Origin of the sequence: Flavobacterium aurantiibacter, from assembly GCF_002251775.1 — a bacterium.
GTDB lineage: Bacteria > Bacteroidota > Bacteroidia > Flavobacteriales > Flavobacteriaceae > Flavobacterium > Flavobacterium aurantiibacter.
Window position 1 is genome coordinate 1 of sequence record NZ_NOXX01000203.1, and the last position, 47,651, is coordinate 47,651.

General features: G+C 40.7%; 31 protein-coding genes and 1 pseudogene. 19 read left to right on the forward strand and 13 right to left on the reverse strand.

The features are described 5' to 3' along the window. Nucleotides 1-4,023, reverse strand: a pseudogene (locus tag CHX27_RS09910) (hypothetical protein); the annotation flags it as partial. Nucleotides 4,024-4,203: 180 nt separating this feature from the next. Between CHX27_RS09910 and folE the strand changes: the two are divergent. From folE to lgt, 4 genes are all read left to right on the forward strand, one after another. Beyond that, nucleotides 4,204-4,857 (forward strand): GTP cyclohydrolase I FolE, encoded by a 654-nt coding sequence (folE, locus tag CHX27_RS09915; RefSeq protein WP_094486621.1) that lies wholly within the window; start codon nt 4,204-4,206, stop codon nt 4,855-4,857. A 67-nt stretch (nt 4,858-4,924) separates the two neighbouring features. Then, nucleotides 4,925-6,397: a cysteine--tRNA ligase gene (cysS, locus tag CHX27_RS09920; RefSeq protein WP_094486622.1), complete on the forward strand. Its 1,473-nt coding sequence runs from the start codon at nt 4,925-4,927 to the stop codon at nt 6,395-6,397. Further along, nucleotides 6,391-6,624, forward strand: coding sequence for a membrane protein insertion efficiency factor YidD (gene yidD, locus CHX27_RS09925; protein ID WP_207758955.1), 234 nt, complete (start codon nt 6,391-6,393; stop codon nt 6,622-6,624). Before cysS ends, yidD begins: the two co-directional genes overlap by 7 nt. 5 nt (nt 6,625-6,629) lie before the next feature. Continuing rightward, nucleotides 6,630-7,568, forward strand: a complete 939-nt coding sequence (gene lgt, locus CHX27_RS09930) for a prolipoprotein diacylglyceryl transferase (protein ID WP_094486624.1) — start codon at nt 6,630-6,632, stop codon at nt 7,566-7,568. A 217-nt stretch (nt 7,569-7,785) separates the two neighbouring features. Here the strand turns inward: lgt and CHX27_RS09935 are convergent, their stop codons facing one another. From CHX27_RS09935 to CHX27_RS09945, 3 genes are read right to left on the reverse strand one after another with little or no spacing between them, the layout of a single operon-like run. Continuing rightward, nucleotides 7,786-8,235, reverse strand: coding sequence for a hypothetical protein (locus CHX27_RS09935; protein ID WP_094486625.1), 450 nt, complete (start codon nt 8,233-8,235; stop codon nt 7,786-7,788). Nucleotides 8,236-8,240: 5 nt separating this feature from the next. After that, nucleotides 8,241-10,028, reverse strand: a complete 1,788-nt coding sequence (locus CHX27_RS09940; protein WP_094486626.1) for a TonB-dependent receptor — start codon at nt 10,026-10,028, stop codon at nt 8,241-8,243. A gap of 5 nt (nt 10,029-10,033) precedes the next feature. After that, complete coding sequence (locus tag CHX27_RS09945; RefSeq protein ID WP_094486627.1) at nt 10,034-13,057, reverse strand: tetratricopeptide repeat protein; 3,024 nt, start codon at nt 13,055-13,057, stop codon at nt 10,034-10,036. A gap of 177 nt (nt 13,058-13,234) precedes the next feature. Between CHX27_RS09945 and CHX27_RS09950 the strand changes: the two genes are divergently transcribed. Together CHX27_RS09950 and CHX27_RS09955 are read left to right on the forward strand one after the other, a co-directional pair. Beyond that, nucleotides 13,235-13,918 carry a cell division ATP-binding protein FtsE gene (locus tag CHX27_RS09950; protein ID WP_094486628.1) on the forward strand — a complete coding sequence of 228 codons (684 nt, stop codon included), beginning with the start codon at nt 13,235-13,237 and terminating at the stop codon, nt 13,916-13,918. After that, complete coding sequence (locus CHX27_RS09955) at nt 13,918-14,634, forward strand: glycosyltransferase family 2 protein (RefSeq protein ID WP_094486629.1); 717 nt, start codon at nt 13,918-13,920, stop codon at nt 14,632-14,634. The genes CHX27_RS09950 and CHX27_RS09955 overlap by 1 nt, the downstream gene beginning before the upstream one ends. Nucleotides 14,635-15,163: 529 nt before the next feature. Here the strand turns inward: CHX27_RS09955 and CHX27_RS09960 are convergent. The 3 genes from CHX27_RS09960 to CHX27_RS09975 all read right to left on the reverse strand — a co-directional run bounded on the left by CHX27_RS09960 (nt 15,164) and on the right by CHX27_RS09975 (nt 22,203). Further along, nucleotides 15,164-18,811: a DUF7149 domain-containing protein gene (locus tag CHX27_RS09960; protein WP_207758954.1), complete on the reverse strand. Its 3,648-nt coding sequence runs from the start codon at nt 18,809-18,811 to the stop codon at nt 15,164-15,166. 326 nt (nt 18,812-19,137) lie between these two features. Then, nucleotides 19,138-19,881: a hypothetical protein gene (locus tag CHX27_RS09965; protein WP_094486630.1), complete on the reverse strand. Its 744-nt coding sequence runs from the start codon at nt 19,879-19,881 to the stop codon at nt 19,138-19,140. Nucleotides 19,882-21,084: 1,203 nt separating this feature from the next. Next, complete coding sequence (locus tag CHX27_RS09975; RefSeq protein ID WP_165764493.1) at nt 21,085-22,203, reverse strand: glycosyltransferase family 4 protein; 1,119 nt, start codon at nt 22,201-22,203, stop codon at nt 21,085-21,087. 33 nt (nt 22,204-22,236) lie between these two features. On the opposite strand from CHX27_RS09975, the gene CHX27_RS09980 reads away from it, so the two are divergent. Then, the gene (locus CHX27_RS09980; protein ID WP_165764494.1) at nt 22,237-23,148 is read left to right on the forward strand and encodes a glycosyltransferase family 2 protein; all 912 of its coding nucleotides are present in this window, start codon (nt 22,237-22,239) and stop codon (nt 23,146-23,148) included. Here the strand turns inward: CHX27_RS09980 and CHX27_RS09985 are convergent. Continuing rightward, a complete protein-coding gene (locus CHX27_RS09985; protein WP_094486633.1) occupies nt 23,131-23,523 on the reverse strand; it encodes a sugar 3,4-ketoisomerase in 393 nt (130 codons plus the stop codon). The genes CHX27_RS09980 and CHX27_RS09985 overlap by 18 nt on opposite strands. Nucleotides 23,524-23,705: 182 nt before the next feature. Here CHX27_RS09985 and CHX27_RS09990 point away from each other — a divergent pair, with 182 nt between their 5' ends. Both CHX27_RS09990 and CHX27_RS09995 read left to right on the forward strand, forming a co-directional pair. Continuing rightward, nucleotides 23,706-24,602 carry a glycosyltransferase family 2 protein gene (locus tag CHX27_RS09990; RefSeq protein WP_165764495.1) on the forward strand — a complete coding sequence of 299 codons (897 nt, stop codon included), beginning with the start codon at nt 23,706-23,708 and terminating at the stop codon, nt 24,600-24,602. Next, nucleotides 24,599-26,125, forward strand: a complete 1,527-nt coding sequence (locus tag CHX27_RS09995) for a hypothetical protein (RefSeq protein WP_094486635.1) — start codon at nt 24,599-24,601, stop codon at nt 26,123-26,125. The genes CHX27_RS09990 and CHX27_RS09995 overlap by 4 nt, the downstream gene beginning before the upstream one ends. Here the strand turns inward: CHX27_RS09995 and CHX27_RS10000 are convergent. The 3 genes from CHX27_RS10000 to CHX27_RS10010 are packed head-to-tail and all read right to left on the reverse strand — an operon-like array spanning nt 26,083 to nt 29,358. Continuing rightward, nucleotides 26,083-27,324 carry an MATE family efflux transporter gene (locus CHX27_RS10000; protein WP_094486636.1) on the reverse strand — a complete coding sequence of 414 codons (1,242 nt, stop codon included), beginning with the start codon at nt 27,322-27,324 and terminating at the stop codon, nt 26,083-26,085. The two genes, CHX27_RS09995 and CHX27_RS10000, sit on opposite strands and share 43 nt — an antisense overlap. Then, on the reverse strand, nt 27,314-28,423 hold the full coding sequence (locus tag CHX27_RS10005) for a DegT/DnrJ/EryC1/StrS family aminotransferase (RefSeq protein ID WP_094486637.1): 1,110 nt from the start codon (nt 28,421-28,423) through the stop codon (nt 27,314-27,316). The genes CHX27_RS10000 and CHX27_RS10005 overlap by 11 nt, the downstream gene beginning before the upstream one ends. A gap of 2 nt (nt 28,424-28,425) precedes the next feature. Next, nucleotides 28,426-29,358, reverse strand: coding sequence for a hypothetical protein (locus CHX27_RS10010; protein ID WP_094486638.1), 933 nt, complete (start codon nt 29,356-29,358; stop codon nt 28,426-28,428). A 61-nt stretch (nt 29,359-29,419) separates the two neighbouring features. On the opposite strand from CHX27_RS10010, the gene CHX27_RS10015 reads away from it, so the two are divergent. Further along, the gene (locus CHX27_RS10015) at nt 29,420-31,231 is read left to right on the forward strand and encodes a T9SS type B sorting domain-containing protein (RefSeq protein WP_133063453.1); all 1,812 of its coding nucleotides are present in this window, start codon (nt 29,420-29,422) and stop codon (nt 31,229-31,231) included. A gap of 2 nt (nt 31,232-31,233) precedes the next feature. Here CHX27_RS10015 and CHX27_RS10020 read toward each other — a convergent pair whose 3' ends face one another. Further along, nucleotides 31,234-31,875 carry a hypothetical protein gene (locus CHX27_RS10020; RefSeq protein ID WP_094486640.1) on the reverse strand — a complete coding sequence of 214 codons (642 nt, stop codon included), beginning with the start codon at nt 31,873-31,875 and terminating at the stop codon, nt 31,234-31,236. A gap of 59 nt (nt 31,876-31,934) precedes the next feature. Further along, the gene (locus CHX27_RS10025) at nt 31,935-33,809 is read right to left on the reverse strand and encodes an alpha-amylase family glycosyl hydrolase (protein ID WP_094486641.1); all 1,875 of its coding nucleotides are present in this window, start codon (nt 33,807-33,809) and stop codon (nt 31,935-31,937) included. 128 nt (nt 33,810-33,937) lie between these two features. Between CHX27_RS10025 and CHX27_RS10030 the strand changes: the two genes are divergently transcribed. The 9 genes from CHX27_RS10030 (at nt 33,938) to CHX27_RS10070 (ending at nt 47,560) form a co-directional block, all read left to right on the forward strand. After that, nucleotides 33,938-35,566, forward strand: coding sequence for an OstA-like protein (locus CHX27_RS10030; RefSeq protein WP_243388982.1), 1,629 nt, complete (start codon nt 33,938-33,940; stop codon nt 35,564-35,566). A 1-nt stretch (nt 35,567) separates the two neighbouring features. After that, nucleotides 35,568-36,761, forward strand: a complete 1,194-nt coding sequence (locus CHX27_RS10035; protein WP_094486642.1) for an aspartate aminotransferase family protein — start codon at nt 35,568-35,570, stop codon at nt 36,759-36,761. Nucleotides 36,762-36,935: 174 nt separating this feature from the next. Next, the gene (locus tag CHX27_RS10040; protein ID WP_094486643.1) at nt 36,936-38,339 is read left to right on the forward strand and encodes a tetratricopeptide repeat protein; all 1,404 of its coding nucleotides are present in this window, start codon (nt 36,936-36,938) and stop codon (nt 38,337-38,339) included. A gap of 1 nt (nt 38,340) precedes the next feature. Continuing rightward, nucleotides 38,341-39,093 (forward strand): shikimate dehydrogenase family protein, encoded by a 753-nt coding sequence (locus CHX27_RS10045; RefSeq protein ID WP_165764496.1) that lies wholly within the window; start codon nt 38,341-38,343, stop codon nt 39,091-39,093. Nucleotides 39,094-39,204: 111 nt separating this feature from the next. Beyond that, nucleotides 39,205-41,394, forward strand: coding sequence for a DUF349 domain-containing protein (locus CHX27_RS10050; protein ID WP_094486645.1), 2,190 nt, complete (start codon nt 39,205-39,207; stop codon nt 41,392-41,394). Nucleotides 41,395-41,571: 177 nt separating this feature from the next. After that, the gene (gene ychF, locus CHX27_RS10055) at nt 41,572-42,666 is read left to right on the forward strand and encodes a redox-regulated ATPase YchF (RefSeq protein ID WP_094486646.1); all 1,095 of its coding nucleotides are present in this window, start codon (nt 41,572-41,574) and stop codon (nt 42,664-42,666) included. A 144-nt stretch (nt 42,667-42,810) separates the two neighbouring features. Then, nucleotides 42,811-45,681, forward strand: a complete 2,871-nt coding sequence (locus tag CHX27_RS10060) for a DUF7619 domain-containing protein (protein ID WP_094486647.1) — start codon at nt 42,811-42,813, stop codon at nt 45,679-45,681. Nucleotides 45,682-45,758: 77 nt separating this feature from the next. After that, nucleotides 45,759-46,730, forward strand: coding sequence for a transglutaminase domain-containing protein (locus tag CHX27_RS10065; RefSeq protein WP_165764497.1), 972 nt, complete (start codon nt 45,759-45,761; stop codon nt 46,728-46,730). 152 nt (nt 46,731-46,882) lie between these two features. Then, a complete protein-coding gene (locus CHX27_RS10070) occupies nt 46,883-47,560 on the forward strand; it encodes a putative polyvalent protein kinase domain-containing protein (RefSeq protein ID WP_243388983.1) in 678 nt (225 codons plus the stop codon). The last annotated feature ends 91 nt before the right edge of the window (nt 47,561-47,651 follow it).

The window sequence follows — 47,651 nt, forward strand, 5'->3', positions numbered from 1 at the left end:
AACAACTGCAGATTGACCAGTGATTGTAGCTGTACAAGGCGGGGTGGCAGGCGAACTAACAGAAACTAACTCAACCGTAGTCGTACTCGTTAAATTAGTCAAGTTTATAGTCCCTACCCCTGTGGATGTATCCAAAATGATCGAAGCAGCTGTATTTCCTGAGGCATTTACAACAGTGTAATTAACTGTTGAGCCAGGTGTTCCCGACACTTCTAATTGCGCATTACCCGTCGGACAAACAGCAACGGAGGTTGTAACAAAGACTGCGGTTGGCAAACCAACGGTAATTGTTATCGACTGCGCTGGAACAAAAGTTTGAGAACAAATTGGTGAACTAGATGTAGATACTGACACGAGTTCAACAGTTGTATCTGCTGTAATATTATTTACTGTTATAGTAGCAGTACCTGTTCCCGAGGCATCGGTGCTTAATGTGGCAGTTTGCGTAACTCCACCATTAATCTGATAACTAACTACGGCGCCTGAAGTTCCAGAGAATTGTACTTGTGGTGATGATCCTGTACAAGTTCCAAAAGAAGTTGTTAGAATAGAAGCTGTTGCGGCCGGTAGAACGGTAATTGTGATAGTCTCCGGATCACAAGCTATACTCTGTACAGTAGAATTTGCAGTGAACACGTAATCACCTGGAACGGTTATATTCGAAATGGTAACTTGCCGTGTGTTGGCGGTAAATCCATTTGGTCCCGACCAAGAATAAGTTGCGGTTGGTCCTAGATCTTCCATTGATAGATTTATGGGGTCGCCACTACATACTGCAAAATCTGCTCCAGGGTTTGACACACAACATGCGTCAAGAATAAATTCGGTAGGAGGTGTTGTGTACGGCGGACAGTCAGCAACTGTAACAGTATACGTAATCTGATAAGTTCCGGCGACATTACTTGGATCCGTGACATTAACAGCGCCCGTAAAAGGATCAACAGCTAATCCAGTACTAGGCGTTACGGAATAAATCCCACCAACCAATAAGTCTGGCGACAAAGTAGGTAAGACTGCAGAGCCTCCCGCTGCACAAAACGTATTCTGATTTGGTCCGGTACCACCCGTGTAAGCTATTGTTCCTTGAGCCGAGAAATTATCAAGAACAAACGGCAAGTAGTTGTAACACCCATTAGTTGAACTAAAATCGGTAACTGATACCCATAGTTCTTTAGGCAAATCAGATACTTGTACGGCGTAACTGGATAATTGATTAAAAGGAATTGGACTCGCAAAATCCTTTGCATCCTGAAGACTTTCAAAAAAATTAACTTCTAAATTTGGATCGCCGCCTGAAATTTCTGCAATTTGATCGATATCAAATGTCACTGTGTTTCCTGTAACTAAATCACAATTGAAAACATTTTCTGGAGTACTAGCGACATTAACTGGAGGTTCAACTATTACAGTGTAAGAATCTGTAGCAGTAATAACTGTATTATCTTGCCGCGTTGTTGTTATGGTTACGGTATATGTAGTATTTTGGGTCGGACAAACTACAATGTTGTCCGTAGTACCTAAGTTTGTTCCAAACTGATCTGTCCATTGAACAGTTACTAAATCTTCTGTAGTAACTGTTGAGGTTGGATAGAGCCGAACTGCTTGGTTACTCACGTTCCAATCGCCAGTTTGATAAGAAATCGAAGCAGCAGTACCTGTGGCATTTTGAACACCTACGATACCATTACCTCCATTCCATCCGCAATCACCCACACGATTTTTAATTATAACATCAACAATATTGGTAGTCTCATACAAAACAATTTGAGATGTCATTAAACCTAAAGTAGCATTGCAATCATATAAGGGTAACTCGTTAAAATTAGCCACAAAAACACGATTAGGAGCCGTTCCTTGAACATAATAATTAACATTCTGTACAGCTGGATTGGTAACTGGTGGCGAAGCAATATTGGTATCTTGATAAACACCGTAAATCGCGTTTAATATCGGGAAAGTTGGATTTCCCGTTGGAGGCACCGTTTGATTAAAAGCCCACGGACAAAATTGCCCCGCAAGAGCAGTGTTAAAACTAATAACTCCATTGGAGCCAACTACGAGTTGGTTGTAATTAACACCGTAAAAGTTAAAATTGAACGGTAATGTAAATACCGGGGAAAATATATCGTCTTGATTTGCCTGTAAAACCGTCCCTCCAGTAAAAGAATTAACTTGCTGGAAGGGAATTGGTTGAGAAACATAAGTTGTTGTTGGAGCTATAGCGTAGTAAGTGGCAGTTAAATTAGTGCACTCTCCTGGCTGGCAAATGGGGGTCATATTTCTTATTTCTACCTCAATTTGCGGACCACCTAAACAACGAGTTGCAGAAGCTGACAAAACGTTGACTGTAGCAGAACCTGTTAATGCTGATGCGCAAGGTCCAAAAGAAATATTCTGCAAAGTAAAAGTAGTGGTCGCAAATATAATCGGACTTAAAGAGCCGTTTCCTTGAGCATCAAGTGTTACAGAAATCGGTGTAGTTGAGCTCGATGAACCTAAGGTAATTGTTGCGCCCGCTGGACCACTTAACAAAACGTCGTAAGACTCGCCAGGACAAATGGAACCCGGTGGAGGTGTAATAGTAACACTATTGGTCGCAAGCACTCGAACTGACGCTGTTTCGTTTAAATCTCTAGTGCAACTACCATCGCTAACACTAACTAATGTGAAACTAGTATTTGCTGAGAAATTCTGAGTAATTTGCCCCTGTCCTGCTCCATTTAATGTGAGGGTTACCGGCACTGTTGGAGCCGTGGAAACGGTGTAGGTAACCGTCGCATTGGGTGTACCTTCAATAACAATGGTACCCGCTCCGTTAGGACACACGAAAATTTCATCGTTTGCAAATTCAGCGTTAATAGGAGAAACTTGTATAGTAGTTTGACTAACAACTGCAACTTCACATCCCGATAATTCAACTGTATTGATGCTATAAGTTGTGGTTACCTCATCCGTTCTTACGGCAGTGGCTAAACCTTGGTTATTAAGAACAACACTAAAGTTGTTCACTCCATTTGTATAAGACACTGTAGCACCAGGCGTTCCAGTAAACGTTAAAACTTGAGGACTATCCGGACAACTTACCGTACTCGGACCACCAATAACAACCGTTGGAGGCGAAACAACATTAATGCTCGAAGACTGACCTACTTGCGAAGTTGTTGAACTACTTGTTACCGAGACCAAGTTAACAATAGCAACCCCTGCGTTAACTGCTGGTACTGATACTATAACAGAACTGTTGCTTGCTGACGATGAAACTGTCTGAGGAGCACCTCCATTGATCGTGTAGGTGAATGTGTAAGGTGCGACCCCATTAACTCCCGTAAAAGTAACTTCCGCCGGAACTGGACCTTGGCAAACACCTTGATTCGGAGAAATCGTGGCCGTCAACAGTGCTCGAACCGAGAAGTCATCTACTGCAAAATCATTTCCAACAAAAGCAGTATTTTCATTGTACAATTCAATATAAACGCAAGCATTTGTAGGCTTAAATCTATATGTAAACTTTTGCCAACCATCTGCTGGCAATGGAACTAGGGTCGACGCAGGTGAAACAAATTGTACATTGGTAGCGTTATTCCATTGTATTCGAATATCCGCACGCCCCGAATTATCTACTATATTGTTGCCAACTGACTTCGCCCAAAAGCTAAACTCGTATACAAGATTGGTATTCAAAGCACAAACTCCATTGCCATTGGTTCCAGCTCTCCAAAATTTTTGAGCTCCTCCAGTTGCGTTCCCATCGATAACCATCATCAAACCTGTGCCTGTTGTATGATCGCCACCCGATAAGAAAAAGTTGGTATTTAAAACATTCGGATTTGCTACAAACGCATAGTCACCTGAAGCAGTAGTACCAGAATACGGCGGACTTAAAAAATTATAACCAGCACCATTAACATTGAAACCGGTATTGTTTGTCCCTGCCTCGAAATCGCCATTTGTCAACAAATTTTGTGCGTTTGACATTTTCGCAACAAGTAACAGAGAAACCACTAGACGTAGCGTGAATTTCATTTCAAAATCAATTTTAAGGAGCGAAAAGTACAAAATTTACTGAGATTTTCCATTTTTTTAACATCATAACTTTTGGGATTTATTTAAGAATCGTCAAAATACAAATCCGCGAAATCCCTTATCTTTGCAACGCTTTTACTTTGAACCCTCCTAACCTTTCAAAGAAAGCCAGATACAACAATGATTGACGAAATAGGCGAGAATCACATCGCAACAAGTGCACAAAATCCGGTTCGAATAGACGCTTTTGAAATATCGGATGAAGAAAAAATTGAATCAATTAAGAAAGATGTTGCGAATATCCTCCACACTTTAGGAATGGATTTAACCGACGACAGCATTAAAGGTACTCCAAACCGAGTAGCCAAAATGTTTGTAAAAGAACTCTTCGGCGGTTTAAACCCAGACAAACGTCCGAGCGCTTCAACTTTCGAAAACAACTACAAGTACGGCGAAATGCTCGTAGAAAAAAACATTACCGTTTATTCTACTTGCGAACACCATTTGCTTCCAATCATTGGTCGCGCACACGTTGCCTACATATCTAACGGCCGCGTAATTGGTTTGTCGAAAATGAACCGCATCGTCGATTTCTACGCAAAACGCCCACAAGTACAAGAACGCCTTACCATGCAAATCGTACAAGAACTTCAACTCGCACTCGGTACCGACGACGTGGCCTGCGTAATCGATGCTAAACACCTTTGCGTAAATTCTCGAGGTATTCGCGATATCGAATCCAGTACCGTAACCTCAGAATTCGGCGGACGTTTCAAAGAAGAGGCCATGAGAAAAGAATTTCTCAACTACATCTCTTTAGAAACCAAGTTTTAATTGAAAAAAATACCCGATAAACCTGTCCAAATAACTATTTTTGGACAGGTTTTTTTATTTATGTGCCATGACGAGAATTCATCATCTTAAAATCTACAACTCACTTACCGGTCAAAAGGAAGTATTCGAACCCATTCACGAAAATCACGTCGGCATGTACGTCTGCGGACCAACCGTCTACAGCAACGTCCACCTAGGAAACGTGCGCACATTCATGTCGTTCGATGTCATCTTCCGCTACCTTAAATTCCTCGGATATAAAGTACGTTACGTCCGAAATATTACCGATGTCGGACACATTGTCGATGATGTCGACGACGGCGAAGATAAAATCGCTAAACGCGCCCGACTCGAACAACTCGAACCCATGGAAATCGTACAGAAATATACGGTCGACTTCCACACCATTCTCTCCAAATTCAATTTCTTGCCGCCAAGTATCGAACCTACGGCAACCGGACATATCATTGAACAAATTCAAATTGTTCAAGAAATTCTCGACAACGGCCTCGCATATGTAAGCAACGGTTCCGTGTATTTCGATGTTTTAAAATACAATGAATCAAAACCTTACGGAATTCTCAGCGGAAGAAATCTAGAAGACATGATCTCAAATTCGCGAGATCTCGACGGGCAAGACGACAAAAAAAATGCCGTTGATTTTGCTTTGTGGAAAAAAGCCGAACCCGAACACATCATGCGTTGGCCATCACCTTGGGGCGACGGGTTTCCAGGCTGGCACCTCGAATGTACCGCAATGAGCACCAAATATCTCGGAACGCAATTCGACATTCACGGCGGTGGAATGGATTTAAAATTCCCACACCACGAATGCGAAATCGCCCAAAACGAAGCGGCTAAAAATCACGCTCCCGTAAAATATTGGATGCACGCCAACCTCCTTACGCTCAACGGTAAGAAAATGGCAAAATCTACCGGAAACAGTATACTTCCAGGCGAAATCCTGAGCGGCGACAACAACATTCTCAGCAAAGCTTTTTCTGCGGCGGTTGTTCGATTTTTCATGCTCCAAGCACATTACCGCAGCATACTCGATTTTTCAGACGAAGCGATACTAGCAGCCGAAAAAGGCTTTAACCGCCTAGTCGAAGCAGTTGCCACTTTAGACAAAATCGAAGCCGCTAACGTTAGTACTTTCGACGTTAAATCGTGGATCAAACAAGGCTTACAAGCCATGGACGACGATTTCAATACACCTATTCTGATCGCTAATTTGTTCGAAGCCGTAAAAGTCATTAACAGCTTGGCCGAACAAAAAACAACGCTTACCGCTGCCGACCTCCACGAGTTTAAAACCTACATTCACGCTTTTATCGAAGATATTTTAGGTATCGAACTCGAATCAAAATCTGCGGCCAAAGACGAACTGATTCCACAGTTAATCGATTTACTTATCGCACAACGCAATCAAGCACGAGCCGATAAAAACTGGAAACTTTCCGACGAGCTGCGCGACAATTTGTTGCAACTCGGTATCGAACTCAAAGACGGAAAAGACGGAACTACTTATAAATATTAGTGAAACTGCTGGTTCAAATACTAATCCTGCCGGTTCGCATCTATCAAGTGCTCATTTCGCCTTGGTTTCCCGCGTCCTGCCGCTTTGAACCTAGCTGCTCACATTACATGATTCAATCGCTAAAAATTCACGGACCGTTTCGCGGCCTTTTCCTCGGACTCAAGCGCATCAGCTCTTGCCATCCCTGGGGAAAATCGGGCTACGATCCGGTTCCACCACCAAAATAAAAAATATGACCACACTCGGAATTACCTGGAATCCGTCCGAAGGAATCGACCTCGGATTTTTTATGATTCGTTACTACAGCCTGATGTTTGTAGTTGCCTTCTCTCTCGGATATTACCTCACTAAAAAAATCTTTATCCGCGAAGGCGAAAGCATCGAAAACCTCGATTCGCTGTTTGTTTGGACTGCCATTGCTACGCTCGTGGGCGCACGTCTCGGACATGTGTTTTTTTACGACTGGGACGTGTACAAACACAAGCCGCTCGAAATTTTTCTACCTTTCCGTTTCGATCCGTTTGAATTTACGGGATTCAGCGGTCTGGCCAGTCACGGCGCGGCAATCGCCATCGTTATTGCCATGTTTTTCTACAGTAAAAAAGTTATCAAACGACCCGTTTTGTGGATCCTCGATCGCATCGTAGTTGCCGTAGCTTCCGGAGCCATTTTCGTTCGTCTCGGAAATTTCTTTAACAGCGAAATCTACGGACACCCAACTTCTGGCAGCAACTTTTACGCGATTCGTTTTGTAAAAGACGACGAATTTTGGTCCGATAAAAATCCGCTCGAACTCACGCAGAAAAGTTCTGTAAAAGAAGCTTTTAACGCTGTAGCAACCGACCCGAAATTCCAACCCATTCTCGATCAAATTCCTTTTCGCCACCCGTCGCAACTCTACGAAGCGTTTGGTTACATCTTTGTTTTCCTCACACTTTATTATGCTTACTGGAAAACCGACGCCCGCAATAAACCCGGTTTGTTGCTCGGTATCTTCCTCGTTTTCTTGTTCACGGTGCGTTTTATCGTCGAATTTGTGAAAGAAAGTCAGGGCGGTTTCGAAGGCGAAAATCCGATTCTTTCCACCGGTCAGTGGCTTAGTATTCCCTGCGTTATCATCGGTTTAATATTGATTTTCACCGCCAATAATCGCAAAACGCAAAACAGCTAAGATTTTATTTTTTGGGCAAGCCCTGCCGCTGTTTAGTGGAAGTACTTACCGCGGCAGGTCGCGCTTTTGCTGCAATTCTCAACAAAAAAAGCCGTTCCGGTAGTGGCTGCGTCGGCTCATAAAATCGCCACCGCACCCAAACCGTCACAGGCTTTTATTAGTTGTTCTTTTCCGCGCCAATCGCTCTTGCGGAAAATCGTTACCGGAAATCACATATTTAAAACAATTCGAGAATTTGATACGATACGCCATTTACAGAAAAAGTATCGCCGGCTTGCTTTCCTAAAACCGCTTCGCCAATAGGCGTTTCTGGCGAAATACCAATTATTTGATGTCCTTGTACTTCCGTCTTTGGCAACGAAACACCGATAAAAATCTTAAACGAATTTAGGAACACCAGACTTCCCAAACCTACACGTTGGTGCACCGCTGTGGCGTCTATGGCTTTCAAACGCAAATACTGCTGCTGCAACAAAGCAAGTTGTTTGTTGATGCGTTCTTGCTCCAATTGCGCCATCGATACTGCGGTTTCGTGCTTATCGCCTGCACTGCTTTTTGCATCTGTTTGCTCGCCTGCTGCTAGCGCTTCAATCATGTCCGAAAACGCGTCCATCTTATCTTGCAACAACTGCAAGTGATAATCCTGATACTGCTTTTTAATCGACATTCGAATTAAAAATCGAACTTGTACGTGGCACCTAACAACACCTGAAAGCCCGTAACCGGATGGTTTAACCAACGCTGGTAACTCTGATTGGCAATGTTGTTCAATCGCAAAAAGGCACCTAATTGTTTGTTGTGGTCGTATTTCAAATAGGCATTCACATCAAAAAACGAGTCGAGCGTTTTCTTCTCATCGCCTATGCTAATAAACTCCGGATCGGCTTGAATGTCGGTACGTTCTCCAACAAAAAACACCTTACTTCCACCCGACCATTTCGACGAGAATTTAAAATCGATCGTTCCGGCCAACTGAATTTCCGGTAAATTATATGCTTCGTCGAGTGTATCGGTATTGTACGTTGCAAAAGTTCCGTTGATACCAAAACGAATCGCTTCCGATAAATCGGCGTTCAATTCACCATAAAACGACAAGGTTTTCAACTTATCATACGCAACCGAAAACGAATTTCCGTACAAATACGGTTCGTTTCCTTGCATGACATCATACGAATTGGCTACAAAAAACGGCCGATTATCCTCAACACTGTACGATCCGCGAACGTTAAAACTTACCGTACTAGCTAACTTTCCTTTCAAACCTCCGTAAAAATTAAGCGGATTTTCTGTGGGTCGCAAACTTAAAGTCGGTGATAAAAACGGATTCAAATTCACTAAATCTCGGTACGAATTCTGACGCAATTCGCCTTCTGCACCTGCGTAAGCAATCATCAAATCGCCAACAATTCGGTAACTCGCACGGATTTTCGGAAACAAGAAAAAACGCGATTTCGTTTCCAAATCTAAACCCGACAATCTGTTTTTCGATTCAGCTAAATACGTAATTCCAACACCTAAATCCACATTAAAATCGTCTTTCGCAAACTTAATCGAAGGCGAAGCGTTTAAAATTACATTTGCATTTTCATTGCTTCCCGGAGCAACCGTAACTGGAAATTCCGACGGAAAAGCATTTTCAAACGTAGCCGACAAATAATCTACTTTAAAAGCGGTATTTAATTGAACGCCTGCTACATCGAAGCTCAACTCCGGTTTGAAAACAAAGCGGTTCTCGGCACTGCCAAAAGCATCCCAAAATCGGGTAAAACGGGCGTCGCCTCGGTTAAAAATACCCGACGTAGTCTTTAAATTTCCACCCAATTCAAACTCATTGTACGTTTGCAACGGATCGATACTACTGATCAATGTTTCACGTTGGGTTTCCGTTAAACTCGTTCCGAAAAAATCGGGTAAACCATACCAATTGTATCGTTGGTTTCTAAATCCAAGGTCGACTTTATAATCAAACGTTTCGGCGGTATTTCCGTATAAAACGCCAAAACGGGTATCCATAAATTTACTGTCGAGTTCCGTATCTTTAATATCGGCATTCTGCGAAACATGCGATAAATTCCCCGAAACAAAACCCGTTTCGCCAACGTTTTCGGTAATATACAATTCGCCGTTTACAGCCGCGTAATTTCCAAATCCTAAGGCTGCGTAATTCTTATAGGTTTTTTCGGCTTGTTCGGCTTCCACACCTGCGGCTTTTCCTTTCGCCGGTGCGAATGTTGAAGCTACCGGAAACGAAAATATACTGTACGTAATCGTTTCTTTAGCACGCGTTTCCTCGTCGTCGATCACCGGAACTTCTTTCACTTTAAATGCATCAGAAAGTGTCGGCGTGTACGGTTTTACCACGTTCACCACTTCGGTTCCTAAATCTTTATCGTCTTTTTGTGCCGAAACTGCAGTGGTAAATCCAGCGAATACGGCTATATATATCAATTGTTTTTGCATGGGTCTTATTCTTTAACAGATGAATTTGTTTTTGCTTCTTCTGCCGTAATTTTCTCTAATTCTGCTTTTGCTTCAGCAGTTACATCTTCAAACTCTGTGAAATTCTTAACTACATTTTCAAGAATGTACGTAGCGTTAAAACTGTCTTTCAATCCGTAGAAGTTCTTCGCCATAACTACCAGTGCTTTCGCACCGTAATAGCGATAACCGCTGTAATCTTTGGTTAGCTTTTGAACCGCTTTGTTCGAATCTTCAAACTTGCCTTCTTTATTTTTGAAATACACATCGTAGTACAACGCTTCGGCTGCTAATTCGCCTTTGGCAATCGTTTGCAATTTGGCATAAGCCGCTTTGGCTTTTACCTCATCGCCACTTTGGAACGCGGCACGAGCAATAATAATTTGTGCATCGGCTTTTACTTTATCTTCAATTTTTGGATTTTGAAGTACCACTTCAGCAGCGCTAACTGCTTTCGGATATTCCTTCAAATTGTAATAGCTTTTCATCAAATTCGCTTGTGCAAAAGTTTTGTTCTGCGGATAATCGGCGGCGTCTTTCAACTTTTCCAAAACCGGAACTGCCTTTGCATACTGCTCGGCTTTCAAATACGTTTCCGATAATCGAACCAAAGCTTGTTCGGTAAACTCATTTTTAGGCTGATCGATCACGTATTCGTAATTCGGAATGGCATTTTGTTCCAATTTATCGGCGTAGTACAACTGACCCAAGTAAAAATTGGCTTTCAAAGCACTAATTCCGTTCGGGAATTTCGCCAAATAACCGGTAAAACCCGAAATGGCTTGTTTGTTGTTTCCTTGCAAATACTGCTTTTCCGCGGCAGCGTAAGTATCGTTATCCAATTCGGCATCGGTAACTTCCACAAAACTCAAGGTTTTTACCCAAGCTGCGTACTCATCAATTCTTCCTGAATCCAAATAAATAATTCGGGCTGTACTTACGGCTTCCAAAGCTTCCGAAGTACTCGGATAATCGGCGGCAACTTTTTTAAACTTCGCCAAAGCCAAATTATCTTTATCGGCATTGTAGTACACCAAGCCTTGTTTTAAAACGGCTTTGGCAGAGTAGGTTCCGTCTTTGTAATCGGCAAGCAATTTGTCGTATGTCGCTACAGCTTGTTCGGTTTTTTTCTCGGTTAGATACGTATTTCCAAGCTCGTACAAGGCATCGTCGCGGTATTGCGACTTCGGATATGTCGATACAAACTTGCTCAAGTCTTCGATTTTACGATCGTTTTTAGAAACAAATCCATAGCTAATGGCTTTTTGAAACGCTGCGTAATCGGCATCCACACCTTTTAAATCAATGGCTTTGTTGTACGCATCCATTGCCGGCCAGTATTTCGCAGATACAAATCGGCTATCGCCCAAACGCAAATACGCGTCGTTTAAACGAACTTTATCTGTGTTGCCTTTTGTAGTAAATTGCTCGAAATAGGTTCCGGCTTGTTCGTATTCTTTCAACTTAAAATAGGCGTATCCTAAGTTGTAATCCAAATTCTTGAACTCCGGCGTTTCTTTTGCCGCGGGAAGCGACTGAAATTCTCTAAAACTCAACAAACTCTCGTTGAAACGATCGAGTACATATTGCGTTTCTCCTTTCCAAAACGTTGCACGAGCGGTAAACTTGGCGTCGCGTGGTTCGTTAATCGACTTTTCAAACATAGATAACGCTTCCTGATAATCGCCATCGGTGTATAATTCCAAGCCGCGGTAAAAAGTAACTTTTTGGTAGGCTTGTTTGTTGGCAAAACTTTTGTTGCGTTCCAATAGTTCCAAAGCACCTTTGTAGTTTTTCGAGGTAATGAACGAGTTTATCAATAAGGTTTCGATTTCCGGCTTGTTCGGATTTGAGGGATACTTTTGCAAGAAACCGGCTAAAACATCCGGAATCGGCTGGTAGGAATTCCCAATCTCGTAACTCAATTTCGCATAATTTAGATACGCATCTTCCTGAATTTTCAAATCGAACTCCATTTCCGAAGCGTTCTTAAAAGCGTTCAAAGCCTGTTGCTTCTTGTCGGTTTTCAGATAGCTTTCTCCTAAATGGTAATAGGCATTCTGACTCACAAAATCGTTTCCATTGATGATTTTATTAAACTGACCAATCGCATTTTCGTAGTCTTTCTGCTGGTAGTACGCGTATCCCAACATGTAATAATCGGTATTCGACCATTTGCCTTTCTTGCCTTTGTACGCCGATAAATACGGAATTGCTTCTTGATATTTCTTCAAGTTAAAGTAGCTTTCGCCGATAATTTTATTTAATTCCGACTTCTCTCCGGCGGTCGATTTCGCCATAGCGCGGTTTCCTTCTTCAATAGCTTTTTCAAACTTTCCTTGCTTGAAATTCATATCGGCTTGGAAATACGACATTTTTTCTTTGTAACGTTCGTCGTCGCCAACTTGTTCGAACTGACGCGTTGCTTCTTTATAATCTTCCGATTCGTAGGCAATAAAACCTAAGTAATACTTGGCTTGCTTGCCGTAGGTTTTCGAATTCGCCACACGATTAAAGTACTTTTGCGCTTCTTTCTTATTCTTGGCAACAAAATAGCAATAGCCTTTTTGAAAGGAAAAACGCTCCGAATCGTCGGCGCTTAGCGTACCTTCATCAACTTTATCAAACCATTCCAAAGCTTGTTCGTAGTTGCCGGCATTGAAATAATAGTGCGCCACTTCAGTGTACGCCTCGTTGTGCTTGCTGCTGGTTGGAAACTCTTTCAAGAACTTCAGAATCTTGGCGTCGGCGCCGGGTTGCTGCAACTTTACGGCAGAAATCGCCGCGTAATAAGAACAGTCGGCTGCAAGATCCGATTGCCGGTCGGCGTCGGGAAGCGCTTGATAAATGTTGTCGAATAGAATCGACGCGCTTTGATACTGCCCGGCTTGATACAGTTGAATAGCCTTATCAAAATCGGCGCGATTGTGTGTGAAAATGGCTGTTTTTTGCGCTACTGCCGTCGAAAAAAGGAAGGCAAACAGCAGTGGAATGAAGGTGCGTATACGCATTGTGTAAACTTTGTTTTAGATGGTCAAATATATCAAATTGGCTATAGTGAGAACGAGCGTAAACGAGCATTTAGTATAATGATATCAACAATTGAACTAACAATTTAAGTCGGAAATATTATTTGAAAGACGCGGCTAAACTTCTTACTTTTACCCACAACTAAAGATAAAAACGAAATGGCTTCATCTGTTGTGCATTTGCAGAACGTCAGTATATTCCAAGACAAGCGTGCAGTTTTAACCGACGTGAATTTAGACGTCAAGCAAGGCGACTTCCTATACATCATTGGGAAAACGGGCTCGGGAAAATCGAGTTTAATGAAAACGCTCTATGCCGATTTGCCGTTAGAACAAGGTGAAGCGCAGATTGTTGATTTCAATTTGAAAGGTTTAAAAGAAGCGGACATTCCTTTTTTAAGACGAAAAATTGGTATCGTTTTTCAAGATTTCCAACTCCTACCCGACCGAAATGTGTACGAAAACATGCACTTTGTGTTGCGTGCCACAGGTTGGAAAAACGCGAGCGATATGGATGCGAAGATCGATGAAGTACTGTCGCGTGTTGATATGCAAGCTTTTGCAAAGAAAATGCCGCATCAATTATCGGGTGGCGAGCAGCAGCGTGTGGCTATTGCCCGTACTTTGTTGAACGATCCGGAACTGATTTTAGCCGACGAACCTACGGGAAATCTCGATCCGCAAACTTCTGTGGAAGTGTTGGAAGTATTGCGAAAGATCAATGCCAACGGGAAATCGGTTATAATGGCAACACACGATTACGCTTTGTTGTTGAAATTTCCGTCGAAAACGTTGAAATGCGAGAACGGAACCTTGTTTGAAGTGGTACAACGCGCCGTATAATGCAGGTTTTAAGTGTTTTAATTCCGGCGTATAACGAGGCCGCTACGGTAGAGACGATACTCACAAAAGTTGCCGAAGCTACCTTGTTTCCAGAAATTAGTTTGGAACTCATTATAGTAAACGACGCCAGTTCCGACGGTACCGAACAGCGTGTAGCCCACTGGATCAGTGCCAATCCGCAGGTTCGTGCCCGCTTGGTTAGTCATCCGAAAAATCGCGGTAAAGGCGCGGCCATTCGAACGGGAATTGAAACGGCAACGGGCGATTTCATCATTGTACAAGACGCCGATTTAGAGTACGATCCGAACGAGTTTACGTTATTGTTGAATCCGATTTTGCAAGGTCATGCCGATGTGGTTTACGGCTCCCGATTTATGGGCGGAAAACCGCACCGCGTTTTGTTTTTCTGGCATACCATTGGAAACAAATTTCTAACGTTTATTTCGAATATGTTTAGCAATTTGAACCTTACAGACATGGAAACTTGTTACAAGATGTTTCGTGCTGAAAAGTTGAAATCGGTTTCGTTGCAGGAAAACCGTTTTGGGTTTGAGCCTGAGGTAACGGCAAAAATTGCGCGCATTCCGGGCATTCGAATTTACGAAGTGGGCATTTCGTACTACGGCAGAACCTACGCCGAAGGCAAAAAAATCAACTGGAAAGACGGCTTCCGAGCCATTTGGTGTATTTTAAAATACGGAGCGTTTAAAGGTTGAGGGTGGATTTGCTTTCGATTAGCTAAGATTGCGAACAAGAAGGAGCACAATGTTTCGCGAAGTTTTTCACAACGAACACTAAGTCTTTTTTTTATGGCGGCATTTCGCGCTGTTCGTTGCAATAAAAGCTTGCAGCGGCAGTTTCGGCTATTTTTCGCCCAGCTTCCGTTGGTCGCTAGCTAAAAATGCCTCCACAAGCCTCTGCCACGCTTTTATTTTCACTGCCATCACGGCCGCGAAAATCGTTACCGGAAGGAATTGGTTTAAAACGGGTTGTTTTTTGTAAATATTTTGACAACTGGAGTTGTGGAAGAGTTAGAGGGGTTAGTGGCTGTCTTTCTCTCGATAAATGGTCATTAGTCGAGTTTGAATTGTCCTTGTGCGGTGGGACAGACACCCTCTTTGCCAAGTTTTGGTCTGTGCATTGGCTTGTGCGACTTGGCAAACCGCCTGCGGTTCACGAACACCATTAAAAATAAACAAGCCGTGAGTAATTGTGTGGCTGTGAAGCGTGGGCATTTCAGTCGGTTTAGTTGTTCTCAATTATTTTTATTTCTTCTTCTGTTAGGTCGTATAGCTTGTAAACTAATTGGTCAATTTGATTTTCCAGGTCTGTTGTGTCGGCTGCATTATCTTTAGATTTTTTAGTCAAGATTTGGTCAACAAGAATTTCAATTTTCTCCTGTGTTTTAATGTCTGCCATTTTAATTGGTAACTGGTCTAAATGCATTGCTTTAACTTCAGCAAGTGCTTCTCCTTTTTCAGGATTTATTGTCCAATAGATAAAGTCAAACAATTTGGAATTGAGCAAAGCAAGAATGAACTTCAACTTATAATTTGGCTTATCGGAAAGCAGAATGTGTGTATTGTTTCTCATTACAAAGCCCTTTTCAATAATTGTTGCTATCAACTTATCACTTGTTTGGCGAACAATTATTTTTTCACCTTTCTCAAATATTTCAGCATCTCTCGGGGCTGCTAACCAAGGTCCGTAACTTATGTAATTGTCATTGTTCCATTTTAATGTGTATCTATGAAAATCACTGCCACCAATCAATGGAACAAAAGTGTCATCAACTTTAGTGCTTTTTGTAAATGGTTTTTCAGATAATGTAACTTTCGTCTGTTTTGGATTTCCCTTGCCAACTTCATAAGGCTTTACACCATTTTTAATTGACATAATATTTTTCAATTGTTCTGTACCAGCTCGTAGTTTCTGTATTAAATTGTATTGATTATCTGTAAGGTGCGAGTTAATCACATTCTGGGAAACGAGAGTTGCAACTGAAATTTGATTTGACTTTAATATTTTTTCAGCATTATTAATATTCAATGATATAGTTTCATTGATTCTTTTATCATAAAAAACTATGTCGCAATCTACCACAGCTTCGTCAAATACGGGCTTTAAAAAAGTGTCTATTTTATACAAACCGAATTTGCTCAAACTATCTTTTCTAAATTCAGATGCAATATTTATTAATCGCCAAGTATTCGGTATGATGTAACTCAAAATACTGTCAGAAGTTCCTAAACAAAGACCCAAAACTATAAAACTGATGTAGCTGTCTTGTAAAATCCCTGAATTACCTGTTGGATAATTACTCTTTAAGATATTTATTGTTGCATTATCAAGTTTAACACCATAAGGCGGGTTTCCAATCACCACATCAAAGCCCACAAAATCGCCATCATCATTCAGCACTTCAGGAAACTCAAACCGCCATTCAAAAGCGTTTTCAAAAATCTTGTTGGCTTTTATTTCTTCAATTTCGTTTTCAAGTTTTTTGGTTTCTTCGGTCAGTTGTTGCACTTTCTTGCTCCAAACGGCTGTTTCCTTTTTGCTCATTTCAAAAAGTTGCCCCTGATTGGTCATTTGATACAAGTCGCCTGAAAGTTTGCGTAGCTTCTTTACTTTCGGGTCATTCAGCGAAATTTCACTTCTGAAATCCGATTTTATGTCGGCAATCAGTCGTTCCATTTCTCTTTTCTGTTCCTTGCTTTCAGCGTTTCGGTAAGTGTCAACGGCTATTCGGTAGCTGTCAATTGTCCACTTACTTTTTTTCAAGGCTTGTTTCAGGTCGGCATCAATGGCAAAACGGCTTACTAAAGAGTTTCCGCATTTTATATTGATGTCAATATTGGGAAGCGTTTCTAATTCTGTTGCGTTCTTGTAATAAGAAGTTTTCAAAAGCTCAATCCATAAACGCAAACGGCAAATTTTCACGGAGTTGGAATTGATGTCCACACCGAAAAGACAGTTTTCAATAATGGTTTGCTTTTCGTGGAAAAGCGTTTCTTGTATTCGTTGACTTTCTTTGTTGCTTGGGTTGTATTCAAAAAGTTCACCTTCTTCGTCTGTTACAATCATTTCATCATTTACCACTTCCACCTGATATTCTTTCAGGCGTTTTCCGTCAAGGTCTTGCAGAATTTTCAAGTCGTTTTTAACGGCAATCATTTCATTGAGAGCCGAAACTAAAAAGTGTCCTGAACCAACGGCAGGGTCGCAAATTTTGATGCTGTTTACAATTTTGTTGGCTTCTTTTCGGTCTTCAATTTTGTCGTAAAGTTCTTCAAGCGTTGTGCAGTTCCATTTTTTAGCTTCGTTGAATTTCTGCACAACGGCTTTCCGAATGGTTTCACGGCACATATACATAGTGATGAAACCCGGAGTGAAAAACGAACCGTCTTTGTAACCGTTTATTTTCTCGAAAATCAATCCGAGAACCGAAGCGTTAATCAGCGTTTTGTTGTCTTCCTGAATTTCTTCTCCGCCTTCTGCTCCAAAGTCGTAAGCATCTAAAAACTCAAACAAATATTGAAGCGTGGAAATGTTGCCTGTCCGTTTTTTGCCTTGCTTATCTTTCAGCACGGTTTGCGAAAAAATCGGAATGGTTTTATCGTCTTTAAGGTTGCTGATAAACAAAGTAACCTGCTCAATGTCTGTTGGTTCGAAAAGCGAAGAATTGAGATAAGGAGTTTTTTCAAACGCCTTTTTTACATCTTCGTTTCGCTCGTCATACTTGCGTGCCAACACTTGAAAAAACAAGCTGTTCAGGTCGTCATAGTTCTTGATTTTGTCAAGGTTGAGAAACGAAAATGATTTGTCGCCTTTGTGATAGGTAATGAGTTGTGCTTCCAACAACTTCAAAAACAAAATGCGGTTTATCCAAGTAATCGAAAGTTCAAGAGCAACATTAAAAAGTCGTTCCTGTTGTGTGTTGCCAAATTGATTTTGCTTTTCAAGTCGGCTCAGTTTATCTAAGCTGTCAAGCTGAATGATGGCATCTTCAAGAATTGTTCCTGTGTGTCGTTCACCTGCTTTGTTTCTCTCAATCAGTTTTTTGCTACCTTCTTTGGTTTCGGTCAAGCCGATAATGTGCAACAACTCGCTGTAAAAACGTTTGTCAAGGCTGTTGCTGTCGTTGGTGAACGGGAGTTTTAAAAGATGCTCAGGCGACAACAATTTGAATAACGCAATCAGCGAATTATCGTCTGCTTTGTCGGTATTGCGTAACGATTTTTGAAAGTCCTGAATGTTGAAGTAAGTAAATTCAATTTCAGAAGCGATGCTGTCAATAAATGGCTCGGCAATCTCTTTATAAAATACGTCTGTTGTTTTCTTGTTTGCTTCAAAGTTCTCGAACTGTCTTACAAACGATTTGTTTTGTGCAAAAAGTCTTTCAAATAAATGCTCGTCAAAAATGAACCATTCGTTGATGTTGGTCGCAACCAAATGTTTTACTTCAAGGTTTTTGTGTGTTATTCTTTCTCTTAAGTAATACAAAACCAATTCCTGAAATGCTTTTGCATTAAGTTTTTTGGTGGTAATCATCTCGGCTTTGTTGGTGGGCTTTTTTGCTTCGAGAATTACTCCAACCGTCGAGTTTGCATTTTGTCCGTTATGAATAACAAGGTCGTTTCGACCTTTGGTATTTATAAAATGGTTTTGTTTGTAATAAGTGTCCTTGAGAAAGTCGGAAATCAAGTTTTTATGAAACTCTTCGCTTTCCGTGTCATTTGTCCTGTCGAGTAAAGTAATGAGATTGGTCTTGAAACCTTCAATTTCCGTCCTGTTCGGTTTTACTTTTAAAAAGGCTTTGTTCAGTGCCTTTCTTGGTTTCAATTCTTTTAAATTGTTCACTATCTTCTTTATTTTTTTATTGGTGTTCATGAATCCGCAAGCGGATTTCATCTACAAATTATATTTTCTATTTCATTCGGTTAAGATAAGTTTTTCGGTCGGAACGGTGTCAGAGCGTTGAAAAAAAATGACTCTTTTGGTTATCCAAGCGTTGGCTTGTGTGTCGGGAAAAACCAAATGTGCCATTTTGCGGGTTGGCTGTCTTTTTACACTGAAACACAACGTTTTCCAGCTACCCGAAGGCCAGGACTTTTACTACAAAACTTTATTTTAAAAACTAATGTTTCATTAACCATAAAACTGTCATTGGAACACGGAAACCCGACTTTTGGGTAGGTGTTGTTAGCAGCCTACTTTTAATAAACAACTGTACTTTCTTTTCTCATGTTTTCCACATCATTTGTAATATGAAATCCAATTGATTTTTTATTTTCATTATACTCATACTCAAATAGTGGAATGACATTTCTACCGCTTGCTGTTTGGTATGGTGTTACCACGATTTTATCGTCAGCAATGAATATAGATTGCGTAGGATAATTCTTAAGATAGTAAATTTTTAGATTTCCCTTTTTCTTACTACGCTCATAGGTGCTTTCTATGTGCCTCTTAGTCTGAAGTATTTTATTTTGTAATTCCTCCAGTTTAACTTCTGTTTTTGCTGCCAAAGCCTTACAAAAGTCAGAATCTGGATTTACAATATAGAACTCTGTCACAGTGCCAGCCTTATCAAACCTCTCTTCTATTTCAACTGAATGGTTGCCAACCCATCGTAATCCATCGTTCATAACAGCAACAAATGAATTAGATGATTGCAGTAATGGACTGAACTTATTATCCGCAGAATTAGTAAGGATTTGTCTTAATCCACTATCATGAACGGAAAAGGAAATTTTCAACATTTTCATCAAATGATTATCCTCTTCGCTTTTTAGAACTAATTGATATAGCAAGCTTAAAGTCGCACCGACTAGAAAAGTGTTTGCAATATTCCCAACTGTTATATACCAGAAGGAATTTTTGTCATCAATATTTGACTGTCCGAGCAGGAGTAAAAGTCCTGCAATAATAAGAATTGAAAAGATTACATACTTTCTCATGGTTTAACTTATCGTTATGTAGTTTGTGTCTAAAGGTTTCCGCTAACTCAACAATTGGCAAAGTTCTATTTTTTTTAATTTTCAAAAACGAACTTAACTAATTTAATCACAACACATTGCATCAAAAAATTTATGCGTAATTTTTCATCTATTAAATTGGACACTTGTTTCGCCTTTTGTCTTTGTTATTAAAAAATTAATCTTTTTTATCCTTTGCTAATTTACGCGTTTCTCCTCTCCCAAAACTACCTACTTATAGGTATTTTTTCCACTAATTTTTGGTAACGTTTGCCCTAGCCCGGATGGCAGCGGCAGCCCGGAGGAAAAGACGGCTAGGTGAACCGCGAAGCAAACGGCGACCTCAGAACCTGAGTTTGATTAAAAATCATTGTCAGATCGCTTAAAATGCGCAAATTGTGAAATCAAATAGTAATTGAAATGAACAACTTGCACGCTAAACAGATAAACGGCTGCCTACTTCGTTAGATTTTTTTGCGATACTACAGTATCCCAAAACAAATCCGCCTTGTAATCAACCATTTATCTGTTTTCTGACCGCAATTTTTAAATCGAACTCAGGTTCAGAAGCCGGATGCAGCGCGCGTGAATCTGCCGTATTTTACGAGGACTATAGCGGACAGCGGGAGGGAGCTAAAAAATAGAAAGAATAGAAAGAATAGAAAAAATAGGAAAAAGCGAANGAAGCCGGATGCAGCGCGCGTGAATCTGCCGTATTTTACGAGGACTATAGCGGACAGCGGGAGGGAGCTAAAAAATAGAAAGAATAGAAAGAATAGAAAAAATAGGAAAAAGCGAAAAAAGCGAAAAAAGCGAAAAAAGCGAAAAAAAGCGAAAAAAAGGGAAAAAGAATGATTGGCCTTCGACAAACTCAGGCTTCGACGATACGTGGGTCTGTTTGGGCAAAACGATACGTCAAATGCTGAACATTGTGGTTTAGTTGGGCAAAACGATACGTGAAGTGGTGAACGTCGCAATCCCGATAGCTATCGGGACTAGCCTCTAAAAACAACCTTCGACAGGCTCAGGCACCAACGATACGTGGTTTGGGTTGGGTAAAACGATACGTTACATGGCAAAATCATCGAAGTCTAGCTTCTCGTGTCTAGCTTCTAGCTTCTCCAAAAGATACGTCAATTGGTGAACGTCGCAATCCCGATAGCTATCGGGACTAGCTTCTATCAACTAGCTTTTAAAAATCTCACTAATTAGCCGCTCCGCACCTGCTCGATCGCTTAGAAGCGTAGATAAAACCTCGGTACGTTGTTGCGGTTCAAACGGAATCGAAAAATGCCGGTCGATTTCACGGACAAATGCACTTTTACCTTCGCAAAACACACAAAGTTTCATCAACTCAGGATCGTCTATCATGTTTTCGTTAACCAGGCAATGCCGCCCCATATACAAGGCGTTTATGGCTTTTAACTTGGTTCCGGAAGGTTGAAAAGACAACATCACGTTCATTTGCGCTGAACGGATCAAATCATACAACTCGACTTGCGATTGCGTTTCAATAACCGACACGTTCGAAAAACGCTTAGCTTCCTGCTTAATATTATCGGGAATATCGGATGCCGCAACCACCAATTTGCGCTGAGGTAATTCGCTAAAAACATCAAACAAAAACAAAGCGGCACGTTTATTATCCGACAAACGTAAATCGCCGTGATACAAAGCAAAATCGCCTAAACCAGCTGCCGACGTGCAAGTTGCATTTCCATGAAACGGCGGTAAATAAAACGCATTTGCAACTTTCGAAACTTCAAGCGTTTCGCGTTTTGAAATCGTAAAAATGCTAGCAAAGCGTTGTAAATGCGTTTCGAATTTGCGGTATTTCTTCGCTTCCAAGCGGTATAAAAATCGCTTTAAAAGGTTCGTTTCCGAATTCGCTAAACCTTCGTAATATACCGATTCCAGATTGTGCAAACGCAAAAACAACTTGCGATCACGAAAGGCAGGTAGCGCAGCAAAAAAACTACTTTGCAAACCTTCAATTAAAATCGGCGCATCGGTGGCTAAAAGTTCGTTTGCTAAATTCAAGTGAAACCGACTCACCACTGAAAGCGGATATTGCGAAAACAACTGCCAAATTTTACGCTCTTTGGGATACACGTGAACGGCCTTGCACAACGCCTGTAATTCGGGCTTTACCTCGGTTCTGTCGGTAACAAAACAATGTAAGGTAATCTCGATTCCAAGGGCATGAAGCGCCTGTATGCGATAAAAAACATCGATTACACCACCGTAATTAGCGGGAAACGGATTCTCAAAGCAAACTATCTGAAGTTTTTTCGCATCTTGCATGCCGACAAATGTATCATTTTCAAATCGCTTTTTATGCCATTCTTTTCGGTAATCATGCCGCTTTACAACAAAGAAGCTTTTGTGCTCGAAGCCGTAAACAGCGTTTTGCAACAAACGTTTACCGATTTCGAGTTGCTGGTTGTAGACGACGCATCGACGGATAACAGCGTGGCAGTTGTTTCCGAGATCACCGATAATCGATTGAAAATCATACGCAATCCTGAAAATTTAAACTTACCGAAATCGCGAAATGTAGGCATTGCTGCGGCCACAGGAACGTTCGTCGCTTTTCTGGATTCGGACGATAAATGGGAACCAAACTTTTTAGCGGAAATCTTCCAGATGACCGAAACGTTTCCCAATCAGGTTGTTTATGCTACCTCTTATTTCAAATGGTTTTCAGATTCGTTTCGTGGACCGAATGCTGCTTTAAATCGCGAAAATCGAACACAGATAATCACCAATTTTTTCGAAAAAGCTGTTGGAGAATCGCCGTATTGCAGCTCGAGTTTGGCGATTCGAAAAGACAAAATGCAAGCGCTTGGCGGCTATAACGAAGCGGTAACTTTTGGCGAAGACATTGATTTGTGCATTCGTTTACACGCGATCCATCCGCTGGTTTTCAACCCGAAACCGTTGGCTTGGTATCGGCAAAATGAAAGCGGACAAATGACCATGAGCAGCATTAGTAAGAAAGTTCACACGCCATTTAGCAATTATGAAAAGGATTTTGGAAACGTTCCAGGATTAAAAAAGTATCTAAATTTTCATCGATATGCCTTACTAATGGCGGCCATACGCGAAAAAAACGACCTTGTTGCCAACAAATACCAGCTTGAAATCGATTTGCGTGACTTGGATTTTAAACGAAAGCTGCTTTGTGTTATGTCGCGTACGCTCGTTCGTTGGGCGCTGCGTTTTCGAGAATTACGAAATCGAGGCTAGAAAATCATCGTAATCGCGGATGTAATCGTCTTCTGAAAATTCTTCGGAAGCTAAAACCAAGCATACTGCTCCAGAAGAGAAGTTTTCAAGCTCACGCCAAATTTTTGTGGTGATGAGCAATCCGCGGTCGGGCTTGTTTAAGGTTATGGTTTGTCGGCGCGAACCGTCGTCGAGTACGACATCAAAACTACCTGAAATGGCAATGAGCACCTGTTGTAGATTCAAATGCGCATGTCCTCCGCGCTTCGCCGAACTCGGAATATCATATAAATAATACACGCGCTTAACGGCAAACGGCAGCGTATCTTTTTCAATTACTGCGATGTTTCCCAGCGCGTTTTCAATTTTGGGAAGTTCAAGCTGTTTGATGTTCATAGGAAATAAGCTGGTCGTAAATTTAGACAAATACCGAATCAAATTCGAAATTGTTGCCGATTCGGAGCGATTTTACACGGTATAATCTTTACCTAACGGCTCATTTCGGGAAATCGCGTATTTGTAGTGGCGAGTTTCGTATTTTAGGCGTCGAATTTTCGGAAAACCACTAATTAATCACTGTGACTACAGCCGAACCACTTGTTAGCGTCATTTGCCTGTGTTACAATCACGAAAAGTTTGTGCGCGAAGCGGTTTTGTCGGTTTTAACGCAAACATACACTTCCGTGGAAATACTTGTAGTAAACGATGCCAGTTCCGACGGTTCGCAGCAAATCATCGAAAAACTGCAGCTTGAATATCCGCAGATTAAAATCATTCACAACAAGCAAAATCTCGGAATAACCGCTTCGTTTAATAAAGCGTTTGCCGTTTCTAAAGGCAAGTATATTCTCGATTTTGCAACAGACGATGTGTTGCTTCCGAACGCCCTTGACGTATTAGTTGCTGAGGCAATAAAGCACGAAGCTGCGGTTGTTTACGCGAATTCCGAACGTATTTCAGAATCGGGCGCGCATCTGGGCTATTTCTTTGCTGTCGATGAAAATAAACGCAGTCTACAAAAAATACCGCGCGGTTTGATTTACGAAGCGATTGTAAATTCAGGCGAAATTGTAAACCCGGTTGCTTTGTTGGTTTCGAGAAAAATCCACGTGGAATTGGGCGGTTACAACGACAGTTTAGCCTACGAAGATCTCGACTTTTGGTTACGTGCTTCACGCGAATATCCGTTTTTTTATATCGACCAAACGCTTTCGCAGAAACGCTATTTGGAAAACTCGTTGGGCTATGCGTACAAGGAAAAATCGGTTTTGGGCCGACGCATAAATGCCTCGACTTTTAAAACCTTGTGGATGGCTTTCACACAGTTAAATCGAAACAAAACCGAACATCGAGCGCTGCTCAAACGCGTGCACTACGAAATGGGTGTGGTGTTTCGAAATAGAAATCTTCGTTTGTGGATTCCCTATGTATTCTTCAAAATAGCGATTCATCTTAAAATTCTGATTTCGAGATGATAAAGATTGATCTACGAAATCCGAATATCGTTTGGAAAGCCATTCTTTTACTGCTGATTTTGGCGCGCTTCGCTTTTGTAGGCAAAGGTTTTTTCGCCTTTCCCGACGAATGGCGGTTTACCGAATCGGTCGAAGCAGTAAAAGCACTCGTTTCTTTTGATATTAACGACTTCTGGCAACACATTTTTAAAACGCAAGGTCGACCCGCCGATGCGCTTTTAAAACTGATTCCGGCAGCTGTAATTTACAGCGTTCATCATTTATTTGGAACGCTGCTGTACAGTGAATTCGCGGCTTCCGTGATGTTTCTCTTCAACTTCAGCATCTATTTGCTGCTGCTGCGCACGTATTTTAATTTATTCAAAACCTTGCTCAATAACGAACATTTGGCTTGGTTTGGAATTGTCTTATACTCGTGTCTGACTTTATCGTTTATTTCGTTGCGGCACAGCGATCCGTACGACAGTTCACAATTGTTTTTTGTGTGGATTTTAGTGCAAATTTGTCGATCGAATTTCACAATAAAGTCGGCTTTCAACTGGGGATTTGTCGCGTTTTTCGCCTATCTCGTTTATCCCGGAAACATTTTGCTGTATGGCATCATCGCTGTTTTTTACGGATTTACTGTGTACCGAAAACTTAATTTCAAAACAGCTTTTTTCCATGTATCCACCTACGGATTAGGCAGCTTTTTCTTGCTTCTATTAACTGAATCAGCGTCGCGTTTTGCGGGTATGTCGTTTCTACGAGAATCGCTTTGGCTTTCCACATCAATTCTTCAAGGGAGTTTTTCCGAAGCCTACACCTTCATTTTCAAGTACTTTCTCGAAGTTGAATCGGTTTTGGGAATTGCGTTACTTTTGGGTTTTTTCTGCGGAAGCATCATGCTGTTAATCAAACAAATACCTGTCTTTCAGAAAGAAAATATACTCGCGTTGTTGCTCATTTCAGTAGCGTTCTTTCTCTTCTACGCAAGTGCCAGCTTCTTCTTAGAAAAAGTAGTTTGGTATGCGCGACTCCTGAAACAATTCGTACCGATTATACTCCTTGTAGCTTTGCTCCCATTGAGTTTGCTTTCCAAAAAATGGCAAAACAGTTCAATCACTTTTTTTACGCTACTTGCACTTACTTCATTTGCACTTTCGTGGAAGGAATATCGTGCTGTAAACTATCCGCGCGACCTACTATTTGCACAACTGGAACAACACGGCAAAACTGCCATTCAAACAACTACGGAATTTAAAAACTTTATTCCTTTTTACGCACAACAACCCACTAAAAACACAAGCTATACGTTAGTGAATTTTGGAATTGTTTTTCCGTACCGAAAGCTCAGCGAATACCGCGTTTATCTTCCTAAAAGCAACGAAACTTTAGTTTTAGATGTTCCGGATTGCACGGCTTTCAAAGCCTATCAATTTGAAGGTTACAATATGGAAGAGCGCGCAAACATTGATAAGCAAACGCCTCGTTTAAAAATTTATCGCTTGAATTTGGAAGCGAAAAAAGCCACTGCCAAATAAACAATATTGGAAAGTACATAAATCCAGGCTACGGCAGTCGTTGCACTTTCATGGAAAAGATAAAAACCCAACAAAAGTGTGGCATACGAAACGAATTCGCAAAGAATGAACGACTTCCATTGATGTTGCGCCAAGAGTACAAAGCCAAAGAAAACGGCTAGAGCGCGAAAAACGTCGCCAAGAAGTTGAATTGGAAATAAAGATTGTGCCACAAGATAGTCGGCCGAATATAGTGCCGGAATCAAAAAACTACTCGATATAGCCAAGATTAAAGCACCGACGAAAAACGGTAGAAATCCGATTTTTAAAAACCGAACAAAAACTGCATTTGTAGATTTTAAAGCAATCGACTCGGAAATTTTTGGAAAGAAATACAAACTCACAAATCCGATAAAAACTAGGGCTACTTGCGACGATAATCGGTAGGCAGCTTCCCAATTTGCAGCAAAATCGGTACTTGTCGTACTTACAAGCTCATTTCGAATGTATAAAAACGAAACCGCCGGAAGTACGGTTGAAACAACGCCAGTCAGTCCGAACTGCACTATTTTTAAAGCCGTTTCAGAATGAAAGCGAAAATTCACATCTAAAAACAAGCGATTTGCATTAAAAACAGTGAGCACAAATTGCAAAACAATAGCGGCAATTGTTGCATACAACGCATACTCTAAGTCATAATAAATAAGCGCTGCTGCAATGCAAAACGTACTTATAATGGTTACGTACACATTCAGCATCAACACTTTCGAATAGAGCTGTAAACCGTTGTAAATATTAATTATAGCCAACGAAATTCCGTTGAGCGGAAGCAGTAACGCCAGCAGAACCACTAAGGTCGATCCGTTGGAATAGCTTCCAAAAAACCAGGTAGCCAAAGTTGCGTGGAAAATCATAACCACTACCGAAAGCACCAAACTTATTACTGCTATCGAACTAAAAATTGTTCCGAACAGAAATTTCGAATGTTCGTTTTTGGGTGTAGAAGCTGTAAGTGTTAGTATGCCCGATTGCATACCTCCTGTTGAAGCAACTTCGGCTAACGACAACACATTACGTAAATTTCCAAAAACCAATAATCCCTGCTGACCGGCAAAAACAGCGACCAGTTTATTGAGAAGTACCGACGAAAGAAAACGCAGCCCGATAAAAACCAAGTGCAAAAAGCCAACTTTTAGGATACCTTGATTTTTACTGTTCATATCGGTTTAGCGTTTCGATGATGTATGCAACTTCCTCGTCGCTTAAGAGTTGGTGTAACGGTATGGAAACGACTTCGCGATGTATGCGTTCGGTAATCGGTAAATTGCAATGCGCGAACTCGGGCATGGCTTTTTGTTGATGTGGCGCAATTGGATAATGAATCAAGGTTCCTATGCCGTTCACCTTCAAATAGTTCATGAAATGTTCGCGATTTTCAACCCGAATCACAAACAAATGCCACACGTTATTGGTTGAAGATCGTAAGGGTAAAATCAGATTTGGATTTGAAATTTCGTTCAAAAACCGATCTGCAATAGCCTGTCTTTGCTGATTATCGGCATCTAATCGGCGTAATTTCACACGTAAAAAGGCCGCTTGAATTTCATCTAAGCGAGAGTTAAAACCGTTTATTTCGCAGCTGTATTTCTGCTCCGATCCGTAATTACGCAATTTCCGAATAACCGTTGCTAATTCGAGATCGGATGTGGTTACTGCACCCGCATCGCCCAACGCTCCCAAATTTTTCCCCGGATAAAAGCTAAAGCCAGCTGCATGTCCGTAGCTACCGGCTCTTTTAGACAAATCGTTTACAAATGCGCCGTGAGCTTGTGCCGCATCTTCAATAAAAAGCAAATCGTGTTGTTGGCAAAATGCTTCAAGTTTTTGCGTATCGGCTAAACGTCCGTACAAATGTACTGCCAACAAGGCTTTGGTTCTTGGAGTCATTTCAGATTCCAGTCGGCGTGCATCAATATTGTAGGTTTCTAATTCTGGTTCGCACAAAACGGGCACTAAACCGGCATGCTGAATGGCTAAAATACCCGCGATATAGGTATTTGCCGGAACTAAAACTTCGTCGCCAACCGCTAATCTGCCCAGCAATTTATAGCCTTCAAAAATTAATCGAAGTGCTTCTAAGCCATTTGCTACACCAATAGCTTCTGTGGTTCCGCAGTATTGGGCAAATTCGGCTTCAAATCGCTCAACTTCTTCACCTAAAATAAACCATCCCTTTTCGATTACGCGCTGCGCAGCCTCCTGTAATTCAGGCTGATAACTTTCGGTAATACGCTGTAAATCAAGAAAAGGAATCTTCATAATCAGATAGTTAATCGATAAAACCGCTGGCAATACGTTTGTGCACCAAAGCTTTCCTTCCAAGCAATCAAACCGCTGTTTAAATACATCCCGTCGCGTTCAGTGGAAATCCCAAAGCTAAAGAACTTTTTATCTTTAAATTCAAGAATAATTTGAGCAAACAAACGATCGAATGCTCCTTTAATTTCTCGATCTTTTCGCATTGCAATATACTGTGCATGAACCGTTTGCCTCGTGACAAAAAGAACAGTTCCTCCTAACAACTGCTGATTTAAAGACATCGTGTATAAAATGATGTTCTCGGGAAATCGCTGCTGCAAAAGTGTGATCTCTGCCGCGGTATGCACTGGCTCAATACCGTGTCGTTGCTGTAAAACAGGAATTAAAACCTCATTCCAAAAAGTACTTAAATCAGTCTTATTTGAAATTTGTACATCTGATTGAGCTGCTGCTTTTAAATGGCGATTTCGCAAGTCGGAAAATGCAATCGGAAAACTGTAATCAATCGCACTCAAAGCATCGTTTCTATACAATTGTGCTCCTTTTTGAAACAAACTGTATTCCCAGTGGTTTGCTGGCTTTTGGTTATAAATTTCAGGAATGAGTTTGCAAGAAATTTCACTGATTCCTGCACTTTCGTAGAAGGAAATGAGTGCTTCTAAAATATCGTTCGACGTTTGCTGACTCATTTTATCATAAATCAAACCGCCATACGACAAGCCTGCATGTGAGCTAATTTTATTTTGAGAAACTGTTGCAGGAAAGACAGCTATCAATTGATTTTTTTTAAAAATCAAGACTGAAAAATCCTGAAAACGATCGGCGTGATAATCCATAAAATCGCGCTCAAATAAAAAAGTTCCGTTGCACGAATTGCGCACGAAAGCATCCCAAATTGGACGTAAATCAGCCTGATATCGTATTAAATTTAGCACAACTTCTTTTTATCGGCGTGAAAAGTACGTAATTTCGAAACGAGTTTAAAAAGTTTCGGTCTTGAAAAAAAACTGCCGCTATTTTCTTTTCCTTCTTTTACCGCTACTTGGCGTGTTACAGCTGGCAAATGCGCAACAAATTTCGTTGTATCAGCAGTATAATGGCCGATACGGTTTTACCTTTTGCGGAAACACATTAAACCTAACTGAAAACAATAATTTACCCGGAGTTCCTGCACCTCCTTGCGAAATACTAACGGAATCGTCGCAAGAATTAGTATTGCAAGACGGAGATAATATTGTAGCAGCTTACTTATATTGGGCAGGAAGTGGCACGGGCGACTTTGAGGTAAGCCTCAACAACACTATCATTAATGCGGAACGTACTTTTAGCGCGGTTGGAAACAATGGAGCCGCGTACTTTGCCGCTTTCGCAGATGTTACCACACAAGTTATCAATGAAACGGCAACAACTTACACTTTAAGCGGATTAGATCTTACCGAGGTAATTCCGAATTATTGTCCGTTTGGAGGAAATTTTGGCGGCTGGGCCATTGTTGTTGTGGTTCAAAACGACTCGCTACCGCAATGTCAGCTTAACGTTTACGATGGTATGCAACGTATTCCAGGATCGGTAAATATTTTGCTAACTAACTTAAATGTTGTTAGCGGTATCGATTCGCAAATTGGTTTTTTAGCTTGGGAAGGAGATAAAAATATTGCTGTGGGTGAATCACTTACCATAAATTCTATTACGGTTCAAAATACCTTAAATCCAACAACAAACGCGTTTAATGGAACCAATTCGTTGACGGGAAGCACGACGCTTTACAACATGGATCTCGATGTTTATGATTTAGAAGGTTTTGTGAATCCAGGTGATACGGAGGCTACAATTTCACTTTCTAGTAGTCAGGATTTTGTGATGCTAAACTGTGTGGTTACCAAACTCATTAACGAATTGCCCGATGCTACAGTTCAAATAATGGATTATGATGTAAGTTGCAATATCCGAACGCTCGATATCACCTACCAAGTCAGCAATTTAAACAGTACTGCAACTTTGCCCGCGGGCGTAATTGTGCTGTTTAAAGCAAACGGATCGGTCATTGGCACTGCCATTACAAACACGCCAATTCCGGTAGCGGGATCCATATTAGGAACAATTACCTTGGAAGTTTCTTCCCAATTACCGAACCCAGTAAGCATCGAATTAGTAGTCGATCAGAACGAGCTCGGACAAACGTTTGTTCAAGAACTTAACGAAGATAACAACACTTACGTAGAAGAGATATCGTTTCCAAAAAGTCCGAATTTCAACAACATTTCAAATGCAATATCTTGTAATGTCGGTAATGGAAGCGGATTTTTCGATTTTTCGTATGCGCGTACGGAGGCGAAAGCAAATGAAGACGATGAAGTTGCACTTTTTTACAGCTACGAAGATGCTCTCGCGGGAACAAACGAAATTGCTGTCGGAAACGAGTCGATTTTAAGCAATGGAAGTCCGACAACAATTTATGTGCGAATTCGCAATACTGCTGGCTGCGAGACGTTTACCTCATTTAATCTAACTACACAACGTTGCAAGCCAAAAGTTTACAATTTAGTTGCTACAGATGAAGACGGGTTTTATGATGAATTAATTGTTGAAGGTTTGGAAGATATCTTTCAATACGATTTATACATCTACAATCGCTACGGCAGAAAAGTTTGGTCGGGCAATTGGAGAACAGGAATTTGGCGTGGAAAAAGCAATGTCCAAGCTTGGCAATCCGACGAATTACCTGAAGGAACCTATTATTACGTTTTGCATTTGAATGCTGAAGAATTTCCGGAACCTTTAACCGGTTTCATTCATTTGACTCGTTAAGCTTATTCTCGAATCAAAACCATCGTAGCTGTATCGCCTGAATTCATGTCCCAAAATGCGTTTGCTAACACATTTCCCGCTTTATCGACAATCTCGTACTGTGCCGTATTTGGGCCGCTATCGCCCTCGTTAATAACCTTAAAATCGATGTAATTGTAGCCTTTATCGAGCTGTAATTCAATGCCTTGAAAACCACCTGTTAGTGTAAGCCTGTTGGCAATTAAAGTTTCGTTCCACGTAATCCGAATTTGATCCCCGTCGATGGCCTGCGAATCTCTGCAGCGAATGTAAACACTTTTGGTTTTTACTTTTATAGTTCCCAGTGACTGCTTTTTCCGCTGTGGCTTAATCTTATTAAGTTCACCTTCAAACACTTTTGTAAACTCGCGCGAATTACTCATAAACTCGTTCGAAGGTGTCAAACTCAATGGTTTTTCCTCAACAATAGGTTTATTACTTTCAGGTTTTAAAACTTCAGGTAGTATCGTGCTTTTCTCCTTTTCGTCTGGCTTTTGAACTTCCTTCGGCGCCGCTTTTGGCGTTACGGGTGCTATTCCTACCGAACGTTTTCCCGTATCAAATTGTGCAAAAACACCACCCGATAGCAAAACAAAAAGTGCGATATATAATTTACCAAACTTCATACTACAAATTTAGCGTATCTGCGCCAAGTTCAGTGTAAACTAACGTTTTGTTAGCGCTTTTATTTTTGTACTTCCAAAATTACTGACTCTGATGGCGCTAATTTTAGCTTTACAAAACCCTTGCCATTTTTAACTTCTAGCGTAGAAGTATGATTGCCGTACAGCTTTTCCTTCAAAGGATATGAACCATCCTTGAATTTCCAAGTCTTAATCAAGGCTTCAGGAACTTCTAAGGTAAAGTCGGCTTCGCTTACCCATGAGAAATTTGTTACTATCAGTAATTTTTGCTTGGCAGAATATCGTGCAAACGAATACAAACCGGGCTTATACTGCTCGCCTTGCTTTCTGTTTTCTGTTTGCAATTCCACGAAAGTGCCCGTCATGGCGTCAGCTTCCAAGGTAAAGTTGAGCAATCTCTTGTAAAAATCGCGAAGTTTTTTCTCCGAATCGCTCAATGCACCGCCGTCGAAACGTCCGCTGTTCATCCAACGTTGGTGACTCGGCACTCCAGCGTAATCAAAAATCGTTGTACGCGTCGGCTTTCCAAATCCCGAATCTAAATCGCCGCGCTCCCCTACTTCCTGACCAAAGTAAATCATCGTTGGCGAACTACTGATTGTAGCAGAAAGTACCATCAAAGGCATTCCCTTTTCTGGAGTTCCTGCGAAAGCATCCGAAGCCAAACGCTGCTCGTCGTGATTGTCGAGGAAGTGAAGTAAATGATGTTCGATATCTTGAAAACGATTCTGAATATCGGTTACTGGATCAGGTAAACTTTTGCCTTGAATGACTTCTTTTAATTTGTCGTATAAATCAACTTTATCGTACAAATAATCCATTTTCCCCAATTTGATGTAATTGCGGTATTCGTTCGGATTGTAAACTTCTGCCAATAAAAAGGCATCCGGATTCTTCATTTTAATGGAGGAATTCATAAAACTCCAAAACTCATAAGGAACCATTTCGGCCATATCGTAACGAAATCCATCTACGCCTTTAGCAATCCAATACAAGGCAATGTCTCTAAATTTAATCCACGAAGAAGGTACCGACTTATCTTTCCAAAATTCGAAATGAGCTTTGTAATCTTTGGCGTCGTATCCTGCCGGCAATTCTGGGAAATCTTTACTTCCATCGGGACGAATACCGTAATTAATTTTTACTGTTTCGTACCAGTCGTTGATGTCAGGCTGCGCTAATCGGCTGCCATTTCCCGTCCATTTTGCGGGAACTTCATCAAAATAGCCATCTGAACCAGGAGCAGGATCGCCTCCTAATGGTTTGTAATCCGGACTGTACGGAACTTTAAACGACGAATTTGGAATGTAATAGAAGTTATTATCACGGGCGTATTCCACGGAAGTGTCGTCATCCGCGCCAAAATCACGAACTCCCGGCGGATTACTTTTTCCTTCGTAACGGCGCGCCACATGGTTAGGAACAATGTCGATCAGCAATTTAAGACCCGCTTTGTGTGTTCGATCGATTAATGCTTCGAATTCAGCCAATCGATTTGCAGGATCAACAGCCAAGTCTGGATTCACGTTGTAGTAATCTTTAACTGCGTAAGGCGAACCGGCACGCCCTTTAACCACATCCGGATCGTCGTTGGAAATTCCGTATTTAGTATAATCGCCAACTAAAGCATGATGCGGTACGCCGGTGTACCAAATGTGTGTTACGCCTAATTTCTTTATTTCATCGAGCGCAACTTCGGTAAAATCAGCAAACTTACCGACGCCATTTTCCTCTTTGGTTCCCCACGGTTTATTGTTCTGATTCGTATTTCCGAATAATCGGGTAAAGACTTGATAAACAACTTTTTTCTGAACTTTCTCTGACACTTTCTTATCTTTTTTTGATTGAGCATTAACCGACTGTGCACTGATTCCGACTAGTGCAGCCAATACCAAAAGCTTGATTGTTTGTTTCATAACTAACTTTCTTTCGCTGCTAATGTCGCAATATTTGGTATTAGCACATAGCCTCTTTGGCAAAAATTTTTGTTAAGCCAACTGCCACCTCTCTGCAAAGCACTATTTTTGCGGCAAATTACAAGTCATTGAAATATTCAATTCTATTCCTTTTTCTGCTTTTTTCGTTTTGCAATTTTGAAGTAACCGCGCAAAACAAACCCATAGTGGTAGAAAATGCCGATAATTTCGATGTAGATGAACTGCAGATGCCCGATGCCGTTTTGCTCACGGGAAATGTACTCGTACGCCACGAAGGAGCTACGTTGCGCTGCAATAAGGCGTACTTTTTCAAGAAAGAAAACTACATTAAAGCTTTTGGTGATGTTGTTTTAAATCAAGGTGATACGCTGCATTTAAATAGTGATTATGCCGAATATGCTGGAAATTTAAAACAAGCATTTGCAACCGGAAACCCCATACTGCGTTCGCCAGAATTTACACTCACTACCGATACGATTAATTTCGATCGGAACATTCAGCAAGCGTATTACAAAAATTACGGGAAAATCGTTAATAAAGAAACTACACTTACCAGTAAATCAGGACGTTACTTTGCAAATGAAAAGAAATTTCGCTTCCTCACGGCCGTAACGGTAACCAATCCAAAAGTGGTTATAAAAAGTAATCATCTGGATTATTACTCTAATTCCGGACATTCTTATCTGCTTGGCGCATCGACCGTTACTAGCAAAGAAGATTTCATTTACACCGAAAAAGGATTTTACGACACTAAGAAAAACATAGCACATTTCCTCCGAAAGTCATATATCAAATATAAAGACCGCAAAATCGACGGTGATTCGCTTTATTACGATAAAAATCGGGAATTTGCATCGGCTTCACATTACGTAAAAATTACCGATACGATCAATAAAGGCGTGGTACGCGGACATTACGCCGAGCTTTACAAAGCCAAAGATTCGATGTTTGTGACTCGAAAAGCGGTGGCAGTTTCACTCATGGAAAACGACAGTGTGTACATTCACGGCACGCGATTAATGCTTACCGGAAAACCCGAAAACCGGATCATTCGTGCGTTTAAAAATGCACGTTTTTTCAAATCGGATATGAACGGCAAATGCGACTCCATTCATTCTTCCACGAAAGTGGGACTCACAAAACTAATTGGCCGACCCGTAATTTGGAACAAGAAAAATCAAGTAACTGGCGATGTGATCCATCTGATTGCCAATTTAGAAACTGAAAAAATCGATTCGTTGAAGGTGCTTAATAATGCCTTTATTATTTCGAAAGACACGATTGGAACCGGCTATAATCAAGTTAAGGGTTTGAATCTCTATGGAAAATTTAAAGACGATAAACTCCATGATGTAACTCTTGTCAAAAACACGGAAATTCTGTATTTCATGCGCGACGACAAAGACGAACTCATCGGAATTAACAAAAGCGTAAGTTCGAAGATAAATTTGATTTTGGAAGATTCGAAAATTGAAACGATTACGCAGTACGACCGACCAGAAGGCCAAATGTATCCCGAAAAAGAACTGCCAGAAAATGCACGCCGATTGCGAGGTTTTATTTGGAGAGAAGACGAAATGATTAGAAGTAAAGACGATGTTTTTCCCGAAGAAGAGCTCAAATGGGACGAAATTGCCCGGAAGTACCGGGAAAAAGCAGAGAAATCGGCCGACAAGCCCATAGCTGTTCGAAAGGAAACCAGTGAGTACGATAAAAATGTGAAGAAAGGAAAATAAAATGCTGACGGATTTTTTTAAATATCAGGCCCAAACCACGCCGCATCCGCTTGGAATGGAGGTTTCGTATGCCAAAGGAAGCTATATCTACGACATACACGGACAAGCATACCTCGATTTTGTTGCAGGAGTTTCGGCAACTTCGGTCGGTCATTGCCATCCGTATTTAAACGACGCTATTAAGAAACAGCTCGATTTGTACAGCCATGTTATGGTTTATGGCGAATTTGCGCAACATCCGGCTGTTGAATATTGCAAACAACTACAAAAGTATTTGCCGGCTCCGCTAGAGAAAATTTACTTGGTTAATTCAGGAACCGAAGCTACTGAAGGAGCATTAAAATTAGCGCGCCGAATCACCGGAAGATCGGAACTTATTTCGTGCCATAACGCCTACCACGGAAATACTATGGGCTCGTTGAGCGTCATGGGTTACGAAGAACGCAAACAAGTATTTCGTCCATTAATACCCGACGTACGTTTTATAACATTCAATAATTTAACTGATTTAGAACATATTACCGAGAAAACCGCTGGTGTAATTGTGGAAAGCATACAAGGTGGCGCGGGCTTTATTCAACCTGAAAACGAGTATTTAATCAGGTTGAGTAAGCGTTGTAAAGAAGTGGGTGCCGTTTTAATTATAGACGAAATACAACCCGGTTTTGGAAGAACGGGAACCTTTTTCGGTTTTGAAAATTTTGGAATCGTTCCCGACATCGTTATTGTGGGAAAAGGAATGTCGGGCGGCATGCCGGTTGGAGCTTTTATCGCTTCCGCGGAACACATGGATTTACTGCAAGATCAACCCAAACTAGGACACATAACCACTTTTGGCGGACATCCCGTTATTGCCGCCGCCGCTTTGGCTACGCTAGAAATCATCAAAAACGAAAATTTGATGAAACTCGCACTAGAAAAAGAAGCTTTGTTTCGCAAATTACTTGTTCACCCGCTGATCAAAGAAGTACGTGGTCGTGGATTAATGTTAGCTGCCATGACAAGCGATGCAGCAGTTACCAACGAAGTAGTTTTGCGCTGTTACCGCCGCGGACTCATCTTATTTTGGCTACTTTTCGAAGGAAAAGCGGTTCGAATAACGCCGCCGCTCACCATTAGTTTCGAAGAAATTGAAGCCGGCTGCGCCATTTTGCTGGAAGTTTTCGACGAATTGCTGTCAGAAGGTCATGTTTAAAACCTCCTTGCGCCATAAGTAACAACATTTTGCGTTTTAGTAAAGAAGAAGTTGCCTCTTTGCTAATTGGTACGCCTTTTGTTAATTAAATTGTTCACAAGAATCGTGTAACCGAGCAGTTAGGCGGCAAAGTGCTTTCTAATTTTAAATAGCCGAATTCTAAATCCCAGAGTTATGCAATTAAGCAGCGAAGAAGAAGACTACAACCTGTCGTTATCGAAGTTTGAATCGATGCTGAAAACAAACAAAGTTTTGTTTTTCGACAGTGAGGAATTTGAAGACATAGTGCTTCACTACCTCGACATGGGAAAACTCAGCCTGGCTAAAAAAGCGCTGAAATTAGCACTTGAACAACATCCGAAATCCACAGGATTAAAGTTTGTTCAGGTGGAAATGCTCATTTACGACGACAAGCTCGACCAGGCCGAAAAGCTGTTGAACGAGTTGTACGCCATTGAACCTACCAACGAAGAAATATTCATCCAAAAAGCAAGTATTTACAGTAAACGCGACAATCACGACATGGCTGTTGAGATGCTGAAAACTGCTTTAGAATACACCGACGACCTTGCCGATGTGTACAATTTACTCGGTATGGAATATCTTTTTATGGATAATCTGGAACTCGCAAAAGAAAATTTCATCCGTTGTTTGGAAGAAGACATTGAAGACCAAGGTGCTTTGTATAACATTGTGTACTGTTTCGAATTCTTAGATCAGCACGAAGACGCCGTTATTTTCCTGAATTCCTACATCGATAAAAATCCTTACAGCGAAATCGCTTGGCACCAACTCGGTCGGATTCTCTACGGTTTGAAACGCTACGAAGAAGCACTGCGCGCCTTTGATTACGCAACTTTGATCGACGAAGAATTTGTAGGTGCGTATATGGAAAAAGCGAAATCGCTCGAACGCCTAAAACGCTACGATGAAGCCATCGAAGGTTATAAAAAAACACTCGAACTAGACGATGCAACATCGTATGCTCTGTTGCGCATTGGGAAATGCTACGAACGCAAAGGCGATTCGGCTACAGCCTTAAAATACTACAACCGAACGGTACACGAAGATCCGCAACTCGATAAAGCTTGGATTGCCATCACCGATTTGTACCTCAATGCCAAAAATTACCGCAAAGCATTGTATTTCGTAAATAAAGCTTTGGAAATCGATAACGAGAACTTTCGCTACTGGAAACGCTACGCTACCATAAATCGCGCGTTGAATTTCTTCGAAGAAGCTGAAATGGGCTACAGAAAAGCAGTTGAATACGGCGACGACGAATTAGATACTTGGATTTATTGGGTAGATGTACTGCAATTTCTTGGCGAATTCGAAAACTGCGTAGAAGCTTTGCTGCAAGCTAAAGAATTTTATCCTGAAGCTCCGGAAATTTTATACCGTTTAGCTGGTTTGTATTTGAGCTTTGATGAAGAAGAAGTTGGTTTAGAATTGTTGGAAGGCGCCTTGGAGCGCGATGCCGAAATGATCACGCTATTCACCGATTATTACCCAACAGCTTGCACCAACAAACGCGTTCGAAAACTTATTGCCAAATACACTAAAACCGATTTATAAATTGAAAATCATTGGTTTAATTGGTTCGAAACTCGGACACTCATTTTCGCAGTCGTATTTTCAAAACAAGTTCGAACAACTGCAAATAGACGATTGGAAATACCTCAATTTTGAGTTAGCATCGATTTCAGAAATTGAACAACTAAAAGCCGATGAATCGGTTATTGGTTTTAATGTAACGTTTCCTTACAAAAAAGAGATTTTACCGTATTTGAGTACGCTGTCGGATACGGCTAAAAGTGCGCAAGCAGTTAATACTGTTTTTATCGATGCCGACCGGCAATTGCACGGTTTTAATACCGACGTTTTTGGATTTTTAAAAAGTGTAAAAAACTGGACGGGCACTTCCGTGGAAAATGCACTTATTTTAGGAACGGGCGGCGCGGCGCAAGCAGTTCGAACTGCGCTCGACAACTTGGAAATCAACAGCGCTTTTGTGAGTCGTGATCCGCATTTCGATTTGATGTATCATGAAATTACACGCGAAATAGTCGAAAATACACAACTGATCATCAATTGCACACCGCTGGGCACGTTCCCTAATGTTTCCGAAATGCCCGATTTTCCCATCGATTTTTTGAATGAAAATCATTTCGTGTACGATTTGGTGTACAATCCCGAGAAATCACTTTTCCTAACGAAAGCCGAGCAGCAAGGCGCGAAAATCAAAAACGGCCGTGAAATGCTCGAACTTCAAGCCGAAAAATCGTGGCAAATTTGGACAACCCTACTCGCCCAATCTTCGCTGTTGTAACCGATACAAATTAAAAAATCGACAGTAACGCGTTAAATCAGCTATTTTCTTTGTTTTTACTGCTGCCTTTACTACCTTTCGCCCGTAGTAAAAACTGTAAACATTCTTAAAATGTTAGAAGAAAAACACGATAACCTGTCAGCAGCTGAAAACACGACAGAAGGAAATCCGTCAGTAGAAGCAAATACTGAAGAAACGCTGCAAACAGCTGAAAAAGAATCTACTGAAGTAGTTCAAGCAGAACCAGAAGCGGTAGTTGAACACGTAGTCGCGGACGACGCAACAACTCCAGAAGAACCAACTGCGGTTGCTGAAGAAGTTGTGGAACAATCGCTTGCTGCGGAAGCGGAAACAGAAACAGTTGCCGAAGTCGAGCTTGTTGAAGCAGTTGCGGAAACCGCAGTAGAAACCGTTGAACTCAGCGAAGAAGCACTTGCCGACGAGCAACCAATTTTAGACGAACCACAAGTTTTTGCAGCCGACGAGGCCATCACACACATAGAGGAACAAAATGCGATTGCGGCCGAAGAACACGAACGCGAAACCAGCATTGAATTACCTGCAATTGACTACGAAACGCTCGACCTCGACCGACTAAATCAGCATTTAGAGCGTTTGGTAAAAAGCGAACAAGTAGTTGCGATAAAAGAACACGTAGAATTGATTAAATCGGCTTTTCTAAGCAAATTCAATCATTTACTCGACGAAAAGAAACAACAATTTCATGACGATCCTGAAAACGAAGGTCAGGAATTTCAATACCACCATCCGGCGAAAGCCAAATTCGACGAACTGTTTAATGCCTTTCGCGATTTAAGAAACCAACATTTCAAACGCCAGGAAAACATTCTAAAAGCCAACTTAGCTTTGCGTTTGGCGATTGTCGAAGAACTGAAAAACTTGCACAATCCGCAGGAAGACATTAAAGACGTTTTGAAGCACTTCAATGAATTGCGCGATCGTTGGAAAAATGCCGGACCTATTCCGCGCGACAAGTACAACCATGTTTGGAACAGTTATCACTTTCATCTAGAGAAGTTTTACGATATTCTCCACTTGGATCGTGAAGCGCGCGACTTTGATTTCAAACACAATTTAGAACTCAAGCAAAACATCATCAATCGGGTGAAAGTTTTGGTTGAGGAAAAAGACATCAATGCCGCTTTGCGCGAATTGCAAGATTTGCACCGAATTTGGAAAGAAGATATTGGACCCGTTTCTAAAGAACACCGCGAACGCATTTGGAACGAATTCAGCGAATTATCGCGTCAGATTCACAACAAGCGCGAACAATTACAAGAACAAATTCGCGAACGCGAACAAAACAACTTGCGTTTAAAAGAAGCGATTATTCAGCAAATTGAAAGCATTATTGCACATCCTGCATCGAACCACAACGCATGGCAAGAACAAGTAAAACAAGTTGAAGCATTGCGCGAAGAGTTCTTTAAAGTAGGAAAAGTTCCGAGTGAAATTAGCGAGCAAGTTTGGGCTAAGTTTAAAGATATTACGCGCCAATTTAATGTTGGAAAAAACACGTTTTACAAGTCGATTAAACGCGAACAGCAAACCAACATGGATCGCAAACGCGCGTTAGTGGATAAAGCTAACGAATTAAAAGACAGTGATAATTTCAGAGAAACCACCGAGATTCTCAAGCAAATTCAAGAAGAATGGAAAACAATCGGGCACGTTCCGAAGAAATTTTCGGACCAGATTTGGAAAGAGTTTAGAGCGGCGTGCAACCACTATTTTGAGCGTTTGAAGGCGGCGCGTTCGGAAGTAAATCAGGAGGAAACCGAGGCATACGAACGCAAGAAAGCCTTTTTGGAAGACATCAAATCTTTTGAAATGACCGGCGTTCACAAAACCGATTTGGATAATATTAAAGCCAAAATCGAAGAATGGAAAACCTTGGGGAAAGTTGGACCGAACAAACGATACATCGACGGGAAATTCAACAAAGTGCTCGACGGATTGTTTGAGCAATTGAGTTTGAGTAAAAAAGACTCAGAAATGATGCGTTTCAACAACCGTATGGGTCAGCTTACCGAAAGCAACGATTCGCGAAGAATTGATCAGGAACGTATCTTCTTGCAGCGCAAAATTGAGGAAGTTCAGGCGGAAATTAATCAGTTAGAGAATAATATTTTGTTCTTTTCTACAGCGAAGAATGCTAGAAAAGAGAACAGTATGGTTACCGAAGTACGCAAGAGCATTGCACGCCACAAAGAAGAATTGGCCGTTTTGAAAGAAAAACTCAAGCAAGTACGACAGCTGTCTGAAAAGCCAGCCAATTGATTAAAAAGCGCCTCCAAATGGGGCGCTTTTTTACTTTAGAGTTATTTTGAAAAGAGATTGAATTATCCCGTAGCACTTTATTGCAAATCCACCAAATCTGCTTTGAAAATTCGACTACAAATCTATTTTGCTTAAAATGCAAAACGTATCTTTGCCCGATTTTAAAAAACACACGCCATGAAAGCCGGAATCGTAGGATTACCCAACGTTGGAAAGTCAACTTTATTTAACTGTTTATCGAATGCGAAAGCACAAAGTGCAAACTTTCCGTTTTGTACGATCGAACCTAATGTGGGAGTCGTAAACGTTCCGGACCCGAGAATTAACAAACTTGAAGAATTGGTGAAACCCGAACGTGTGGTTATGGCAACAGTTGATATTGTTGATATTGCGGGATTGGTGAAGGGCGCGAGCAAAGGCGAAGGTCTTGGAAATCAATTTCTTGGAAATATACGCGAATGCAACGCCATCATTCATGTCTTGCGCTGTTTTGACAACGACAATATAGTGCATGTGGATGGAAATGTGAATCCGATTCGCGATAAAGAAACGATTGATATTGAATTGCAGCTGAAAGATTTAGAAACCGTTGAAAAGCGTTTGGAAAAGGTAAAACGCGCGGCTAAAACCGGAAATAAAGAAGCACAAGTTGAGGAAGCTTTGTTAAATCGCATTCGCGAAACTTTATTGCAAGGAAAATCGGCGCGTACCGTTTCGGCAAATAACGACGACGAAGCTAAACTTTTAGAAGATTTTCAATTAATTACCACCAAGCCAGTCTTGTACGTGTGTAATGTTGATGAGGGTTCGGCGGTTTCGGGTAACAAATATGTGGAGCAAGTTCGCGAGTTGGTTAAAGAAGAAAATGCCGAAGTTATTGTACTTGCGGTTGCTACAGAAGCCGACATTACTGAATTAGAGACCTACGAAGAACGTCAGATGTTTTTAGAGGATTTAGGTCTGAGTGAGCCCGGCTCGTCGGTATTGATTCGTGCGGCTTACAAATTATTAAAACAACAAACCTATTTTACGGCAGGCGTTAAAGAAGTACGCGCATGGACTATAAACATTGGTGCTACGGCACCACAGGCCGCTGGCGTGATACATTCCGACTTTGAAAAAGGTTTTATTCGTGCTGAGGTTATCGCTTTCGACGATTACGTAACTTATGGTTCGGAGGCTAAGGTAAAAGAAGCGGGTAAATTACGCGTAGAAGGGAAGGAATACATTGTTAAAGATGGCGATGTCATGCACTTCAGATTTAACGTATAAATCTAACAAATACGGCTTTTTTGATTGCGAATTCTTACCGCTTCTGGCGTGGTTTCTGACTAGTTACAATAATTTAACACTAACCGTTAGCCGATTTTCGTTGCTGTAACATTTTATTTGTTATTTTTAACAAAATTTTATGTTATGCGGTTTCTTTGTACTCTTCTGTTGTTATTGGCTTTTCAGGTAAGTGTGGGACAAATTATTGAGTTTGCTAATGACAACTTCAAGCAAAGGCTAATTTTAGCTAGCAGCACAAATGGTATTGCTCGTGACTTCTTGGGCAACTCAATAAAAGTTGACGTAAATAATAACTACGAAATAGAAGTGTCAGAATGTTTGGCAGTTTTTCAATTAGATGTCTATGGGCAGTTCATTGAATCCTTAAGTGGAATCGAACATTTTGCAAATCTTAAAAGATTAGAGTGTGGAAACAATTTACTATCGCATATTTCATTAGACCTGCTAACAAATTTAGAGGAATTGAGATGTAGTTTTAATCAACTTACTTCACTAAATCTGGTAGGGGGCTCTTCTTTACAGCATCTTGTTTGTGAGCATAATAATCTGACAACTTTAGATTTAGCATCGAGTTCAGATCTAAGAACACTGTCTTGTGGTAATAACTTTCTAACTTCTCTTGACATCTCCTCAAATAGTGAATTGAGAATTTTAGAATGCGAAAATAATTCGCTTAGCACTTTAAATGCAACTTTTAGTGACAAACTATCTGACTTGGATTGTAAGAACAATTTATTAACCTCACTATTTATTTCAAATGATTTCACCTCGGGTGGATCTATAGGGTGCCAATACAATCAACTTACAACAATCCAAGTTGAGGGAAGATTTACATCGATTAACTGTAGCTATAATTATTTGACAAGTTTAGATCTTTCAAATTCAAAAATAGGATCAACAACATGCACAAACAATTTGTTGACAAACTACATTTGTGCACAAAATATAGATGATTTAAATTGGCCGCACAGCGCTAATCTGATGAATAATAATATTTCAAATTTTATCGTTAGTAGTCCCATACTACTTTCATTGTATCTAGCGGGTAATCCTTTAACGCAGTTTACAAATTACCCTGATGGAGGGATCGCATATCTTACTATTGATTCCTCAGTCCTAACTGAACTTGATTTAAGTACGATGAGTGGAGTTATCGAATTATACGTAACTGCACCTTTAACAAGTCTTATATTACCAGAAAATCATCCTCTTTCAGTGCATTTGAGTCAAGTTAATTTAAACGAATTCACTCACAAAAAAACTAGTAATGCTGCTTTTGGAGCAAGTTTTAGATTGATTGATGGTAATATCACAAACTTAAATCTAATAGGAAAATTCAAAGATATTCGTATTAAAAACACAAATATTCAAGAATTAGACTTTTCTAACATAACTCATGCTGGAAACGTTGTTAGCGATGTTAATTATTCCATAACAGATAATACATTTCTAGAGGCTATTAATTTCAAAAATAATTTCCTGGATTTACCTAATCAAGGAACGCCGCAATATGGTACTACAGATTTCGTTTTATCCAATAATCCGAATTTAACATATATCTGTTTAGACACCAATGAACTTGCTTTTACACTTCAAAACACCCCAAATATTAACAACTATAGTGTAAATACTTACTGCAGTTACAGCCCCGGTGCGTTTTACGACATTACCACTTTCACCACTCTCGACAGTAATCTAAACGGTTGTGAAGACAGCGATACCGGCTTTCCATGGGTTGAATTCCAAATTAGTACAGCCAATAATTCCGGAACGATTTTTTCCAATAATATCGGGAACTTTTCAATTCCTGTTCAAGCAGGTAATTACACGCTAACTCCTAATTTACCTCATCCTGATTATTTTTCGATAACACCGCCAACGGCTACTGTAACTTTCCCAGGAACCGATTTTACAGTTCATACTGATTTCTGCGTCACTCCTGTCGGTGAACATCACGATTTGGAAGTGACCTTAATACCAACAAACGTTGCCATTCCTGGGTTTGATGCCAACTATAAAATAGTGCTCAAAAACAACGGAAATCAGATCGAATCTGGAACATTAGCACTCACCTATCCCGATAGTTTAATTGATTTAATTTCCACAAATCCAAGCTCAAATTCCGAAACCACGAACGTTATAAATTGGGAGTTTTCGAACTTAGCACCGCTTGCTTCGCGCAGTTACGACATCATTTTTAACTTAAACTCACCTCTTGACACGCCTCCGGTGATTTTGAATGACGTTCTGTATTTTAACGCAAGCGCAAACCTCGAACAAGACGAAACGCCCGAAAACAATACTGCTATTTTAAACCAAACCGTGGTCGATGCTTTTGATCCAAACGACAAAACCTGTTTAGAAGGAGAAATCATCAATCCGGCAATGATTGGCAAATACATTCACTACAAAATTCGTTTCGAAAATTTGGGAACGTATTTTGCTCAAAATGTAATTGTTGAAGATTTTATCGATACAACGAAGTTCGATCTTTCAACTTTAGAACCGATTACTGCCAGTCATAATTTCTTTACGCGAGTTACTGGAAATAAAGTCGAATTCGTTTTCAATAACATCATGTTGCCTTTTGATGATGCGAATAACGATGGTTATGTTGTTTTTAAAATTAAAACCAAAGCCGATTTAGTTCTGGGCGATACCGTAAGCAATACGGCTGGAATTTATTTTAACTATAATCCGCCGGTAATTACAAATACGGCAAGTTCTACATTTACTACACTTAACGTTTCTAATCCGCAAGAATTGGAGGTTATTTCTCTTTATCCAAATCCGACTTCGAATACACTTTACCTAAAAGCCGATTCGTTGCAAATAGATACCGTATCGATTTTTAACATGCTCGGACAAGAAGTTTTGAAGGTAAGTGGAAACAACTTACGAGAAATTAATACCTCAGCACTTACTGCGGGATCGTACATTTTGAGTGCAAAAGCTGCCTCACAGACTGTTAACTTAAAATTTGTAAAGCAATAGATATACGATAAAGAAAGTGAGCGTTTTTTTGCAAAAAACTTAATCTAATTCGGCAAGATTTTTGCCACTATATGGGCATGAAAAAACTCTTATATTTCTTTTTACTGACTAGTGTTTTAAGTTTTGGACAAAGCGCCGACAGTTTATATACAGAAGTCGACACTCGTGTTGCCAATTATCCCAAATCGTTTTCATCGGTTAAAGCTTTCGCTGAACGAATACAAAGCGATTATAAGATACCGGAACTTCAAGCACGAGCCGCATTTACATGGATTTCTAAAAATGTTGCCTACGATTTAAACTTGATGCGAGCAGTAAAGCAAAAAGCTCCGGCTAGCTTTTCTTTTCGTACTGAGGCTGAGAAATTACAAAAGCAACGCGAACGAATTACTGCCGATGCCGTTCAAACATTAAAATCAAAAAGAGGGGTTTGCCAAGGATACAGCAGCTTGTTTTATGAAGTTTGTGATCAGTTGGGCATACCGGTGAAAATGATACCCGGCGCTTCGAAATCGATGTTAACTCATATTGGAAAACTTCCCGAAGACGAAGATCATGTTTGGAACAAGATTTATTTAAACGATAAGTGGGAACTGGTTGACGTAACTTGGGCAGCAGGGATTATAACCGGGGAAAAACCAAAGTTTGAGTTTCGATTTAATCCGGCGTATTTTTGTACGCCAGCGGAATTGTTTGCCTTCACGCATTTTGCTACAGCAGAAGCGGAACGAGAAACAGGAATGACTGCTCAGGAATTTGCTGATTTACCACTGTATTACGGCTCGTATTTGCTCGCGAATTTCGATTTAGAAACGCCAATTACCGCATTTTTAAAACCGCGGGCAAACGATATTCTTTTACGGTTAAATTTTTTACCCGAAAACGCTAAAGTGGGCTTACGCTACTCGATGGGTAACGAATTTATACCACTAGAACTCACTTATTTCGACGATTACGCCACAGTTACGTTGCCACAAACACCCACAGGCGGCTACGCGACTTTGTACATTAACGGTAGATCTGTGGTGAGTTGGCGGATTAAAAATTAACACGTTATTTACTTCAAACCTCTAGTCAAGCTCTGACAAACAAGACAGTTGCCGCTGAAATTATAGTGGAGGAATCCATATTTTGTTCCTTGATAAGTTGGAATAATGAAAACCTACCTATTTAGTTTTGTACAAAACTTTTGTTATTTTTGATGAAGCCAGTACATACCTGTCGAATGCACGTTAATTTAAATCATGAAATTGAAAATATCATTTCAGGAAAGATCGAGGTTAGGCATGGAACAATTATCCAAACAATTGCCAACTACCTTAGAAATTGCAAAAGCTCAAGTAGAATTGATCAAGTCTCAAAGCAAATCAAAGCTGAAGAAGCAACGCATATTGAAAGATTCGTAACTTCTAACGCTCTATGGGTGGAGGTTGATTTATCAACCTATGTTGCCGAAGGAGCCGAACAAAAAGTTTATTTAGAACCACCAAATTTTGTCTTGAAAGCTAATGATGCCATTTATTATAATTCTTGGTTTGAATATCTATTAAACCTCCTGTTACACAATTACTTTTTTGCTGATACTGCATATGAATTACAGGGCTTCCTTAAACACAAACAGATTTTATACGCTGTCGTAAAGCAAAATTTTGTGCAGAGTTCTGAACCCACAGAATTAGATAATGTTAGGACATTTCTTGAACATAACGGTTTCAAAAAAATCAAAAACAACGACTACTTGCACATTGATCTTCAAATTCTCCTAGAAGATCTACACGATGAAAATGTTCTCACGCAGCAAGGCCTCTTATACTTTATTGATACTGTATTTTACACTTCCTTAGACGAAGGCGCTAAATCAAAAATTATCCAAATCTGACCTATTCTATTGCGAGGTATAAATGAATTGCAGTTTCATACTACATCTTCCGCAGCACGGATTGCAGCAGAAAGACTTAACGAAAACGGCT

Coding starts and splice junctions, on each gene's coding strand:
- folE (WP_094486621.1), top strand. CDS start 4,204: ATGATTGACGAAATAGGCGAGAATCACATCGCAACAAGTGCACAAAAT.
- cysS (WP_094486622.1), top strand. CDS start 4,925: ATGACGAGAATTCATCATCTTAAAATCTACAACTCACTTACCGGTCAA.
- lgt (WP_094486624.1), top strand. CDS start 6,630: ATGACCACACTCGGAATTACCTGGAATCCGTCCGAAGGAATCGACCTC.
- CHX27_RS09935 (WP_094486625.1), bottom strand. CDS start 8,235: ATGTCGATTAAAAAGCAGTATCAGGATTATCACTTGCAGTTGTTGCAA.
- CHX27_RS09940 (WP_094486626.1), bottom strand. CDS start 10,028: ATGCAAAAACAATTGATATATATAGCCGTATTCGCTGGATTTACCACT.
- CHX27_RS09945 (WP_094486627.1), bottom strand. CDS start 13,057: ATGCGTATACGCACCTTCATTCCACTGCTGTTTGCCTTCCTTTTTTCG.
- CHX27_RS09950 (WP_094486628.1), top strand. CDS start 13,235: ATGGCTTCATCTGTTGTGCATTTGCAGAACGTCAGTATATTCCAAGAC.
- CHX27_RS09955 (WP_094486629.1), top strand. CDS start 13,918: ATGCAGGTTTTAAGTGTTTTAATTCCGGCGTATAACGAGGCCGCTACG.
- CHX27_RS09960 (WP_207758954.1), bottom strand. CDS start 18,811: ATGAACACCAATAAAAAAATAAAGAAGATAGTGAACAATTTAAAAGAA.
- CHX27_RS09965 (WP_094486630.1), bottom strand. CDS start 19,881: ATGAGAAAGTATGTAATCTTTTCAATTCTTATTATTGCAGGACTTTTA.
- CHX27_RS09975 (WP_165764493.1), bottom strand. CDS start 22,203: ATGCAAGATGCGAAAAAACTTCAGATAGTTTGCTTTGAGAATCCGTTT.
- CHX27_RS09980 (WP_165764494.1), top strand. CDS start 22,237: ATGCCATTCTTTTCGGTAATCATGCCGCTTTACAACAAAGAAGCTTTT.
- CHX27_RS09985 (WP_094486633.1), bottom strand. CDS start 23,523: ATGAACATCAAACAGCTTGAACTTCCCAAAATTGAAAACGCGCTGGGA.
- CHX27_RS09995 (WP_094486635.1), top strand. CDS start 24,599: ATGATAAAGATTGATCTACGAAATCCGAATATCGTTTGGAAAGCCATT.
- CHX27_RS10000 (WP_094486636.1), bottom strand. CDS start 27,324: ATGAACAGTAAAAATCAAGGTATCCTAAAAGTTGGCTTTTTGCACTTG.
- CHX27_RS10005 (WP_094486637.1), bottom strand. CDS start 28,423: ATGAAGATTCCTTTTCTTGATTTACAGCGTATTACCGAAAGTTATCAG.
- CHX27_RS10020 (WP_094486640.1), bottom strand. CDS start 31,875: ATGAAGTTTGGTAAATTATATATCGCACTTTTTGTTTTGCTATCGGGT.
- CHX27_RS10025 (WP_094486641.1), bottom strand. CDS start 33,809: ATGAAACAAACAATCAAGCTTTTGGTATTGGCTGCACTAGTCGGAATC.
- CHX27_RS10035 (WP_094486642.1), top strand. CDS start 35,568: ATGCTGACGGATTTTTTTAAATATCAGGCCCAAACCACGCCGCATCCG.
- CHX27_RS10040 (WP_094486643.1), top strand. CDS start 36,936: ATGCAATTAAGCAGCGAAGAAGAAGACTACAACCTGTCGTTATCGAAG.
- CHX27_RS10050 (WP_094486645.1), top strand. CDS start 39,205: ATGTTAGAAGAAAAACACGATAACCTGTCAGCAGCTGAAAACACGACA.
- ychF (WP_094486646.1), top strand. CDS start 41,572: ATGAAAGCCGGAATCGTAGGATTACCCAACGTTGGAAAGTCAACTTTA.
- CHX27_RS10060 (WP_094486647.1), top strand. CDS start 42,811: ATGCGGTTTCTTTGTACTCTTCTGTTGTTATTGGCTTTTCAGGTAAGT.
- CHX27_RS10065 (WP_165764497.1), top strand. CDS start 45,759: ATGAAAAAACTCTTATATTTCTTTTTACTGACTAGTGTTTTAAGTTTT.
- CHX27_RS10070 (WP_243388983.1), top strand. CDS start 46,883: ATGAAGCCAGTACATACCTGTCGAATGCACGTTAATTTAAATCATGAA.